Raw genomic sequence first — 57,671 nt, 5'->3', positions numbered from 1 at the left:
CAATCGCCCGAAACCATTGATTGTCTCTATGTCACATTGGCTGCCGCATTTGTTGCCTACGTGCTTGGCCGAGCTGGATTCAGTTATCACTTAGTTCTGGTATTTGCTCTACTTGGTATTGTCTCTATCAGCAGTTGGCTCTATGCGGCTGGCGAGTTAAGTCAAAGATTTTCGATAAAGCACCTAGTTCAGTTTCTATTTTTTAGCGCCATCCTAGTGTTCTTAAGACAATTTCATTTTATTGATATCGATAGAGTGGACTATGAAACGGCGGCAACACAACTCCTAGCCAAGCACAGCTACGCACCTGAAAAAGTCATTGAGCATAACCCCTATCACGTGGTTTACAACGCGGTCAGCGAAGTTACGCAGCCAGGAGAACAGTTGTACGCATTTAGCGCTCGATTATTTGTCGGACACCCGATTGCGATCCATCTTGAACAAAAGTGGGCAGGTCGCTTCCCCGTTCTTTGGCCATTACCTGAATCGCTAAAGCACCCAAAAAGTGAAGATAGCCAACAACGTTTACAATTGGTAAGCCAAATTGTGACGGAAGATATCCTACGCAATCAGCCTAAAGTCATTTTGGTCGAAGAGTCAGAACAGCTGCTGCGCTACCCTAAAGGCTTTGATTTTATCAAACACTTTAGTCAATACCCGGAATTCGCGGACGCTTTTGAACATTACGAACGCGATAACACCTATACCACGCCCGAGAGCAACTGGACTGTTTATATGAGAAGAGAAAAGAGTTAGACCAAGTTGACTGTTACTTGGTCTAAGGGAAGATTAACCGCGCTTTTTGAGTTCGAATTCAAACTCGTCAGGATAAAGAACGACACCTTCTTCCTCGTTGTTTGGAAAAACAGCAACAGCAAGCTCATCGTCTTCTAGACCGTAAGTCCAGCGACTGAACCATTTTGCTGTAGAGATAGACTCCGCTTTGCAATGCTCCCATTCACCTGTTGCCCACTGATTTGCAAATTCTTCATGTGGCCATACAGGTACACAGTCTTCATCTTCCGTGTTAAGCATCACACAGCCATGTTCATCAGTAAGGATCCACACTTTGCGATGCTTAGCGATTTCTTTAATGCAGTAGTTGAAACGCTCTTCCGCGCGCATTTTATTAACTGTTGCGATTTGATCTTGTGAAAGTGATTCAGACATCAGCCTCTCCACGAATTGATTAGCTAAAAAAACAAACGCCCACAGTATAAAACCGTGGGCGTTTGAGTAATTCAAACAATAGCCAGCTTATGCAAGCTCACCTTGTAGCCAAGGCCAACCTTGTTTCTTACGGCTTAGTGTGTTTTCCATCATAAGCATGCCATCTTTTTCATGCTTCACTAGCTTCTCAGCCCACTCACCTTTGTATAGTAGACGAGTTTGTGCCGTAGTGATGTCTGTTAGCATAACAGCAGCGAACGCTAAACCTTCTTCAGCGCAGCGGCGCTCTAGGTCTGCTTCAAGTGCATCAATCATGCCATCTACTTGCTCAAGAGTTGCAAGTTCAACTTGGCCTACAACAACATCGCGGTCGTTGAATGGGTAGCCTTTCAGGTCTTTTTCTACTAGTTCAGCAGCTGATAGACCTTCGATGTTTGTTTTTGCGATTAGAAGATCTTTGATGAAGGCATCAACATCACACACGTCAGCGATTTTAGCGAGTTCTTCAACGGCATCTTTGTCTTTTTGAGTACAAGTCGGAGATGCAAAACCTACTGTGTCTGAAAGGATTGCAGACATCATTAGTTTAGCGATCTGAGGCGTAATCTCGTGACCTTCAATTTTGAACATGTTGAATAGTACAGTGTTTGTACAGCCAACAGGCCAAATCCAAGCTTCCATTGGGTTGACTGTCATTACGTCACCTAAACGGTGGTGGTCAACAATGCCTAGGATTTCAGCTTCAGCCACATCATCCGGAGCTTGTGCAAGATCTGAGTAGTCTACCAACCAAATTTTCTCACCCGCTACAGACGTGCGAAGTTCAGGAACTTCAGCGCCCGCAACTTCTAGAATGTGTTGCGTTTCACGGTTGATTTCGCCTTGGCGAATTGGCATTGCTTCAACACCACGCGCTTTCAGTAGCTCAGTTGCTACAAGCGCACTACAGATACTATCACTATCAGGGTTCTTGTGACCTACAACTAGAATCATCTTATTTCCTATACGACTAAAATAGGCCCGTTCAGGGCAAATTACTCACGAAGGCGTTACTTTACCTGAATTTTGAGATTTGTCATGGGTTAGCAAAAAGAAAACTGTTTCTTTCAACTTTTTGTTGCAAATAATTCTCACTTAACTATATTGAGAATCATTATCATTTGCATTAATGTCACTATGGACTCACTTAGACTCTCTCAAATTGCCCCTGCCTGGCTTTCGTTTTCACAGTTTAAGCCCGCTTACAAACGCTTATTCTTGCCGGTTGCGTTGATTGCCCTTGTCGCAAATGGGACAACAAGCGAACTGACCGTCAACACACTTTCTGACGCGTTTTGGGCCGTTTCCGCGTATGTCGCCTTTACTCTCACCCTTTACCATTACTTGTCGCTTTTAATGAGTAAAGAAAGCAAGGTAGTGACTCTGTATCAAAGCTCTCGACGATACCAGGTTATGTTTGCTGCGTTACTCGGAGCCTTACCTGGGTGTGGCGGTGCGATCATTGTGACCACCCAGTTTGTAAGTGGTCGAGTCGGATTTGGCGCAATTGTAGCGGTGTTAACTTCCACAATGGGCGACGCGGCCTTCTTGTTGCTGGCAAGCAAACCTGACGTGGGATTTGCCGTCGTTGGTCTTGGTGTTATCGTCGGATGTGTATCTGGTTGGGCCGTCAACGCTATCCACAACGATGACTTTTTACGCCCAGAGTTGCAATCTATTAGTGAGCGATTTTCATGTCAAAACGCCAGTGAACAAAACAAGCTAGAGAGAAAGGCGATTAATCTCCAAGGCGCATTTTGGAAATGGTTGATCGTTCCTGCGACTATCATCGCTGCGCTTGGGTCATTCCAAGTGGATGTAAACGAACTACTATCACTTCCAGCCATGACAATTGAATGGATTGGCGCAGTTTTAATCATCGCGAGCATGCTGCTTTGGTCGCTGACCAAAGAGATCAAGGACTACGAATCGACTGTTTCTGAGGATACTAAGCAAGTTTCTTCTCACCCGTTACAAAAAGCCGCGCAAGACACAAACTTCGTCACAGCATGGGTAATCCTCGCCTTTATGGCTTTTGAACTGATTGCTTTCTTTGGGCACATCGACTTGGCAGCGAGCTTCTCAGGATGGGGAATGTGGATGCCTCTAGTGGGCGTTGCTATTGGCCTGTTACCTGGCTGTGGCCCTCAAATATTGGTCACCAGTCTTTATATTGCAGGCGCTGCCCCTCTCTCGGCACAACTTGCCAACGCCATTTCAAATGATGGTGACGCCTTATTCCCAGCTATAGCTCTTGCCCCTAAAGCAGCGCTTGTCGCGACAATTTATTCCGCGATACCTGCTTTTATCGTTGGCTACGGCTACTATTTCTTATTCGAAATATAACGCAAGTTTATTGCCAAACACTAAAATCAAACGCCCTCAACTGAGGGCGTTTACATATCTAATGAAGCATTCGTACTCTATGAGTAGTTGTTTTAAACGTGGTTATTTATGACGCTCTTTTAGTTTATTCACTACGTCATTCATCGATAAGCCTTGGTCTTGAAGCAATACCATTAAGTGGTAAATCAAATCTGCCGATTCACACACTAACTCCGCCTTATCGCCCGACGTCGCCGCAAGCGCGACTTCAACGCCTTCTTCGCCCACTTTTTGCGAAATACGCTTGGTGCCACGGGCATAAAGACTGGCAGTATAAGAGGAATCTGGGTCGGCACTCTTGCGGGCAGCCAGTAGCTGCTCAAGTTGATGAAGCCACACCATTTGTGACTCCTCTTGCGGATCTCCATCCCAACAAGTCGTCGTTCCAGTGTGGCAAGTTGGACCAATGGGATTCACCTTCACCAATAGCGTATCGTTGTCGCAATCAAGCTGAATGTTCACCAATTGCAATACGTTGCCTGAAGTTTCCCCTTTGGTCCAAAGGCGCTCTTTGGTACGAGAGAAAAACGTCACTTGACCTGTTTCGCCCGTTTTTGCCAACGCATCTTGGTTCATGTAACCCATCATCAGCACTTGGCTTGATTGGAAATCTTGTACGATGGCAGGTACCAGACCATCCACCTTTTCCCAGTTGATTCGCTCAGCTAGCGAACTTACTTCGGCGGCTTTCACACTCATAGTCGTACCTCAATGCCTTGTTGTTTCAAATACTGCTTTAGTTCACCAATATTGATGACTTGTTTGTGGAATACCGACGCGGCAAGCGCACCATCCACATTGGCTTTTTGGTAGGCTTCCGCAAAGTGCTCCATGGCACCCGCGCCACCTGATGCAATCAGCGGTACATTACACACTTCGCGCACCATATTCAGTTGTTCGATGTCGTAGCCGTTTCGCACACCATCTTGGTTCATCATGTTCAGTACAATTTCACCAGCGCCACGTTTTTGTACTTCTTGCACCCAATCACGAGTTTCCCATTGGGTTGCTTTGGTACGTTCTTCATCACCAGTAAACTGGTAAACCTGATACTTACCTGTCTCTTTGTCGTAGTATGAATCAATACCAACGACGATACATTGCACACCAAACTTATCAGCAAGGTCAGTAATCAATTGCGGGTTCGCCAATGCAGGTGAGTTGATAGACACCTTGTCTGCACCAAACTCAAGAATGCGCGCTGCATCCTCCGCTGATTTAATACCACCAGCCACACAGAAAGGAATATCAATCACTTCAGCAACGCGTGCGACCCAACTTTTATCGACGACACGACCATCACTTGAAGCGGTAATATCGTAGAACACAAGCTCGTCTGCGCCCTCTTCTGCATAACGCTGCGCCAGAGGAACGATGTCGCCTATGATTTCGTGGTTACGGAACTGAACGCCCTTCACCACTTGTCCATCACGAACATCAAGACATGGAATTATTCGCTTTGCCAGCATGCAAATGCCTCCTCTGCTGTGAACTTACCATCTAATAGTGCACGACCGACAATCACGCCAGCCACACCGCTGCCTTTTAGCGCTTCGATATCCGCTAATGAGCCAATGCCACCTGAAGATTGGAACTGCACTTGTGGGTACTGTTTACATAGGTCGACATAAAGCTCAACGTTTGAGCCTGCTAACGTACCGTCACGAGAAATGTCCGTGCAAAGCACGTGTTGTAGGCCTACCGTCAGGTAATCGTTGATTAGAGCTTCGATGGTCACGCCTGAATCTTCTTGCCAACCGGAGATCGCCACTTTACGCGTGCCGTCTTGATCGATGTTGATGTCTAGCGCGAGAACGATTTTCTCTGCGCCGTATTTTTCCATCCAACCTTTCACAAGCTCTGGCTGTTTTACTGCTGTTGAGCCAACGACAACACGCTGAGCGCCCGCTTCTAGCAGATCAATCACGTCTTGCTCTGTACGCACTCCGCCACCGATTTGGATGTTCGCTGGCGTGCTTGCTAGTAGCTTTGCAATCAAATCAAGTTGACGTGCTGTCGTGTCTTTCGCGCCAGTTAAATCCACTAAGTGTAGCCAGTTAGCACCAGCTTGATGGTACAAGTTGAACTGCTCTGCTGGGTCGACTTTGTACTCGGTTACTTGGCCGTAATCACCTTGGTAAAGGCGAACCACCTGTCCTTCAATTAAATCAAGAGCTGGAATAATCACACTAAATCCCTTTTATAATTCTAAGAAGTTTTGAATAAGCTTCGCGCCCGCTTTTGAAGAACGCTCAGGGTGGAATTGCACGCCGTAGTAGTTACCGCTTTGTACTGCTGCTGTGAACGGGTTGCCGTATTCACACTCAGCAATCGTGTAAACCCCAACAGGCATTGCAAAGCTGTGCACGAAGTAGAAGTACTCACCTTCTTCAATACCTTTGAACAGTGGGTTACCTGCTTTTGCAGACACCGTGTTCCAGCCCATATGTGGCAGCGGCAAATCTCCAGTTTGTAGTAGCTTCACTTCGCCATCACAAAGTCCAAGACACTCGACTAACTCGTCGGCTTTCTGCCCTTTTTCTTGAGACACTTTGCCCAACAGTTGCATGCCCAAACAGATACCTAGTAGCGGCTTCTCTACCTGTTTTACCAAGCTGATTAGGTCACGCTCTTCTAGGTTTTTCATCGCTTCACTGGCGGTTCCCACGCCCGGTAGGAATAGCTTGTCAGCCGCCAATACAACTTGTGGATCTTTTGAAATCGTTACGTCATAACCTAGGCGTTCAATAGCAAACTTCACCGAAGAGACGTTGGCACAGCCAGTATCGATAATGACAACTTTCTGTTCTGTCACTGTTTTTCTCCTTGCTAACGTTAGCCTTAAAGTACGCCTTTACTACTCGGTAGCTCAGTGCCTTCTACTTTGATAGCTTGGCGCAGAGTGCGACCAAACGCTTTAAATAGGCTCTCAATGATGTGGTGATCATTGTTGCCCGCAGAAGAAAGGTGCAGCGTACACGCCAGGGTGTCAGTCAGAGAGCGGAAGAAGTGAACCACCATCTCTGTTGAAAGATCACCCACTTGCTCACGGCTAAACTGCGCGTCGAACTTAAGGTAAGGACGACCTGATAGGTCTAGTGCACATTGTGCCAAACACTCATCCATTGGCAGGCTAAAGCCAAAGCGACCAATACCACGTTTGTCGCCCAGTGCTTCTTTCAATGCTTGACCCAAAGCAAGAGCGGTATCTTCTACCGTGTGGTGATCATCAATGTGCAGGTCACCTTCTACTTTGCACACCATCTGGAATCCGCCGTGCGTCGCGATTTGATCCAGCATGTGGTCGAAGAAACCAAGACCTGTAGAGATGTCATTGCCGCCTTGTTCATCAAGGTTCACCGCAACTTTGATGTCTGTTTCTTTTGTAGTACGAATCACTTCAGCAACGCGTGCCTTCACCGTTAGATCTTTCAAGATCTGTTTCCAACCCATAGTTTCTGGATTGTATTGAATGCCACGAATTGCCATATTTTCTGCAAGCTGAAGATCAGTTTGACGGTCGCCAATCACAACGGAGTTTTGAAAATCAACTTTGCCACCTTGAAGGTACTCTTTTACCAAGCCCAATTTAGGCTTACGGCAAGAACAGTTATCTTCATCGAAGTGCGGACAAATCAGCACGTCATCAAACTTCACACCTTGAGATTCAAAGATCTCCATCATCATGTTGTGTGGAGCATCAAAGTCTGCTTGTGGGTAGCTGTCGGTACCTAGACCATCTTGGTTCGTTACCATCACTAGGCGGTATCCGGAATCCTGCAACGACAACAGGCTTGGGATAACAAATGGCTCTAGCTTTAGTTTGTCTAAACGGTCTACTTGAAAATCAACTGGCGGCTCGACAATTAAGGTGCCGTCACGGTCGATAAAAAGGATTTTTTGTTGTTTGCTCACTCGAACTTCCTTATTGCTATTCTTTTTGGCGCTCCCGCTATTGAGCAAGAGCGATTAATTTTTTCTCTACTTATGAGTAGTAGTTTCTAATAAATCCAAGCGTTTTTTCACACTCGTCGCGGTTACCAACGCTGATACGTACGCAGTTCTCAATTGGCGAGTTACGCAAAATAATGCCCGTCTTCCAAGCAGCTTTGAAAAGATCATCGCCATCTGGGAATTTTACCAATAGGTAGTTACCCCATCCTTCAAAAACCTCCAGACCCGGAATCATTGAAAGACCAACTTGCAAGTAAGCACGGTTTGCGTTCAGATCAAGAACTTGGAATTTCGCTCGCGCTAAGCCAGCTTCCGAAAGCGCCTGAGTCGCTATTTCTGCCACCGGAACCGGGACTGGGTACGGTGCGATAACTTTAAGAAGTACATTAATCAGCTCTTCGTTCGCAAGCGTAAATCCACAACGCAGGCCAGCAAGCGCGAAAGCTTTCGACAGAGTACGCAGAATCGCAAGATTCGGGTATTGCGCCAGTAGGTCTACCGTTGACGCTTCCGGACAAAAATCGATGTACGCTTCATCCATCACCACAATTGCACGGTCTTTTGTCATCTCAAGCAGAGACACAATATCTTCACGCTTAACTAAGTTACCCGTTGGGTTGTTTGGCGAACATACGAAAACCAGTTTCACGTTATCCAGATTAGCTTCGATACCTGCAAGGTCTAGTTGCCAATCTGACGTTAGCGGCACGGTTTTTCGCTCGACACCAATGGTTTCAGCGCTGATGGCATACATACCGTAAGTTGGTGGACAGTAAAGAATCGCATCTTCACTCGGCTCACAGAAAGCACGAATCAGTAGTTCAATGCCTTCATCTGCACCGCGAGAAGTCAGCGTTTGTTCTGGTTTCACACCCGCATACGCTGCGTAAGCGGAAATCAACTCTTTTGGCTGACATTCGCTGTAACGATTAAGACGGGCAAAGTCTGTTGTATATTCATTGTTGAATGGTGATTCGTTGGCATTTAGCCAGACGTCACCGGTACCACCGATTCGGCGAGCCGATAAATAAGGGGTAAGTTTTTGGACTTGTTTACGCGCTAGCTTTTCCATCTCATTACCCTCTTACTTCGCTGCCAATTTTTCTACGCGGGTTAATTTTTCAGTACGAATAGTTACTGCACGTTTGTGTGCATCCAAGCCTTCCGCTTCCGCCATGGTGACCACTGTTGGCGCGAGGTTCTTTAGACCATCAGCAGACAGTTCTTGAACCGTCATACGCTTAGAGAAATCCGCTAAACCCAAACTTGAATAAGTACGTGTGTAACCGTAAGTAGGAAGAACGTGGTTGGTACCCGATGCGTAATCACCTGCTGATTCAGGCGACCAATCACCCAGGAAGATAGAACCTGCGTTATCTAATAGAGGCAGAAGCTCGCGAGGGTTCTTAGTCTGAACAATTAAGTGCTCAGGACCGTAGTAATTCGAGATGGAAACTGCTTGAGTGAGAGATTCAGAGATAATGATTAAACTCGATGCCAACGCCTTTTCAGCAATATCAGCTCGAGACAGTTCCTTAAGCTGGCGTTGAACCGCGTCCGTCACTTGATCGGCAATCACAGGAGAAGGAGTCACAAGAACCACTTGAGAGTCAGGGCCGTGCTCAGCTTGGCTTAGAAGGTCCGCCGCAATGAACTCTGCATCTGCGGTTTCATCGGCAATCACTAGCACTTCTGATGGACCTGCAGGCATATCAATGGCTGCGCCACGGAAATCGTTACTTACCTGACGTTTTGCTTCCGTCACGTAAGCGTTGCCCGGACCAAAGATTTTGTCGACTTTCGATACGGTCTCTGTACCGTAAGCCATCGCAGCAACCGCCTGTCCACCGCCGACATTGTACACTTCATCAATGCCGCACAGTCTTGCAACATATAAAATTTCATCGGCAATTGGTGGTGGTGAGCACAAGACTACTTTACGACAACCTGCAATTTTTGCCGGAACACCAAGCATCAAAACCGTTGATGGCAATGGCGCACTGCCACCAGGAATATACAAACCCACTTTTTGTATTGGGCGCGTGACCTGTTCACAAAGTACACCCGATTGAGTTTCTACCTTGATTGGCTGTGGCTTCTGCGCTTTGTGAAACTTAGCAATGTTTGAGTACGCTTGATCCAACGCCTTTTTCATATTGTCAGACAAACGACCACAAGCCGCTGTCACTTCTTGCTCAGAGACCCTTAACGAATCTGGAGTCACACGGTCAAACTTTTCAGTCAGCTCAAACAGCGCAGCGTCACCTTCTTCGCGAACCTTCGCAATAACTTCGGCAACTGACGCGGTAATATTTGCCCCCTCGCTAATCGCTGGGCGTTCCAAAATCGCATCTTGTTGCGTTTCACTGAGTGATTGCCATACAACAGTTCTCATTGCCGTTACTCCATCATTTTGTCAATTGGTAGTACTAGAATTGAGCTCGCACCCAATTCTTTCAGTTGTTCCATGGTTTCCCAGAACAGATTTTCAGTACTTACTAAATGAACCGCAACTTTTTGCTTGTCAGCAGACAGAGGTAATACCGTTGGATCTTCCGCGCCTGGAAGCAGCGCTTTGATTTGGTCTAACTTCTCAGCAGGTGCGTGTAGCATGATGTACTTAGACTCTTTCGCTTGCTGTACGCCTTGCATACGAGTCAGGAGCTTTTCGATTAGCGCGACTTTGTCTGCGTCGAACTCACCCGTACGTTGAATCAGTGTCGCTTTTGATTTGAAGATGATCTCAGCTTCTTTAAGGCCATTCGCTTCCAACGTTGCACCAGTAGAAACTAAGTCAGCAATGGCATCAGCAAGACCCGCACGAGGGGCAACTTCTACGGAACCTGTCAGCATACATGTTGAGAATGGAACGCCCGCTTCATCCATGTAAGCTTTTAATAGCTGCGGGTAAGTTGTGGCAATACGTTTTCCAGCAAGGTCTTGAGGGCCGTTGTATTCTTCGTCTTTATCGATTGCGATAGACAAACGGCAACCACCGAAATCAAGTCGACGAAGTTGAACAAATTCAGACGCCTCACCCAACGCTTTACGATCGAGACGAACTTCTTCCAGTTCGTTTTCGCCAATGAAGCCTAGGTCAACCACACCATCCATAATCAGACCTGGAATATCGTCGTCACGGACTAACAGCAAGTCAATTGGCATATTTTCTGAATGAACAACTAGTCGCTCACCCATAACATTGAACTTCACGCCACATTTTTTAAGTAGAGCTTGGCTCTCTTTGCTGAGGCGACCTTTTTTCTGAATTGCGATTCTTAGGCGTTGTGTTTGCATTGCTGTAATCCCTGTGCAAATATTTGAAATTTATGAAATTTTACGTTAATCGAATACTAAAAAACCCTCGGAAGAGTTGGTCTCCCGAGGGTTCTAAATCTTGTAATTTACGATTTTAGCCTCCGGGAGTTTCCTGCCTCCCGGGTATGCGCGCATCTCCCGAAAGACTAGACTGGGTGATGATGGTGATGAATGTTCATTACTGTTGGACGCATACTTATATAGCTCTTCGTGTTCGCTTTGTTGATATCCACACTAACTAAGGTGTAAACATTTTTCAACCATTTATTTAAACTTTTTTCCATTTGTATATGACAATTAAAAAAGGAGCCGAAGCTCCCTTTTAAACATGATGCACTATTGCTCAGTTAAGCATTTTGACAACTGGCCATTTTCGATTTGGACAGGACAGATAGCAATACACAAACCGCTACAAACGCCACAGACGAGACGGCAAACGAAATACCGACCGACGCCGTCATACCCAATGTGATGAAACCAATGCAGGATACGGCTGCAACAGACAATGCGTAAGGTAGCTGTGTAGCAACGTGATCAATGTGATTACAACGTGCGCCTGTCGAAGACAGAATGGTCGTATCTGAGATTGGTGAACAGTGATCACCAAATACCGAACCAGCTAAAACAGCACTTAGCATCGGAAGCATTAACGCAAGATCGGTTGCGCCAGCCATATCACCCGCGATTGGTAACATGATACCAAACGTCCCCCATGATGTGCCCGTTGAGAACGCCATCAAGCCAGACAATAGGAACAAGATTACAGGTAACCAGTGTGGGTTAATATTGCCTTGCGCAAGCGTTGACAGATATTTACCTGTGTTCATGTCGCCAATGACAGAACCAATTGTCCATGCGAAGACTAGGATAAGAATTGCGCCAAACATTGATTTGGCACCGATCCAAAGCGTACGGCCAATTTCCGATGCGGCGATACCTTGTTTGAATACCGTGAATAGAGCAACCGCTAGGCCAACCAAACCACCGTAAATTAAAGAGGTACCAACATCAGTATTCTCAAACGCGCCCAATAGATTGAACTCAATACCGTCTGAAGCCAACGCTTGACCACCGGTGTAAAGCATTGACGCAACCGTCGCAATGATTAGGAAAACAATCGGCAAAACAAGATCAGACACTTTGCCGCCTTCGCTTTCGCGGATATCTAGCTCTTCGTTCAGCTCATGAGCTTCCTCGGTATCATTCTCTTGGTCTTTGTCAAAACCTCGGCCCTGAGACGCAGCGATCTCGTGGTCACGCATCTTGCCAATATCTAAGCCAAACCAAGCCACAGCGAATACCATCAATAGCGCAAAGATTGCGTAGAAGTTCATTGGAACCAAACGCAAGTAAGCGCCTAATGCCGAGTATTCTGTGATGCCGTGGGAGACGAGAATGCCACCGATGATTGTCATGATGTAAGCACCCCAGCTAGACGCAGGCATGATCACACACATAGGTGCCGCTGTAGAATCGAGGATATAAGCAAGCTTAGCACGAGACACGTAGAAACGGTCAGTAACAGGTCGAGAGATTGCCCCTACCGCTAAACTATTAAAGTAGTCATCGACGAAGATGAACACGCCAAGAAACGCAGCCAAAAGCTTAGAACCACGTTTGCTTTTCACGCGTGTCTGCGCCCACTCAGCAAAAGCGCGAGTACCACCCGACAGTGTTAACAGCGCAGTCATCATACCGAGCAACAATAGGAAGCCGACAATACTCATGTTCCAAGTGTTAATCCCACCGTCTTCGATGAACACACTAGATACAGTAGAGCCAACATATCCAAGCGCATTACCCAATGAGTAGTCATTAAGCAAGACAGCACCAAGAACAATACCGACACCTAGAGAAACAAGTACGCGACGCGTAACAATAGCAAGACTCAACGCCACTAAAGGAGGCAAAAGAGATAAAGGAGATGATGCAAAATCAATTAAATTCATGATCTTCAAAAACCAGTAATAAATGGTTAGAGATCTACTGCAGACTAATTGATGGAACTCATTTCCAAGCAATTAACTAAAAATAAGCGACAGGCAAGCGAATGCTTACCCAGCCCTACAGTAGCGCTCCATAGTTTTACAAATTATAGACTATGGCAGTGTTACCCCTTTCGAGTGTAACCCCAGCAAGCATCTTTGATTTGATAGCCCACTTCGGCGAAATAACCTTTCCTACTTGTTCATTGGCATCACCCCAACAAGCATTACTTATTTATTCCGCGCCTCTACCGCACATGCTGAAACTTTAAACTATCGAAAAGTCATTTTAACAATAATTTAACCAGCATAATGCATTAGGTTCCGCTTATTGTACTTAAGTCACACTTCTTTTCAATACATCGTGCCAGATTTATTGTTAAAAATATTTTTATACCGGAAAGATTAACCTTCCAACTTTTGTGCATAGACATTCTTTGCATACCATCTCATACAACTAAGGAATGACTATCTTGGTAAGCATCTAAAATAGACACTAATAATGTGGCACCTAAAAATTCAAATGTTTGTCGCCGACTATTTTTTGACGATTTGTTTATTCTTAAATTAGAAACAGTTTTCAATATATGAAACCAAATACTTAATCATGAGTTGATTATTTATCAATATGGTCTAAACCAGCCAGTAAAAACTAAACTAGGTCACGAAAACTTGCGTAAAAAAATACAAATCTTCTGCGATGAATTATATTTGTCAGGATTTAACTAAATTTACATTCTATATATTGTAATATCCATTTTTCAGGATTATTATCTTTCATATTAGGCACTCCTTATAAAAGTGAGATTTAAATATGTCGGAACTAACAAAAACACTATTAAACATTCGCAGCTTGCGTGCTTTCTCTCGTGAATTAACACTGGAGCAATTGGAAGAAGCACTAGAAAAATTGACGACAGTTGTAGAAGAACGCCGAGAAGCAGAAGAAGCAGAACGTGCGGCAGCAGCTGAGCAAGAAGCTAAACTGTCGGCTATTGCAGAGCAAATCGCAAAAGATGGCATCGATGTAGAAGCATTGATTTCTGCGCTTGCTGGTGACTCAAAAGCAAAAACTAAAGCGAAATCAAAGCGTGCGCCTCGCCCTGCGAAGTACAAATACACAGATGCGAATGGCGAAGAAAAAACTTGGACTGGCCAAGGTCGTACACCTTCAGCAATTCAAGAACAATTAGATGCAGGTAAATCACTAGACGATTTCCTAATCTAAAATAAGTAACAACAAAAAAAGCGCCTTCATGGCGCTTTTTTTATAAGTCAAAAACCTCATAATTTTGAGGTTTTCTTTTCTATCGTTCCCAATACGCTTCTTCCAAGCTGTCTTCTCTTTCAGGCAAGCCTTTAGACAAACGTGGTGAGTGTTGTACCAGAACTTCATAACTAGCACGGTTTGAATACTTACATACCTGAGAAAACGACGAGTAAGTCAAATAAGCATGGGCATGTTTGCTTGAGTTAGGCACGTTTTCTTTGTGATACTTGTTTGCCGCCATGTCGTGCAGTAAGGCAGATAACGCTGCATCCCCTGCACCATTTGTATTTTTAATCTTCTCAGGCCCGCCCATATAAGGTGAAATATGCGAATACACTTTAATTGGGTTTTCGCAGTTATCTTTTACTGCTGGTCGACTAAATTCAAAACGGTTAAATTCTGCGATACTACCTGGCAATAAAGGTAGAGAAGTCTCTCGCTTAGCCGCTTCTTCAGTGTAGCCAGCCATAAACAAGCCAACAGGACCAGCGGTACATAGCACCAAGTCCACCCAATCAAGCGCTTTATCAGACGCGGCCAATGGGTCGGACTCGCCCGTCAGAGCTTCAGCTTCATCTTCATTCATGGCCACAACAGAAACGTGGTCACGCAAGAATGCTTGCCAAAATTGAGGATCATCTTGAATGACAAATTTGGTACCTAATGTAAGCACTACCGGCACGTCATGCTTTTTAGCGTACTCAATCGCGCGCATTGTCGCTTCTGGCATCGGGTCGCCCTCTTTACAACGTACCAAATAGGCCGTTAATACCAGCGCAGAGGCGTTTTTAAAGATTTTTTCAGGAATGCTATCAGGGTGAAGTTGGTTCATCTGGCCTTCACTGATCGCAAAAGTACGCTCACCATCTTCGGTAATGAGTGCGAAGCAACGTCCAATCGCGCCCTCAACCCCTTGCAGGTAATTCAAATCCATTCGGCTGGATGTATTACACAGATAACGATAGCCATAGCTGCCAATTTTAATATCTTGGCTCATCACCCCTAGTAACGTTGAACGATCATCAGCAAGAACAGAATAGTTGTGTAGCGTATTACCAATGGTGCCGCCTGCATATTCATTGGTGATAAGCTCGTTTTGTTTCAACTCAACATATAAAGCTTCTGCCGTGACATCGTCGATAACTAGTGAGTGTCCCTTACTCAAGTTATATTTTTCGATTAGCTCTGAACTCACCTTTGCTTCAATATCAACCAAGGTTTGATCAATACCGATAATGTGGGTGCGAGACATTTTCTTGCTTTCTTGTGCTTGGCTCACCAAAGGATCGCGTGCGTGTACGGGAAAGTAGTGTTTCGATTTACGTTGGCCAGGAAATTTCATAGCTATATTCTGTGGTAAAGGATTCGAGTAAGGGATGAAAGGATGCCGGATTCTACCGCGCACAATTGGGCGCGGCAACAATCGCAAGTATAGCAAACGTTTGCAGGCATAATTAATTTACGAACGATTCAGGACGTTTTAAATAAGAGGAAGCTATTCCCCTTCCATGAAGCTCAAATCAGGTAAGCGATCTAGGTTTTCAGAGTAGCGTTTAAGATTAAATTCCCCGTCGTTTTTCATTACATCGAATATTTCAATCGACATGGCACAGGCCATCATTGCTACGGCTTCATCACGCGGGGTTCCTGTCATCATCAACCGCATGAGGGTCTCTTTGACTTTAATAGGGTTGCCATCTTCCAATTGATTCTCGACCACTTCAATCAAATGGGATTCTTCTAAAACTTGGTTTTCTTCACTCATTTGTTTAACCCGTTAGGCTTGATTTTCGGCAACTATGCCATATATAGACACTCTATTGTTAAAAAAGCGCAGGATATAGTGATTAACAGAACAAAATTCGCTCTGTTTTCGAAGTGTGAGTCCGATCTCGGATCTGTCACCTCGAACGGCTTTCTGTTAGAATCTGCGTCCAGTTAATTTAAGTGGTGTTAAGTAATGTCTGACAACAGCCAAAAGAAAGTCATCGTCGGTATGTCCGGCGGCGTTGATTCATCTGTTTCTGCGTACCTGCTACAACAGCAAGGTTACCAAGTAGAAGGCCTGTTCATGAAGAACTGGGAAGAAGATGACAATGAGGAGTATTGCACGGCAGCTGAAGATCTAGCTGACGCTCAAGCAGTGTGTGACAAGTTAGGCATTCACCTTCACACCATCAACTTTGCGGCTGAGTACTGGGATAATGTATTCGAATATTTCCTTGCGGAATACAAAGCTGGGCGTACGCCAAACCCAGACATTCTTTGTAACAAAGAAATCAAGTTTAAAGCCTTCCTAGAGTTTGCAGATGAGGTACTCGACGCGGATTATATCGCCATGGGGCATTATGTTCGCCGCACTTTCCCAACTCAGGAAGAGCTTGATGCGGGAGCAAAACCTGAGATGCTGCGTGGTCTAGACAGTAATAAAGACCAAAGTTACTTCCTATATACACTAAGCAGTGACCAAGTTGCCCGTAGTCTGTTCCCTGTTGGTGAGCTTGAAAAGCCTGAAGTTCGACGCATCGCGGAAGAGCAAGATCTCATCACCGCGAAGAAAAAAGACTCAACAGGTATCTGCTTCATCGGTGAACGTAAGTTTACTGAGTTCCTTGGCAAATACCTACCCGCGCAGCCAGGCAACATCGAAACGCCTGAAGGCAAAGTTATCGGTAAACACCAAGGGTTGATGTACCATACTTTGGGTCAACGTAAAGGGCTTCACATCGGTGGTCAAAAAGGCGGCGGTGGTAATGAAGAGCCTTGGTTTGTTGGCGACAAAGACCTAAAACGCAACGTATTGATTGCCGTTCAGGGTAAAGATCACCCTCTTCTAAAATCAGAAGGCTTGATCGCTTCCCAACTCCACTGGGTAGATCGCACACCAATTACTGATGTTTTGAAGTGCACAGTAAAAACACGTTACCGTCAAACAGATATACCTTGTACAATCATCCCAATTGATGATGAAAACATTAAAGTTATTTTTGATGAGCCTCAGATCGCCGTCACCCCTGGTCAATCTGCGGTATTCTACCAAGGCGAAGTGTGTCTTGGTGGTGGAATTATCGAAAAACGCATTTAATTTACGCTTACATTTAGGAGTATGACTACGTGGCTAACGCATTATATGACCGCACCATCGCATTCGCAGGAATTTGCCAAGCCGTTGCTTTGGTCCAACAAGTAGCGAAAAACGGTCACTGCGACAACGACGCGTTTGAAACGTCTCTCAAAGCGATCATGAACACGAACCCGAGCAATACGGTGAGTGTATTTGGCCGCGAGTCAGATCTTAAACTGGGTTTAGAATGTTTAGTTAAGGGCATTGATAGTACGCCAACTGGCAGCGAAATCACCCGTTACATCATTAGCTTGATGGCCTTGGAACGCAAACTAAGCGGCCGTAATGATGCAATGGCACAGCTAGGTGATCGCATCCAAATGCTAGAGCGCCAACTTGACCATTTCGAGCTACTCGATGAGCAAATGCTCAGTAATCTCGCGAGTGTCTATCTTGATGTAGTGAGCCCTATTGGCCCCCGAATTCAAGTAACGGGCACCCCATCTGTACTACAACAGACGACCAACCAACACAAAGTAAGAGCGCTGCTTCTTTCCGGTATTCGCTGCTCTGTCCTTTGGCGTCAAGTTGGAGGCAAACGCCGCCACCTGATTTTTGGGCGTAAGAAGATGGTTGAACAAGCTCAAATCCTGTTAGCAAGAATGCAATAATCACTATGAGCTCGCGACTTGTCGCGAGCTCTTTGTTTATACCAAAAAACCATGTATCAAAGACAACCAAAGCAAACGTTTGCGCAACACTAGTGACAAACGCTTTCGATATTGGTATAAAGCTCACGAAATTTAGAAACTCAATTCAGGAGAACATCATGGAACTGTCAGCATTGACTGCTGTTTCACCAGTAGACGGTCGTTACGGAAGCAAGACAATTGCGTTGCGCGAAATCTTCAGTGAATATGGTCTACTTAAGTACCGTACTATCGTTGAAGTCCGCTGGTTACAAAAGCTTGCTGCAACGGCTGAAATCGCTGAAGTACCAGCATTTAGCGCTGAAGCAAACCAATTCCTAGACGACCTTGCTGCAAACTTCTCAGAAGAAGACGCACGCCGTATCAAAGAGATCGAGCGTACAACTAACCACGACGTAAAAGCGGTTGAATACTTCTTAAAAGAAAAAGTTGCTGATGTTCCTGAACTGCACGCAGTAAACGAGTTCTTCCACTTTGCCTGTACTTCTGAAGACATCAACAACACATCACACGCTCTAATGCTTAAAGAAGCGCGTGAGAATGTGATTCTTCCAGAAATCCGTAACCTAATCGACGCAATCAAAGCGCTAGCAGTGGAATACCGCGACATTCCTCTTCTATCTCGTACACACGGTCAGCCTGCTTCTCCATCTACTATGGGTAAAGAAATGGCAAACGTGGCGTACCGTATGGAGCGTCAATTCAAGCAAATCGAAAACGTTGAAATCCTAGCGAAAATCAACGGTGCAGTAGGTAACTACAACGCACACCTTTCTGCTTACCCAGAGCTTGATTGGCATAAGTTCTCTGAAGAATTCATCACTGAATCTCTAGGCGTTACTTGGAACCCTTACACAACTCAGATCGAACCACACGATTACATCGCTGAACTGTTCGACGCAATCGCTCGCTTCAACACAATTCTGATTGACTTCGACCGTGACGTTTGGGGTTACATTGCACTAGGCCACTTTAAGCAAAAAACTATTGCTGGTGAGATCGGTTCTTCAACCATGCCTCACAAAGTTAACCCAATCGACTTTGAAAACTCAGAAGGTAACCTAGGTCTTGCGAACGCTGTATTCGGCCACCTAGCACAGAAACTGCCTATCTCTCGCTGGCAGCGTGACCTAACTGACTCAACAGTTCTACGTAACCTTGGTGTGGGTGTGGGCTACGCTATCATCGCTTACACCTCTACGCTTAAAGGTATCAGCAAGCTAGAAGTTAACCGTGAAGCACTTCTTGCTGAACTAGACCAAAACTGGGAAGTATTGGCAGAGCCTGTACAAACAGTAATGCGTCGTTACGGCATCGAAAAACCATACGAGAAGCTAAAAGAACTAACTCGTGGTAAGCGTGTAGACGGCGAAGCAATGCGTAACTTCATCGACGGTCTTGAGCTTCCTGAGCACGAGAAAGCACGTCTGAAAGAGATGACGCCGGCGAACTACATCGGTCAAGCAATCGAGCTGACAGATAAGCTGTAATCCTCTCAACAGTTAAATATCAAAGGGCTGATGTAAACACATCAGCCCTTTTTGTTTGTCAGTGTGATTAAGTTGAGCGTTATTGCTTTTGAAAGAAGAGGGTTATCGCTCCAACCTCAATGCCAAACTTTTTGATTTTGGTTGAGTTGAATACGTGCTTTTCGTCTTGACGATATAACCAATCATCAAACCCAACCACCACGGATGAATCATCCATTTTTAGTTCAAAGTCGTACTGCCACTGAAGCGCGTTACCGACTTCTTTGCCCATTGCCTGTCCGATGATATCATCTGCTTCACCGACATAACTACCTTCACCATCTCGATTAATCACCCAAATTCGCTGGTCTATCTCTCCGTCATCAAACACGAAATCTTCAACCAGTGTGAGCGTGTCACCTTCAACGCTGCCAATAATCTCAACCGTAAAACGACGGGTTTGCTTGTCGGTGTAATCTTGAACCATACCCCAAGCGGTCACTTTACCTTCAAAATAGTCGAAAAGGTCAAAGCGTGGATTTGATGCTTGGTAGCTGTCTAAGTCAGCGGAACACCCCGTGACGGCAAAAACTAACGTTAGAAGAAAGGTTTTCAAAAGTTTCATTATTGGCTAAGTCCTATTAGTTGTGCTCGCAGTTTAGGGTACGTAGTTTTGGGTGAAAGCCAGATAGCGAGAAAGGCGTCATTCAAGCTCTCGTCGGTGATTGAGCCGATACGTGTCGGCGATGCCATTTCATTCGAACGAAAATAAAAGTGCCCGCTTTGGCCATCAGTCACGTAAGTGAGGTTTTGTCCCTTCTCGATATTTGGGAAGATGGTCACCAACTCTTGAATCCATCTCTGTGAGAGTTGCTTATCGAAACCCATTTCTTCCCACTGGTCCTCGGTTGCATCAAGCAATTGCTGCTGGCTTATATCTCTTTGGTAATCGATCGAAAGTGCTAGAGGATGAGGCGTAATGTCAGCATCAACAGAATAAGTTCCATTGGGCGTTTGGAGTCGTGATTGATAGACATCAAAAATAAATAGCGACAACTGAGCTTCTCCCACAGCTGGCCACGTGTTCCATTCAGTTTCGCTGTCTACTGGTGCCGCATAGCTCGTGGATGAGACTAGCAGGCTAAAAGTTAGCCCCCTTTTGATCAACTGAAAGATTCGGCTCATGGCTATACACCTTCTTAATCACAATAATAAGGAGTGACCACTCGATGAACAGAACCAATAGAGTCGTCACGTTACCATGTGGGAAGGCAACCGCTTGGAGTTTCATGCCGGCAAAGTAACTCATTGCGCCAGCTATCCCACTCACTATTGATACGAGAACTGGGTGGTATTGGTTCAGAATCGGCGTTAAATAGTTGGCATACCAGAGGAAGATAGCCCAAAGGAGGATGAGCCAGATTGGAAAACGGCTTGGTTCAAACTGAAACAAGCCAAAATAGTAGTTGGCGTAGTCTGTACATACACCGAGTACTAGCAACCCTAACCATGCCCCCAATCGAATTTGGCTGAGCCCAACGGACAAGAGTTGGGTAACAAACACAAGGCTCAACGTCAGCCATACCCACTCTTCTCTACCCAATATGGCAAGAAACCAGATGATCTGAAACCATGTGGATAAGAGGATTAAACGTCGAGCACTCATATTAGGGTCTTTCAAATGTCATATGTACGGTGCTGATACTTTTCGCTTTAAAGCCACCCTCACAATAACAGAAATAATAGTTCCACATTCGAATGAAAGTATCATCAAAGCCAAGCTCTCTAACCCGCGCCTCCGCAGCATTGAAGCGGAGATACCACTGGCGCAATGTATGGGCGTAGTCCTCACCGATATCGAACAAATCTCGCAACACAAGGTCACTCTGCTTGGTCGCGGCTTGTGTTAGCGCCGTAATTGAAGGTAGGAATCCCCCCGGGAAGATATATTTTTGGATAAAATCGACGTTATTACTGTAGTAATCGTAACGTTGGTCAGCAATGGTAATTGCTTGTATCGCCATTAGGCCCTTTGGTTTAAGTAGGGACTGGCATTTCTGAATGTATGAATTAAGGTACTCTTTGCCGACCGCTTCGATCATTTCAATCGACACGAGTTTATCGAACTCACCCGTTAAGTTGCGATAATCTTCTTTGAGTAGCGTTATTTTGTCTTCTAATCCTCGAGCTTTAACTTGGGCTTGGGCATAGTCAAATTGCTGTTCAGAGATGGTCGTTGTTGTAACATGACAGCCATACTTCTCTGCCATGTAGATAGCCATTGCACCCCACCCCGTACCGATCTCAACGACACGATCGGACGATTGCAACTTTAGTTGCTGACACAAGCGCTCCATCTTATTGATTTGCGCTTGCTCCAGCGTATCGTTGGGAGATGAGAAAATCGCCGATGAATACAACATGTTTTCATCGAGGAAGGTGTCGTAAAGGTCATTACTTAAATCGTAATGCGCATGTATGTTTTTCTGAGAGTTGGCGACCGTATTACGGTTGAGCCAGTGCCCTACCTTGTAAGAGAGCTTGGAGATAAAACTGGTGCGGTTTTCGATTGAATCCAGCGTTGACATATTCAGTGCCATCAGCTCCATAAGCGCGGTCAAGTCAGGGCTGTCCCACCAAGCTTCCATGTAGGCTTCACCGGCCGCAATACTACCACCCGTTAACAAACGCGAATAAAATGCAGGATTTTTTACTTCAATAAGCGCGCTTGGCTCACCACTTTTCGGACGACCAAACATTGTTCTTTGGTTGCTCTCAGCGCCATCAAATGACTCGACAACGGTGAGGCAGCCCTTAGATATTTTGTATAAACAAGTAAACGCGATAGACCTTGCCGTTTTTTGCCCAGTCGTCAGTGTCCCATTAAAAGGTATTGCTTGAGAGTTGATCATGTTCGATTCTCCTCGACTTCTTTTCTCTTATCCTGTTTGTCATCGCCAGACTGATATTTGGGGTGTGAATAGAACGGCGCCCCTTTTAACCATAGCTTTAGCGCATGCCAGTAAATTCCAATAACTACTTTTACTGCCATAATCGGTGTCACGATCAGTTGCTTAAGTAAAAATTTAGACGACAACGGATGCTTTTTCATCGTCAACGTCGCGTCAAACTCCTTGTTTTCTCGGTGACATTCCAAATGTACAAACAGTCGGCTGTCTAAAGGTTTTACTCGCCATTGATACTTTTGTTCGATGGGATTGAAAGGAGAGACATGGAAAGCCTTATCTTGTTCAAAACCCTGCGTGCTCGATGCTGGAACTGCATAATAGTGTCTCTCGTTCCAAGGAGTGTTACTCACTTCAGCCAGCAGGTAACACCACTGCCCCTGTTTGTTATAAAGGTAGTAAAAGTTTACCGGGCTGAAGTAAATACCTAGATATCTTAGGTGAACCACGGCCTCGACCTTACCATCGACCCGATCTCCAGTAAGCTCGTACACTTTGTCTTGGACAGCCGTTTTTAGGCAACCTGACCCTAGGTAGTCCTCGCGCTTAAACCGTGCCCAGTGCCACCAGCGCTGACCAAAACACCACACATCCTTTTCTAGCTCTGCCAAGCCATCAAGATCTAAGCAAGGCATGAATAGTGGATAACTGAGCTGGTGTTTGATTGGCGAAAATCGACGGTGCCTGACGCTGCCGACGAGCAATGCGCTTGTGGACCGTGTATCTGTCTTCATTAGGCTGCCCCTTTTTGAGACACCGCAGCAGTTTGAGATTGTAGACCTTTCACCACATCTAACGCACTTCGCACACCATCTTCATGGAACCCGTTATACCAGTATGCTCCGCAGAACCAGGTTTGATTGATACCATTGATTTCATTACGGCGCTTCTGGGATGCCAGAGACTTTTGATTAAACACCGGATGATCGTAGTGGAAGGTACGCAGTATCTTGTCTGGAGAAATTTGCTCTGAACTGTTCAACGACACGCAGAAGGTTTTTGGTGATTCAATATGTTGGAGTATATTCATGTTGTAAGTGAGTGTTGGCCTTCTCTCTTGCTCATCTTGACCGCCACTCAATCGATAGTTCCAAGAAGCCCATGCTGCTTTCGATTTGGGGAGCAGTTCTTCATCGTGGTGAAGAATCACTTCATTCTCTTGATAGTCCAATCCTGTCAATACATCGGTTTCCGTTGAACTGGCATCTTGCAACAGAGCCATTGCTTGGTCACTGTGACAAGCAAAAATAACGTGATCGAAGCGCTCCACGCATCCGTTTGCTTTAATCACAACACCAGATGAATCCCTTGTTACTGACTCGACAGGCGTCGACAGGCGAATACGATCTTTAAAACCGGAAATCAGCGGCTCAACATAGGCTCGAGAGCCCCCTTCAATGACATACCATTGCGGTCGATTGGTGACATCAAGCAGACCATGATTTAGGAAGAAACGCGCAAAGAAGTCGAGAGGAAAGGCGCGCATATCGGCTAACGTTGACGACCATATCGCCGCCCCCATTGGTAGAATGTAGTTATCGCAAAAATAGTCACTAAAGCCTTGAGTGTTTAAGAACTCACCCAGCGTCTGTTGCTGGCCTTTATTAAGTTCCACAACCTGTTTTACTGCTTTGTTAAACTTAAGGATTTCAAAGATAAATGCGTAGAATTTTGGGTTGAACCAGTTTCGCTTTTGCGCAAAAAGTGTTGTCACAGTGTGGCCGTTGTACTCGAGTCCAGTGGCATCATTGCGAACACTAAAGCTCATTTGCGTCGGCAAACCTTTTACCCCAATTTCATTCATCATTTGAATAAAGTTTGGATACGTTCGGTCGTTGTAAACAATAAAGCCAGTATCGACGGCGTAGGTTTTATTTTCGAGTTCGACATCGATCGTCGCAGTGTGACCGCCAATGTAGTCGTTGGCCTCAAACACGGTAACATCATGCTCTTTATGTAGATGGTAACCACAAGTAAGCCCTGAAATACCTGTACCAATAATCGCAATTTTCACTTTGGACTCCTTAACCAGAAATGAGCTTTGATGTCAGTTTGTTTTGCCAACTGTATGGCAGTAACCCAAGTAACCTTAAAATTGAAGTAAATCTACTTGGAAAGTAAATATGTGATTTGCCCTTAGCCAGCCCGAGTCGTATCGCTTTCGAGGCGTATTCGACACTTACAAGCATGGGCATAGGAAATGTGTTTTTGTCGGTGAGTGGTGTTTCAACAAACCCCGGATAGATAACAGAAACGTCAATTGATTTGCTTTTTAAATCGACTTGTAAAGCGCGAGCAAAATAACTTACCGCGGCTTTAGACGCGCCATAGGCTTCAGCTCGAGGGAGTGCCAACTCACTCGCGATGGAACCAACAACTGCAACACGATGGCCAGATTCAAAGTGATGCTGACACGCTTCGATCACGTTCGCTAATCCCACAACGTTGATATCGAATACTCGCTTCACCAGAGAGGCGTCAACGTGCCCATCGTCAATGTATTCACAGTCTCCAGCGTTCATAATCCAAAGGGTGGGAGTAAAGGGTAAAGTAGCGAGAGCGTCGCGAGTGTTTTCAAAATCTGTTACGTCAAAGGCAACAGAATGAATCCTGTCAGAGTACATTTCCAACTCGGAAAGCTTGGCTATGTTTCTGCCACAAGCAACCACCTCCCAGCCATCATCGGCATAATCTCGAGCCAAACGCTGGCCGATGCCCGATGTTGCGCCTGTAATCAATACTCGGTTCATTGCCCTAACCTCTGCTTGATGGTCTTGATGACAGAACCAAGAAGTGGCAAGTTTTCATAAAGCATCTCACCGAGATCAAAGTAGTCCCGGTGGTAGACGACTCTACCGTCAGCGAACTTGAGGTGACTTACTCCTTTCACCTCGACCTTACTTCCCCGCTGCAACTTCGGGTGTTCGAGCGTCATCGTCCACGTCAGAAAGCCAGCATCCCCGACCTGTTGGTGTTCCTCAATGTCGAAATCGCAGCGCTTTACGTTCTCGTATAATGAGGCAAAGTACTTTTGCAACGCATCCCAGCCTTCCAATCGATGGGCAGCATCCTCAAAAACAACGTCCTGATGATAGACACCTTCTAGCAGGTGCAAATTCGCTTTATTTAGACACTGATAAATGTTGCCAACAGACTCTACGTTCATCGTTACCTCTCAATTTGTTATACAAGTGATATTTTTGTACAACAAATTCAGCTTAGAACATTAGAGAACGTTGTACAAATTAAAATGCATACACTTGCTTAATTTGTTACGTAATACTCAAAAATTTGGATCAAAAAAGGCTTGGCATAAAGCCAAGCCTTTTCAATACATTGTAGACCTGTTAAGAATTTCTAAGTGCTGCGATACGTTTATCGAGTGGAGGGTGACTCATCAGCAATTCAGTCATTGAACGTTTACCATTAATACCAAACGCCATCATTGAGCCTTCAAGCTGAGACTCGTGACTCACTTTCAAACGCTCTAGCGCCGCGATCATCTTATGTTTACCGACTAGTCGGGCCGCTCCTGCATCTGCGTGGAACTCACGGTGGCGGCTGTACCACATGGTGATGAAGCTTGCCAAGAAGCCAAATACAAGCTCAAGTACAATAGAAACACCGAAGTAGACCATCATGTTGCTGCCGCCTTCTTCCTCGTCACTGTTAGAAGAAACAATGTTAGCAATGAAACGAGACAAGAAAATTACGAAGGTGTTCACTACACCTTGCATCAACGTCATAGTGACCATATCACCATTTGCGATGTGGCTAACCTCATGTGCTAGCACCGCTTCCGCTTCATCTCGGCTCATGTTGTGTAGCAAGCCCGTTGACACTGCAACCAAAGAGTCATCTCGCTTTGCGCCTGTTGCAAAAGCGTTGATATCAGCCGAGTCATAGATCGCGACCGTAGGCATACCAATGCCCACTTGCTCTGATTGGCGACGAACCGTCTCTAGTAGCCAATGCTCGGTCTCATTGCGAGGACTTTCAATGACCATACCGCCAACTGAGCGCAGAGCCATACTCTTTGACATCATCAAAGAGATAAAAGAACCGCCGAAACCAAACACTGCAGCCATAAGAAGTAGGCCAGAAAGGCTACCAGGCTGCATCCCCGTTACAGCATAAACAATATTTAGTACAACACTTAGCACGAGTACAACGGCTAAGTTGGTTGCGAGAAACAACATTACACGCTTCATGACTTTTCTCCGAAACTGGAAGCTTATTATTATTGGCCCTAAGTGCCACGATTGATGGCATCAGCAGAGTTAACATATAGATATAGTCTAACGGCTTTAAAAACAAGGTTAAGTCTCAAATTGAAACATTTGTTTTCCATCTCTCGTCAATGCCATTTAGCTACAGTTCACATTCAGCCAAGTTATACCTACCCAGCGAGAGATAAGCGTTCAAATCTAACTTTAGACTTTGGTCTTATTGTCTAATTAGCGAAACATGCTAAGTTTTGTTTAGATAATAAATCCATGGGAATAAGGGATAACATCATGGTTGAAACTAGCAACTATCAAATGGCTATTGATTTACTTTGCTGTCACCTTGGTATTTCAGAGGAAGAAGCAAAACAGCAACTCGGCATTTCATCCGAACAGGGCGCTCAAACTCATGTTAATGAAATGCAGCAAGCGATGATTGGATTGAGCAACGAGAAATAGCTCGACCCTCTAAAAGTCAAAGGGCAGCCACTTGGCTGCCCTTTTTTGTATTAATTGCGTTTAATTAATGGTTCGACATTAATGTACTTTGCTAAGCCCTTACGCTTGACGCTAGGAACATAAGGAATCTCACCAATTTTTGGCGCATCAATTTTTTGCTCTAGCATTTCAATAATTTCAGCGTAGTGTTCTGTGCCTGGGTTTACACGGTTTGCAACCCAACCGACTACTTCTAAGCCATCTGCTTTGATCGCATCTAGCGTAAGCATTGCGTGGCTCAAACAGCCTAGCTTAATCCCGACGACCAACACGACAGGCAGCTTTTCTTGTTGTACCCATGATGAAAGGCAGTCGCTGTCTGATACCGGAACGCGCCAACCGCCTGCCCCCTCGACTAAAACAATGTCCGAATTCGCTTTGTGCTCAGTTAACTTTGCACTCAACACTGAGTAATTGATTTCGACCCCTTCACGGCGCGCTGCAATATGCGGAGACGCCGGTAATTCTAACGCATAAGGGTTCACATCATCGTAGGCGACATCAACTGTCGCTGCACTTTGCAAATACAGTGCATCAGAGTTGCGAAAGCCTTGCTCTGTTCGTTCACTGCCTGCTGCTACTGGTTTGTAACCAATAGTATTTAAGCCATTTTCAGCAAGCGCGTTTAAAATTGCTTTTGAAGCAACTGTTTTTCCAACATCGGTATCCGTACCAGCTATAAAAAATGCATCAATCATCGATGAATAACCCCTAAACAAACCTGATAAGTGGCAGGAAGAAGACCCTGATGGTTTTTGAACGTCTGGTATGCTTGCTCGACTTGGCGAAGCGCTGTACGGCTTGTCAAGCCATGAGAGCGACCGTGAACATGAGTTGCTCCAATGCCTTTTAAATCACGCATGAGAGAAAAAGCCGTCGTGTACCAAACTGTGATCGAGGGCAAGTCTAGTCGATGGTTTACGCAGCCGGATTGCGCTAACGCAATTTTTACCTGATTGGTACTGATAAAGTCATTCACGTGTTGATATGAGTCAATTTTTGCCCACGACTGCTTAAGCTCGCTCAATGAGCCATCCAGCAACGTAGAGAAATAGGCCTGTCCGTTATGTTTTAGTACGCGGTGAATCTCTCTAAGTGGATCAGCAAGATCCTCACACCATTGCAGTGCCAAGCTCGAAAACACCAAATCAAACTGCTCAACCTCAAATGGCAGCTTCTCTGCGTCTCCCAAGTGGTAACTCATATTGCGCTCGCCACAGCGTTTTCGAGCTGTGTCGAGCATCTGCTGCGATAAATCACAACAAACAACATGAGCGCCCCTTTGCTGTAGCATCTGCGAAAAATAACCAGTGCCACAACCAAGGTCGAGCACAACTCGCCCCGTCAGGTCTGCGGGCATCAAATCGAGTAACCGATGGCCGACGTCACGCTGGAACGCCGCGTGAGCATCGTAAGTTTGAGCCGCTTTGCCAAACGCCTCAGCTATGGCGGTTTTATCATTGGATGACGACCCGTGTACCGCTAACGCTTGTTCCATCCCATCACCCTATACTTCCATTCTCAAGTAGTTGTTCTAAGTTCTCAACCAAAGACACGACATGCGACAACTCATGATTAGCCGTCAATGTAATTCGCAGTCTCGCCGTACCTTGAGGCACAGTTGGTGGACGGATGGCGGTGGTCCATAACCCTTTACTTTTCAAAGCCTGTGATACTTCCACAGCAAAGTGACTGTCACCAAGTAGCACCGGTTTTATGGGGGTTACTGTTTCTACATAACCAGGAAAACCACTAAAGTTCTCTTTGAAACTATGTTGTAACTCCGCGAGCTTTTCTCGACGCCAATGCTGAGTTTGCAGCATGGTAACCGCGTAAGTTAAGGCATACGCTTGTGAAGGCGGTATCGCCGTTGAGTAAACGTGGTGACGAGCAAATTGAGTTAGGTAGTCGCCCATTTCTTCACTGCATAGAATTGCCGCGCCCGAAAGGCCAAATGCTTTACCAAACGTGACAACCAAAACGTCAGGAGTGATTTGAGCCAAATGACAACTGCCTTGGCCTTCACTCCCCAGTACACCGATGCCATGAGCATCATCGACCGCCAGCAAGGAATCCTCCTTTACCACATCACGGATATCTGCAAGTGGTGACAGATCGCCATCCATGCTGAAGACCCCCTCTGTGATGACAAACGCATCGTCGGTCAGGAGTGCCTTAAGCGATGCAACATCATTGTGCTTAAAGCGTTTCATTGTTGCAGGGGAAAGCATACCCGCTTCCATCAAAGAAGCATGATTGAGCTTATCTTGCAGCAATAAATCGCCCTTTTCTAATAAGCCAAAAATCAATGCCTGATTTGCCGCAAAGCCCGAACCAAATAGTACTGCGCTCTCAAAGCCCAACCATTCACATAACGCGGACTTTAACCCCGCATGGGCAGAGCTAAAACCCGTAACCAGTGGCGATGCACCACTTCCGCAGCCATAGATCTCAAGCCCTTTTTGCCAAGCCCTGCGCAGTTCATCGTCGCAAGCCAAGCCCAAATAATCATTACTCGAAAAATTTAAGAATGTCCCCCCATGCTCAAGCACGGGGCAGTTGCCAAAATTGACCTCTTTGACTTGACGAGAAAGCCCGAGTTCTTGACGACGCTGCAACTCGCGCTTTATACGCGCTTTAAACGCTGGCATCGTAGAACAAATCATCTTTAGCCGGTCTTGCAGCTACGCGCTCGACAACTCGGTCTAAAAGGTCATTTTCTTGTATCTCATCTGGTTTTTGAGAAACTTGCTGACTATTGATTCCTAACTTATCAAACAGCAGCATATCTTTGTCTTCGGAAGGGTTTGGTGTAGTGAGCAGTTTGCAGCCATAAAATACCGAGTTGGCTCCAGCCATAAAACAGAGCGCTTGCATCTGTTCATTCATGTTCTCACGGCCAGCAGAAAGGCGAACCGCCGACTTTGGCATCATGATACGTGCAATGGCAATCAAGCGAATAAAGTCGAAAGGCTCGACATCATCCACCTCTTCAAGTGGTGTGCCTTTCACCTTTACTAACATGTTGATCGGCACGCTTTCTGGGTGAACCGGCAAGTTTGCCAATTCTACAAAAAGACCCGCTCGGTCATTGACGCTTTCACCCATGCCAATGATGCCACCCGAACAAATCTTCATGCCGGCATCACGGACATGAGACAAAGTATCAAGGCGATCTTGGTAAGTACGAGTGGTAATAATGTTGCCGTAGAACTCTGGTGACGTATCGAGGTTATGGTTGTAGTAATCCAAACCCGCATCGGCTAGCTCGTTTGCCTGATCTGGCGTAAGCATACCAAGCGTCATACAGGTTTCCAGCCCCATGCCTTTAACACCTTCAATCATCTTTTTAAGGTGTGGCATGTCACGCTCTTTAGGATTCTTCCAAGCCGCTCCCATACAGAAACGTGTTGACCCCGCACTTTTCGCTTTTTGCGCAGCGTCTAAAACACGCTCAACTTCCATCAGGCGCTCTTTTTCTACGTCGGTTTTATAGCGCGCACTTTGCGGACAGTACTTACAGTCTTCTGGACATGCTCCTGTTTTGATCGACAGCAGTGTGCTGACTTGAACATGGTTGTGTTGCTGGTATTGACGGTGAACCAGTTGCGCTTCGAAGAGGAGGTCCATAAATGGTTTTTCCATAAGCTCACGAACTTCTGCAACAGTCCAGTTGTGACGTACTTCCACGTGCATTCCTTTAGTTATTAGATTTGTTACTTGGCTAGTCTAACCTCGGCAGGTAGACTGTCAACAATTAAGAAAATTAAAAGTTTACAGATGGTTGTTTTTTAACCAATAAAATAGGACGCACATCTATGGATCTCGCCTTTGACCGCCGTCATATCTGGCATCCCTACACATCAACGCTAACACCTCTGACCTGCTACCCTGTTGTCTCTGCTAATGGTGTATTGATTCAATTGGAAGACGGAAATCAACTCGTTGACGGAATGTCGTCATGGTGGAGTGCGATACATGGGTATAACCACCCTCAGCTCAACGCGGCTGCGCACCTCCAAATCGATACGGTGTCACATGTTATGTTTGGGGGAATCACTCACGAGCCAGCTATTGAGCTTTGCAAAAAACTGCTCAACTTTGCACCGGATAACTTAGAACACGTATTTTTAGCCGATTCTGGCTCGGTTGCGGTCGAAGTAAGTTTAAAGATGGCACTCCAGTATTGGCATGCTAAGGGTGAGAGGCGAGCAAAGTTCCTTACCTTACGAGACGGTTACCACGGTGATACTTTTGCAGCAATGTCTGTCACTGATCCCGATAATTCAATGCACTCACTTTACAAAGGCTTCTTGCCTGAACATATCTTTGCGTCATCACCAAAGTCCGGTTTCTGGCAGGAGTTTCAACCAAGTGACCTTGACGATATCACACGTAAAGTCGAGGAGAATCATAAGGACATCGCAGCTGTCATTTTAGAACCGATAGTACAAGGTGCTGGAGGAATGCGAATCTATCACCCTGAGTTCTTAAAAGGAGTTAGAGATCTGTGTGATCAATATGGATTACTTTTGATCTTGGACGAGATTGCGACTGGATTTGGCAGAACTGGGAAGATGTTTGCTTGCGAACACGCCAACATCCAACCAGACATACTTTGCGTCGGTAAAGCCTTAACAGGGGGTTACATGACATTATCGGCGACCCTAGCATCAAAAGAGGTCGCAGATACGGTATGTGGTGGTGAGGCAGGATGTTTTATGCATGGACCGACCTTTATGGGCAACCCGTTAGCGTGCGCTGTTGCTACGGCGAGCATGGAGATATTAGAAAGCGGCAATTGGCAAAAGCAAACCAAACAGATCGAAAGTATTTTTTCAGAGCTATTACCTAACCTGATGAAATACTCTCTAGTGAAAGACGTTCGCTGGCTAGGCGCTATAGGTGTGGTTGAAACCACTCACCCCGTCAGTATGGATGCCATTCAAGCACACTTTGTTAAGCAAGGCATTTGGATACGGCCATTTGGTAAACTCATCTACATAATGCCTCCGTTTATTAGCCAACCTGCGGATATTGAGAAGCTCATTGCCGCAATTGAGTCAGCGTTAACATCTCCCGATTGTTTTCAGTATTAAAGCGCTGATACGCAAAAAGGCTTCCGCAACGGAAGCCTTTCTTATGGTAAACGTCAGCGAATGACTACTCTTGGTCAATCATCCAACGTCGGAATTCTTTTCGCTCTTGCTTAGACGCTTTAACGTACCAAGCCTTTAGTTGTTCAAGGTTGTTGGTGTCTAGGGGCTTGATAACTTTATCTGACTTAGCCTGTGTATTTGGCACTGCAGGAGTTGCTTGTTCTGCAACAGCTGCTTTTGCTACAAGTGCTGCCGAAGAGCCGAACACGATACCTCGCGCTTCATTATGTTTTGCTACTCGTTCTGGCATATTAAAATAAGGCATAAAACCTTCTGAACGATCAAGTGCTTCTTGAGTGTATTCTATTGGTTTTCCATCTGCTGTTCTAATCACCCATTCTGGGTTGTTCTTGAATGCTCTATTTGCTTGCTCATACGTATACAATTTAGGAGGAACTACAGAAATATCATCGTTTGTAGCTTCGAAGCTAATAACAAATGGATTTGAGTCGAACACTCGGTCCTCTCCAGAGTCTTTTAGCTTCTTACTATATTTTACAATTATCTGAATAGGCCCAGACTGAATATCGACAACTTCACGCTTATCATCAAGCTCGACACCGTTAAGAAACAAGAAGTTTGTGCCTTTTTTAGGCTCTAGGCTAGCAGCATTCACACTCGCCGTTAGCAACATCATAATCACAATTGATAAAGCTTTCATATAATCCCTCTTTATGAACTAAAAAAGCCACCCTATGGGTGGCTTAAGTGTCTAGTATTTAGGCTTAGAAGTAAGCTTTGATACCTACAGCAACGCCAGTTTCGTTGCTTTCGCCTTGGTCGTTTTCACCGTTGTCACCACCAACTTCAGCATACGCTGTAGTGTTTGGAGCTAGCTTGTAACCAGCGTTTACATACCAAGCATTGAAGCTGTCTGAGCCTGAAGCGTCAGACTTAGAAGTGCTGTAACCACCAGCAAACACAACTTTTTCGATTGTGTATGTTGCAGCTAGGCCGATAGTATCGATTGATACGTCAGAGTCATCGATGTTGTAGTAAGCAGCAGCTAGCTCTAGGTTCTCTACACCGTTGTAACGAGCTTGAGCAGACCATAGCTTCTCATCATGAGCAGCTGCGCCCTCGCCAACTTCACCAGCACCGTAGAATGCAGTAAAGTCGAAGTCTGCAACGCGGTAGCCTAGTTTACCATCGAAGTAAGTAGCGTCGTTGTTTAGACCTTCGTCACCGTTTTTGTCTTGTACTAGAGCAAAGCCGCCGTAAAACGCGCCTTTGTCAAGATCGTAACGGATTGTTTCGTCTGCACAGAAGTGGCTGTCGTCACCGCCGAAGAACGTGCTTAGACCGAACTGGAAGTCAGAACCGATACCAGCGTCATCTAGGTTTGCACAAGTACGACCAAACTTGATTGAACCGTAATCATCTGAGTAGAAAGCAACGTAAGCGTCACCATCGTTTGCAGCGTCTTTGTCAACACCTACATCGTTGATTTGCCAGAAACCACCGAATTGAAGCGCGTCGTTGATTGCATAACGAACATCAAGGCTGATGTCAGCGTCTTGAATTTGTTGCTCAGCTTCAGAACCTTTTGCTTTGTCTTTAACGTAAACAACTTCAACGTCACCGCCAAGAGCTACTGTTACGCCATCTTGGTTGTATAGTTCAATACCAGCTTGTGCTGATGCTGCTGCTAGAACTGAAAGAGCTACTAGAGTCTTTTTCATAATAATCCACTGCCTTTTCTTAAAACTGGGAAATCCTTATCCGGTTCCCTTTATGTTTTTTGATGATGGCTCTCACCTCTATTTGGGTTTGATGCCATCGCCATCTAAATTGCGGGGTCTAGATTGCAAAAGAATGCCCTGCGTGTCAAATGTTCTAAAAATCTCACGTAAAAAAACATAAAAACATTTAATAACAGTGACTTACATTGTTTTGCGCACATTTTACGACCAAGTTCATACCCTAAACCCGACAAATATCCGTAAAAGCACAAAAATAAAAAACAGAACAAAACACCAAAAAGATGACATTTAAGTAAAACTTATGATATTTATCACCACGATATTATATGAGATAGAGTTATATATTTTTTACATTTAGAAATTAATCTAAGTCGCTGATGGTTCAGTTTTTTTTTGTGAACAAGATCCACATTTGCGGATTAAGGATTCTATTTCGTGAGCTGAGTAGCGCTTAGAGAAGTGTGCTATCATCCTCATCCCGTTTTAGAGATCTCTGTATGACAACCAGTAAAATCCAACAATCCATTCGCAACAGCTATCAAAACCTCCAATTCCAGTTAGATAACTTTGTACCTCGACGTGCCCAGAACTACCTTGTCGCAGAGATAACAAAGACACTGTGTGGTGAGTATCACAAATCAACTCGGATGATTGTCGCAGAAGCAGGTACGGGAATCGGTAAATCGCTTTCTTATTTGATGGCAACTATTCCTGTCGCCTTGCACAACAACAGAAAGGTTGTCATATCGACCGCAACCGTCGCACTGCAAGAACAGTTGGTGAATAAAGACCTTCCTTTATATAGACGCATCACGGATCGTGAGTTCTCTTTTATACTCGCCAAAGGCAGACAACGTTATTGCTGCGCAGAAAAACTGGCAGCAGCCTCGGGTGTGGACGGCGGGCAACTGGCGATGTTTGAGACCAAGCCAAAGAAGAAAGAGATCGACCAGCTGGAGTTGATGTATAAGAGACTCGCCGAAAACAAATGGGACGGAGACAGAGATTCTTGGCCAAAGCCTATTGATGATGCCATTTGGCAGCTCATCGTCAGTGACAAGCACAGCTGCAATGGGAGTATGCCTGCTCACAGAGGTTGTCCATTCCAGAAAGCGCGTTCTGAAATGGATAAAGCCGACATCATCATTGCCAATCATAGTTTGGTAATGGCGGACGCAGATCTTGGTGGCGGCGTCATACTTCCTGAGCCAGAAAACACTATCTATGTATTCGATGAAGCGCATCACCTACCCCATGTCGCTCGGGATCACTCTTCCGCCGCTGCAAGCTTGAAAGGCGCTGCGAGTTGGCTAGAGCGTTTGAACCAGTCCGTGACCAAGTTTGCCAATCTCGCCGATGAAAAACGAGTCAGCCGATTTCGCAACGAACTACAGGATGCGATTCAACAGTTGATACCCTCTTTATCTCAGTTGGCAACCCGATTTGACCCTGCTCATTTTGAAGAAAATATCTATCGATTTGAAAATGGTGAGCTGCCGTCATGGCTTGATGAAGAGTCTAAAGAACTAAAGAAGCTCTCTCAAAAAGGGGCTCAAGCTGTCGGGAAAATTGCGGATTTGATTGCCGAGCGAGTCAAAGATGGCGAACTCACCAACCGGTTGGCTGAGCCAGCACTGGCGGAGTTGGGTTTCTATATTCAGAGGATGGATAACCTTGCAGCTGTCTGGAATTTAATGGCAGAGCCTCAACGGGAAAAAGGCGCTCCGCTTGCAAGATGGCTTGAAGTAAGCCCAGAACGCGAAGGCGATTTTGTTGTCAATGTTTCGCCTCTTGAAGTGGGCTGGCAGCTCGATCAACAACTATGGAGTCGCTGTATTGGTGCGGTACTCACCTCTGCGACAATGCGTGCACTCAACTCATTTAGTTTTTTTTGCCGCCAAGCAGGCATCAGCGAAAAACCGGAAGATGGCGTACGTTTCTTAGCCCTCGCGTCTCCGTTTGATTATCAAAATCAAGCTGAGCTTCGAGTACCTAAAATGAAATACGAACCGCAGGCTCCTCAGTTTACAGAATATCTTATCGATATTTTGCCTAACTTAATCGAGGACAAACAGGCCAATTTAGTTTTATTCTCATCCTATTGGCAAATGAATCAGGTTGCTGAAGCACTCTCAACATATTTCGTTAAAAACGGATGGGCACTTCAAGTTCAAGGCCAAGAGTCGAGGGCGGAAATACTAAAAAAACATAAAACACTCGTTCAATGCAAAAAAACCAGTGTGCTGTTTGGGACTGGGAGCTTTTCTGAGGGGCTCGACTTACCGGGAGAGCTATTAGAGAACTTAATCATCACCAAGATTCCCTTTGGTGTTCCGACCTCACCAGTAGAGCAAGCACATGCAGAATATATTGAAAACCGTGGCGGCAACCCTTTTATGCAAATCACGGTACCAGAAGCAAGCAAAAAACTGATTCAATCAGTGGGACGCTTGCTGCGTAAAGAGAGGGATTCTGGTAAAGTCATCATCCTTGATCGCCGTATTGTAACCAAACGATATGGGAAATCATTGCTAGACTCCCTACCACCGTTTAAACGTGTGATTGAATACTAAGGTCCGTTGACCAAAAACAACTATAAAAAGATAACTCTATGGAATTGTTTGAGCCAACCGTGCTGTTGGTGTTGGCCCTTGTTGCTTTTGCTGCTGGATTCATTGATGCGGTAGCTGGTGGAGGTGGGATGCTCACTGTCCCTGCACTGCTATCACTGGGTTTACCCCCGCATATCGCACTCGGCACCAATAAACTTGCTGCTACCTTCGCGTCTTCAACAGCGGCATTTACTTATTACCGCAAACGCTTATTCAAACCGCGCTGCTGGAAACGGGCATTTGTCTCTACGCTAATCGGTGCCACCCTTGGTACCTTGTTTGTCGATTTGATTTCGACAGAGTGGCTAGAGAAAATCCTTCCACTGATCATATTAGCCGCTGCCGTCTACACCATTTGGCATAAAACACCAAATGCAGTTAAAAACGAGATGCCAGAACCATGCCCTGTGCTGAACAAGAAACAGTATGGACAAGGCCTTATTCTCGGTTTTTATGATGGTGTCGCAGGACCCGGAACCGGTGCTTTTTGGACAGTCAGCTCAATGGCACTCTATAAGCTCAATATTTTGCTCGCTTCTGGTCTATCAAAAGCAATGAACTTTACCAGCAACTTCACTTCTTTGGTGACGTTTGCCATTCTTGGCCATATCGATTGGGTATTGGGCTTAACCATGGGTCTGTGTTTGATGGCTGGTGCCTTCGTGGGCGCACACTCAGCAATCCGATTTGGCGCAAAGTTTATTCGCCCAGTCTTTGTTACTGTTGTCAGCATCCTTGCAGTAAAACTGGCCTACGAAGCGTGGTTTGTTAATTTATGAGCCGGATTAGTCAACTCTCCAATACTCTCGATGAGTTAGCACAACAAGCAGCCGCGGTCGATAGAAAAAGAGGCGAGCACCATTTGCCTCTTTTCGACGAACGCCTATTCAAAGGTCGGTCCAAGCTTTTGGTCCCTTGCGTCAAAGAGACCCAATCGACCCTAGATAGCATCATTCGCGAAGAAGCGGCAGGAAAACTCACCGCCTTACGTGCCGAATACTTAACCGAGCGCCTCTTATCTCAAATAAGTGCGATTCAGCGAGAACTTGCGACGGTAACAATACGCAAGAACGAGCCAAAGCACCGAAGCTACTTCCAAAAGCCCATCAACGAGCTTTATCAACACCTATCTCAGCATCAAGAGTGGGAGCGGCGTTTAATGGAAATGGTACGAGACAAAGAGCTCGCACTTCAGTATGCCCCGCCCTTTCAGCAACAAACGGCTCAGCAGGAATTGCTCGCCACCGAGCAACGCTTAAAACGTTGCCAAGAGGCGAAGCTGAAAATTGAAAACCAAATAACTTACCGTGAGAGAAATCAATAAATGTCTTCCGGACTCGATAATGCCCCTGACGAAATCAAACTCGCTGTTGATCTGATTTACTTATTGGAAAGCAACGAAGTCGATCCAAAAGTCGCGCTCGAAGCGATCAAGATCGTTAAGTCTGATTTAGAAAGCAAACTGGAACAGGCAGAGTAATGTATCAACTCTCTTTTGATCTCGACTCTTTTTTGGCCAAATATTGGCACAAGCAACCGACCGTTATAAAGCATGGTATTACCAACTTTATCGATCCTATTTCGCCAGAAGAACTTGCCGGCTTGGCGATGGAAGAAGAAGTTGATTCTAGATTTGTCACCAATAAGAACGGTCATTGGCAAGCGCAACATGGCCCGCTACCCGAGTCACTCTTTTCTCAACTTGAGGAAAGCCACTGGCAATTGATTGTTCAAGCGTGTAATCACTGGCATCTGGGCGCAGCAGAGTTAGTCGCTCCATTTAAAGCGCTGCCTCAATGGTTGTTTGACGATCTGATGGTCTGCTATTCCGCTCCACAAGGTGGCGTTGGACCACATATCGATCAATATGATGTATTTATCATTCAAGGCAGTGGTAAACGACGTTGGCGAGTAGGCGCCGCCGACGAAGGTCAATACCAAGAATCGATCCAAGGTGCCCTGCGCCAAATCGAGAGCTTTGACGCAATAATCGACGAAGTCTTGGAACCTGGAGATATTCTTTACATTCCCCCCGGATTCCCGCATGAGGGCAATACCATTGAGCCAAGCATGAGCTATTCAATGGGTTTTCGCTCCCCTAAAGAGCAAGAATTGCTGAGCCATTTTGCTGATTATGTCCTCGCCAAAGAAAAAGGCGATGTGCATCTGCATAACCCTCAAATGCAAACTCAACGCAATCATGGTGAAATTTTACGCTCTGATCTTACCCTGCTGACGCAAATGCTGCAGTCTGCGCTTGAATCCAAGCAAGATATTGAAAACTTCTTAGCCCTCAACTTAAGCCAATCTCGTCACCAACTTGATATTGTCGAACCTGAAGAAGTCATATCGCAAGAGCAAGTATACGCTCACTTAGAAGCGCTCGGTCATGTGGTTAAAGTATCGGGCTTGAGAGCGCTGTACCACGCCAATAACGCGAATCATGTATTCATCAACGGTGAAGAGTTTTCTGTGGCGGAGCCCGCGTTTGCGCCTATTCTTTGCGACCAAGCATCTATCACGCTCGATAGCTATTCAATTGAATCCCCGTCTTGGATCGCGTTACTGACTCGCTTAGTGAACCTAGGATACTGGTATTTAGATTAATTCTACCGAGCATCTGACTACCTCAAGATCAAAAAAGCCGCAACACTGCGGCTTTTCATTACACTTTAAACTGATTAACGAGCTGTTGTTGGTTTTTCGAAAGCTCGCCAATCTGCACACTGACCGTCTCAGACTCTTCGGCTTGCGATAATATCTGCGCGCTGAGATCTCTGATATTACTGACGCTTTGGTTAACCTCTCCAGACACCGACTGCTGCTCTTCAGCTGCCTTAACGATTTGGCTGTTCATATCATTGATCGAAGCAATCGACTCAAATATATGGCTCAATTCGCCCACCGCTTGTTCAACTTGATTTGATGAATGCTGCGCCAGTTCATTCCCTTCTTGGATGGCTGACACCACATCCTGGGTACCCGTTTGAACGCTGGCTATCACTTCTCGAATTTCACCCACCGAAGACTGTGTACGACTTGCCAAGTTTCTCACTTCTTCTGCAACCACCGCGAAACCACGGCCTTGATCGCCAGCTCGCGCCGCTTCAATTGCCGCATTGAGAGCAAGCAGATTTGTTTGCTCAGAAATGCCTTCAATCACCGTTAAGATCTCGGTGATATTCGCGTTGTTTTTGGCGAGGTCTTCAACCACTGGGACTGCCGAGGTCATTCTCTCTACCAAACGTTCCATTTCATGTTGTGACTTCTCGATAACCTGCTGCCCAACCGATGCTGCGTCGTTGGCTCTTTCCGCTTCTCTCACAGCCACTTGCGCATTTTGTACGACAAGTCCAGCGGTCTGAGTCATTTCCTCGGCCGCGGTCGCGACTAAATCGACCTCTTTAAACTGAGCGTCACTACTGCTGCTGGTATTTTGCGCCGCGACTTTTGATTGCTCTGAAGTTGTCGCAACCTGCATTGTGTTGTCGATAATATCTTTAATTGTTACTTGCAGCTTACCTAAAAAGAGGTTGAAACCGTTGGCTAACTGGCCAATTTCATCGCCTGATTTTACTTCAATCCTTTGAGTAAGGTCGCCTTCGCCAGACGCAATATCGTCGAGTCTTGCAACCACTTCGCGTATCGGCTTAACCAAACGAGACGCCATAAATGCCACGGTGAGCAAACCGAAAATAACCAAAGCCGAGCCTGCCAATATTTCAGTCTGAATACTGGCGCTCACCTGCTCGCTGATGATGTTATCCAGTTGTACTGCATCCCTTAAAACGCTGCTTCTTGGCATATCAAACAGCACGCCCCAAGTTTGGTTGGCAACCACGATAGGTGCAAATACGGTCAAGCGCTCGCCATCGCTACTCCAATGAGTTTCTACCGATTGTCCAAAGAGAAGATCGGTCAGCTGATCACCCGTTACATAAGCGCTGTTAAACGGCTGACCAAGCGTTTTGCTGCTATCATCACTGGCGATCAAAGTGCCATCGAGACTGACAATAGATACCGAGCCCTGCCCTTCAAACAACTTTGCATCTGATTCAACCGCCAACGCCTTAAGCGGGTCGAGGCGCAAATCGATACCAAAAAATCCCACGGCCATATCATCGATCAAAATAGGAACGGAAAGCGAAGAGGCAAGAAATGAACTGCCTTGATGATTAACCTGTTTGGGAGAGGAAATACACGATGCGCCACTGGAAATCGGGCAAAAGAAACGTTCACTATTTTCGTTCGCAGCAAGGGTGGACTCAGCCAACACATTAGGGATGATGTTTTCGCCATTCTCAGCGGTCACCCAGTACGGAGCAAAGCGTCCTTTTTCATTCGAACCCACATATTCCGCCCCTTCATAATTGGCATCTTCATTGTCGAGCATGTTGGGTTCAAACACCAAATACGCACCTTGAATCGAGTCAAAGTTAAGCACCGACTTTCTGACCATCTCATCCAACGCCGTTCTGAGCTCTTCACTATCACCAAAATTTTCTTCGCTATTGGTCTTTTGAAATAGAGCGCTCGCCGCGAGCATTTCTGCGCGGTAAAGCGCTTCATTCAGATATTCTGCCACCACCGTCGCATTCAAGCGCGCTTGTGTCTCAATCAGTTGCTCTGATTTCTTGAGTACCGATTGAGAGCTCTGTTGCTTGATCAATTGTTGATTCGTGACCGCGTTATAGATAGAGAATCCAATTAGAGATAACGATGTGAGGAGCAGGCAGCACCCTGCTAATAAAGAGATTTTCCATTGAACAGATAGAGTTCGCATATTACATCCTTTTTAGCGGACACTTTGTGCATCCACACCACAGCGAGCAAAATATTAACAATTTAATTACAACACAATGCACTGATATATCAATTAAAAGTTTACGAATGTGTTAATGCGAATCAAACGTTCGCGTTACTTTCGTATCCTTAGAAAGAAAGTGATAACATCGAATAAATTTCGTCACAGAAAAATAAAAAGGAATCCGGATGAAAGTCATCTCCTTCAACATCAACGGGCTTCGCGCCAGACTTCACCAACTGCAAGCGGTCATCGATAAGCATCAGCCTGATGTGATTGGTTTACAGGAAATCAAAGTACACGATGAAGCCTTCCCTCTCGAAGACGTCGAGGCGATGGGCTACAAAGTCTACTTCCATGGTCAAAAAGCCCATTACGGTGTCGCGATGCTGTGTAAGAAGGAGCCAATTTCGATACAAAAAGGCTTTCCGACCGATAATGATGAGCACCAAAAGCGCATGATTATGGTGACGTTAGAAGATGACAACGGTGAGAAAGTCACCGTACTGAATGGTTACTTTCCTCAAGGCGACAACATCGGTCACGAGACAAAGTTCCCGTATAAACGCCAGTTTTACAAAGACTTGATGACTTACCTAAACGATCATCACAACAACGATGAGCAGTTGATCGTGATGGGTGACATTAACATTAGCCCAATCGATGCCGATATCGGTATCGGTGAACCAAACCGCAAGCGCTGGCTGAAAACAGGTAAGTGTTCTTTCCAACCGGAAGAACGTCAGTGGCTACAAACTTTGTTAGATTGGGGCTTTGTCGATACTTTCCGTCAGATTCACCCTGACGTAAATGACCGTTTTTCGTGGTTTGATTACCGCTCTAAAGGCTTCCCAGACAATCGCGGACTGCGCATTGATGTGGTATTGGCAACACCTAAGCTCGCAGCGAAATGTATCGAAGCCGATATCGATTACGAATTGCGTGGCATTGAAAAACCGTCTGACCATGCGCCAATTTGGTCAACGTTTAAATAGTTTTTCAAAGTGACAAATACAAAAATCCGGAGTCATACTCCGGATTTTTTTACTTCTCGCGCTGCTAATCTAGATTAGATTGCGATGAAATCTGCTTTGTAGTCTGGGTTAACGTCCGCTTCGTAGTCAACACCTTCCACACCGAAACCAAACAGCTTCAAGAACTCTTCTTTGTACTCAACGTAATCAGTAAGCTCTTTTAGGTTTTCAGAAGTGATTTGTGGCCACAGATCACGACAGTGCTGTTGGATGTCATCACGCAGTTCCCAGTCATCTAGGCGTAGGCGGTTTTTCTCATCCACCTCTGCTGCGCTGCCATCTTCTTTGTACAGACGTTGGCTGAACATACGGTAGATTTGCTCCATACAACCTTCATGAACGCCTTCTTCACGCATCTTCTTAAATACCATTGCAATGTACAGTGGCATTACAGGAATTGCAGAACTTGCTTGAGTCACTACAGACTTAAGAACAGCAACGTTTGCTGTGCCGCCAGTTGCTGCTAGTTTCTCATTAAGAGCTGTTGCTGCGCGGTCTAGGTCCATCTTCGCTTTACCTAGCGCACCATCCCAGTAGATTGGCCAAGTTAGCTCAGTACCGATGTAGCTGTATGCCACAGTCTTACAACCGTCAGCCAGTACACCTGCTTCAGATAATGCATTGATCCAAAGTTCCCAATCTTCACCGCCCATTACAGTAACAGTGTCTTTGATCTCTTCTTCCGTTGCAGGTTCAACGCTTGCTTCGATGATGACATCTTTGTTGGTATCAACTGCTGTTGAAGTGTAAGTCTCACCGATAGGTTTTAGAGATGAACGAACAAGCTCACCGGTTTCAGGCATTTTACGTACTGGAGACGCCAGTGAGTAAACCACCATATCAATCTGGCCAAGATCTTGTTTGATCAGCTCAATTGTCTTTTCTTTTGCTTCGTTTGAGAACGCGTCGCCGTTAAGGCTTTTCGCGTAAAGGCCCTCTTCACGCGCAAGCTTTTCAAAGGCAACTGAGTTGTAGAAACCCGCTGTGCCTGGCTTTTTCTCTGTGCCTTCTTTTTCGAAGAAAACACCAATGGTTGAAGCACCGCCACCAAATGCCGCAGCGATACGAGAAGATAGACCGTAGCCACTTGAAGCACCAACAACAAGCACACGTTTAGGTGCATTTTTGATTGGGCCTTGCGCTTTAGTGTAAGCAATTTGTTCTTTTACGTTAGCTTCACAGCCTACAGGATGCGTAGTAGTACAGATAAATCCGCGAATTCTAGGTTTGATGATCATATTCAACTTCCTTAACAAAACCCCGCTAGGATAAAAGGTTCAACATAAAATCGCATCTAATTTCTGTAAAAATGTCGCTAAAATGCAAGTGGTTGGAGCACTTTCAAGCGCTTCTGCTAGATTCCACGCAAAACAAAGGCACCTCGTTGAGATGCCTTATTGGTGTGCTGGTTAAGCACGGTTTTGACCAAAAATCGCGATATTACGCTGCGCTATCTAGCTTCGCTTTACGCTTTTTTGGCTCACCATGAGTGCGAACTTCGCTGAAATCATGGCTAAAGTGGTCAACTTGAATCGCTTTGTAGCGCAATTTGTCCGCTTCGACAATTTGATCCACTTCCTCTTGCGTTAGGACATTCGCCTCCAAAGCTTGCGCCAAGCGGTCTTTCAGTAACCCTTTACGCGCGACTTTACCCTCTTTGGCAGCTCGCATCAGTTTACGCTCCAAGCTCTTCACGCCATACATAGCCAAGAAAGCATTTTCCATTAAGCCTACGCTGTCGTTTTCATCCGCACCGATGTAGCAAAGATGAGTCAGACGGTCACGGTGTGCGCCCGGAGTCATTAAGCTTTCCGCCAATTTGACGGTTAGGGTATCGCTTGGTTTATGATAGTGATTACCAATTGGGAATACCAAAACTTTCAATAGGCGACCGACCGCTCTCTGTGGGTAGTTAGTAAACGCTTCTTGAAGTGACTGAGCAGCATGGAACAAACAGTGCTGCACTGCGTAGTGAACATAGTCTAAGTCTTGTTGCTGACGCCCTTCGTCTTCATACTTCTTCAGTGCCGCTGACGCCATGTACAGGTAAGCAAGCACATCACCTAAACGTGCTGAGATCATCTCTTTACGTTTCAGATCGCCACCCAAAGTTGCCATCGCGATATCTGCACTCACCGCCAAAGCACGGCTTAGGCGAGTCATCTCTTTGTAGTACGTCTGAGTTGGACCGCTCATGTTCGCTTTGATAAAGCGAGAGCCCGTCAATGCTGCACCAAATGCACCGAAGGTGTTCTTCATTGCGTGACCAATGTGCTTGAACAGCAGATCATCAAACTCTTTCGCGCCCTGCTTCTCATCTGGATTTGCCGCCGCTTCCATCTCCTTAAGGACGTATGGATGACAGCGTGTCGCGCCCTGACCAAAGATCATCAGGTTACGGGTCAGAATGTTTGCGCCTTCGACCGTAATAGCAACTGGGATACCGAGGTAAGGCGCTGCCAAGTAGTTCATTGGCCCATCTTGTATAGCACGACCAGAGTGGATATCCATCGAGTCATTAAGGATCGTTCTCGCCATTTCGGTCATGTGGTATTTGGCAATTGCGGTGACAATGCCTGGTTTTTCTTTCAGGTCGAGCGACGTCGTCGTTAATGTGCGGCTAGCTTCAAGCAGATACGTTAATCCACCGATACGACCAAGCGATTCGGCCACACCTTCAAATTTACCAATCGACATACCGAACTGTTTGCGAACATAAGCATAAGCACCTGTTGTACGTGCTGTTAAGTGGCCCATTGCCGTGCCTAGCGCCGGTAGTGAAATACCACGACCTGCTGAAAGACACTCCACCAGCATACGCCAACCTTTACCTGCGTATTCTTGGCCACCGATTAACCATTCCATTGGGATAAACACGTCGTTACCGCGTGTTGGACCATTCATGAATGCAAGACCTAGTGGGTCATGTCGCTCACCGATTTCCACACCGGTATGGTCTGCTGGAATCAACGCACAAGTAATGCCGAGCTCTTTTTTCTCGCCCATCAAACCGTCAGGGTCGTACATTTTAAATGCAAGACCAAGAACCGTCGCAACAGGTGCTAGCGTGATGTAACGCTTGTTCCAGTTCAAACGAATACCAAGGACTTCTTCGCCTTCATGCTCGCCGTAACAAACAATGCCTTCGTCTGGGATACCGCCTGCATCTGAGCCAGCTTCCGGCCCCGTCAAGGCAAAACAAGGAATGTCAGTCCCGTCTGCTAAACGCGGTAGCCAGTAGTCTTTCTGCTCTTGGGTACCATAGTGCGAAAGAAGTTCACCTGGGCCGAGCGAGTTCGGTACCATCACCGAAACCGCGGTACTGATACTGCGTGTTGCTATACGCGAGACGATGGTCGAGTTCGCCAATGATGAGAACTCACGCCCACCGTATTCTTTGGAAATGATCAGTGAAAAGAAACGTTCTTTACGCAGGTATTCCCATACCTCTGGCGGTAAGTCGCGATCTTCTTTCACGATTTTATGGTCATCCAGCATTGCCAGCAGTGTTTCCAGTTCATTGTCCATGAACGACTGCTCTTCTGCGGTCAACGTTGGTGTTGGGTATTGGTGTAGTTTGGTGAAATCAGGACGACCAGAGAACAACTCTCCATCCCACCAAACGCTACCCGCTTCCATTGCTTCCTTTTCGGTGCTGGATAGTGGTGGTAGCACTTTCTTAAACATTTTGAAAGCTGGGTCACTGATCCATTTTTGTCTTAGAGAGCTCATAATCCGATCCTTTTGTTCACTGTAGGTGTTCCAATATTTTTCTTATATGTATTCGTAGAGTTTTAGTGCGTTATTCCGCAGCGACGCCTGCTGCTAAAAATGGAATAAGTTGGTCGACAACCGATTTTGCATCCATCGATTTGCCATAATCATTTTCTGCGATTTCAAGCAGAGCTTGGCTCGAAGCCATAGTGAAAACGCAAGTTCCGAGCGTAAAATGCAGCCGCCAAAACAAATCTTCTTGAGTCAATTTAGGGTTGGCTTTCATCACTGAATCCGTAAATAGAGACAAGGTGTCTTGATATCGGGTGGTAATAAACCAGCGTAAGTGACCTTGAACATCGGTGTACCCGCGGCCGATCAGCAACATAAAACGGCTTGTCCCATTCGGTCTGACATCATTTAAGTTGCGCAGCGGTGCTCTGAGCGACTCAAACACATCCGACATTTCATAGTGATCGTTCAAGTTCAGCGTAATCAGAGCATCCTGCACCGCTGGCATAAACGCTTCTAGGTATCGATTTAGTACCGCTCGAACTAACGTTTTCTTATCTCCGAAATGGTAGTTCACCGAAGCAAGGTTAACCCCTGCTTTACTGGTTATCGTACGTAGAGAAGTATCATTAAACCCGTGCTCTGCAAAAAGCGCTTCGGCGACATCAAGGATTTTTTCTTTGGTACTGTTTCTGCCTGCCATTTCAATCACTCGTATTAAACAACTGTTTGAAATATACACCTGACACAAATAATCAACAAGCTGTTAACATCACATTTTTGCGCATTGGTCCGACCAGAACATTTTTCAAGCAGCTAAACCGCTGAAAGAAAAAAATTAAAATTTTTCCGTTTTTTATTGAACTGTTTTGAATTACGCCAGTCTGATTAATTGTAGTTAGCAGAGCATTTCCTAAGTTGACAGGCCGTCGAACTTGTTTTCTTACTGAAGCTACTAATTTACGCAGCTTTTTCTTATTAACTCCTATGTTTGTATCCGCCCAGAGCACTGTTGCTCTGGGCTTTTTTTATCTTCATGATTAGGATCATTTGGTCCACTAGCCCGATTTAGCTAAAATAGCGGGCCGCTTACCCTCGACGGCTTCGATTTATGAAATTAGCTGACACCCCAATAACCCAACACCAATTTGACGATATCGAGTTTTATCTAAAGCGAGATGACCAGCTGCACAGCCACTTTTCAGGAAACAAAGCGCGAAAGTTTATGGCGCTACTTGAACAACCGCATGAGCAGATAAAGACACTCATCAGCTATGGAAGTGCACAGTCGAATGCGATGTACTCCTTGTCAGCGCTTTGCGCAATCAAAGGGTGGCAGTTTGAATTCTACGTCGACCATATACCGCAATGGCTCGCCGAACACCCACGCGGAAACTATCGCGCAGCACTTGAACTTGGTGCGAATATTCATGTTACTGGCCAGTCTGATCTTCATCCTGAAACTTACATTAAGCAGGTTCGTCAACCAGATGAGCATTGCCTTATCGTCCCAGAAGGTGGGCGTTTCGCACAGGCTGAACATGGCATCGCTCAGTTAGCACGAGAGATCCTTTCTTGGACTCGGTTTCAAGCCGGGCAAAAGTTTGTTGTCGCGCTCCCCTCCGGAACGGGCACCACTGCGCTCTACCTTCACAAACATTTGGCAGCTCATGGAATAGAAGTGATTACTTGCCCTTGCGTCGGCGGTAAGGAATACCTTAAGCAGCAATTTGTGGATCTAGGTGAAACCAGTTTTCCGACCATTTTGGAGCTGCCGTTTAAGCACCACTTTGGTAAATTGTATCAACGAGACTATGAAATCTGGCATGAACTAAAACAGCAAACTCACATCGAGTTTGACCTGCTATACGATCCGATGATGTGGCAATGTCTACACTATTGGTACCCAGAGAATCTCGACAAGAAACTGATTTACGTTCATCAAGGTGGGCTACTTGGCAACGAGAGTATGCTGCCGCGATACGAGCGAAAATACGGAGTCTTCTCACAACATGAGGAGTGGTAAGGCCATGAAATCAAAAATTTGCATGCTCAGTCTGCTGCTGTGTGTCGCGAGTGGTGCACAAGCAGAAAAAGTGGTGGGGCTACCGAGCCAGTCCGATGCGACGAAAGCGGTTATTGGCATCGGAGTTGATGCCAACCAAGTAGGTAAACGAGTCTGCTACTATCAAGATCAGGCCTACTCACTTGGCGCTATTTTGCAAGTTGGTGAGCACTATCTGATCTGCCAAGCAGCCAATAAGTTCGAAACCAATGGCAGTTTACTGTGGGAGCCTTACACCCCACAGCAAACCGAGCCAGACAACAAACGCTAAGTACGAATATGGTGAATCGCACCATTTAGATCGTCGACATTGCGTTTTAGATCGAGAACTATCGGTTCCAGCTGATTGATGGCCTCATTCATATCCGATGACAAGTTCTTGATATTAGACAGGTTACCTGAGATCTCATCACTGACCGTCAATTGCTCTTCAGTCGCTGCGGCGATTGACGTATTGAGTTTATGAATTTCAATTGCAGAGCCTTGGATGGTGCCAAGTGCATCGTTCGCAACGCCCATATTTTCTCGCGTTGACTGCATTTTTTCCGAGCTGCTTTGAATCGTCACCGTCGACTGCTTCGCTTTTTCTTGCAGCGTTTGAATAATGCCTTCAATCTCACCCGTTGAATCTTGGGTTCTTTGCGCTAAGGAACGAACTTCATCAGCAACCACGGCGAATCCTCGACCTTGTTCACCCGCACGGGCTGCCTCTATCGCCGCATTCAGCGCCAACAAATTCGTTTGTTCGGCAATGGCTTTAATCACATCCAACACGTTACCAACATTGTTCGATTCTTCAGCCAATTGTTGAATGATCTCTGCGGTGTTGAGGAACTCGCCCTCAAGTTGTCCAAACTCTGAGGTGGTTTTATCAAACACTTGCTTACTGGTGGAGGCTTCTTTTTCTGCGCTGCCCGCATACTCCTCTGCCATATTGGTGCTTTGTGCAACGTTCGAAAGCGCCGCTGTCATCTCTTCCATTGCTGTGGCGGCCATTTCCATCTCTTGGTTCTGCTGGTTCGCCATAGTGATGTTGCGCTGTGTGATGCCTTGGATCGCTTCAGAAATCTGAGAAATGGTCGAATTCACTTGGTTTATCTTAGTGATGGTCGTGGCGTAACTAACGAGTACTTTATTGATGGTCGTGCCAATCACGCCGAGTTCATTTTGGCTTCCATCTTCAACCCGCAAGGTCAGATCGGAATCCACATCAACTTGCTTGAGGACTTTCGCCATGTCATCAATCGGTTTTACTACTTTGCGATTGACAATGACGTATCCCACAATTGCAATAACAAACACAGCAATCAAAGAGATGTTACCGATCAACACGGTTGTTCTCACATCTTGAGCAGCGTTGTTGAACTGAGAAGAGGTTCGCGCTTCTAGAGCGGTAAAAAACTCATCAATCGGCGCCATGATTTTAGCTTTCTCTTGATGGTATTGCTTACTATGGAGTAATTGCGCTGCCATAACTAAATCAGGTTCGCCTCGCTTGGTGTAGTTGCCACTCGCGTCAGGATAGAGCCCTTTTACCGCATTCATCGCTCTGACTTCCATGTTCACCAAAGCATCAGAGTTACCTTGCGCTTCTTTCAGCAACCGAAACTCTTTATCAGTGAAGCCGAGATCTTCCATCATGGCTTGAAGCGAGACTCGCTTGCCATCTGGCTTGGGCTTTTCACCGTAATTTAGAACCAAATCCCAGTAGATGGTGTGATAGTTTTGTGGTCTTGGCTTATCCCCATTTCGAATCGCGAGGATGTCCATGTACATTTTTTCGTAGGTCTCATCGCCTGTCAGTACGTAGGTCCTACCCAGACGTGTTAAGTCATCCGAACTCTGTCTGAGCTCATCCGCCGCTTGGTACGATTGATACCGCACCTTAGCCATTGTATCCACTTGCTGCAGTAGACCATTGAGCTGTAACACCGTAACCACACTGATGATGATACCGAGGCCTATTACAACAAACACCAATTTCATAGTGTTGTTAATATTCATATTGATTTCCCCTATCCTTAAAGAAAACCGCCTAACGTTGTCTATTTATCTTGGAGCTACTCGGTGTGCCTACTTCATTCTGGCTGTGGTAGCTTATCTAGTAATTGTTTTGCCTGCTCAAACTCAAAGTTCTCTATGAGTTCGATAAGTTGTTGTTTCTCTTTTTCATTCCATAAATCACAATGTTTAGCCTGATTGATAATATCCAATGCTGTTACATCATAATTCTCAACTTTATCCACCAAGCTCAGGTACATTGCTTTCATCTCATCACATGATGGTTGATCAGACGTGGTGTGTTTACCGCGCCACGCTTGCATTTGCCCTCTGAGCATAAGAACCATATGCTGAGCTTGATCCGCCACTTCAATGGCACTGCCATCACACGCTTTCACTCGTTTTTCAATTGTTATCGCTAAGTCGGTCAAATCATGGATCCCTAAGTTTGCTGAGGCTCCCTTCAGGGTATGCGCCATTCTTTCGGCGCCTTCCCAATCTTCTTTGGCGATGATCGCTCGCAGTGAGTGCGTATCTATTTTTTGAGCGTCTAAAAAGCGTTCCAATATGGAGAAATACGAATCGGCGTTACCACCCGTGTCGAAGATTGCTTGGGCAACATCAACCCCTGTCAGCTCTGGGTAGGATTCAGTCGAAGACTCTTTGTCTTGAGGTGGAGATACGCTTGGCGGCTGATCGCCCTCAAGCGGTAAATATTGCTGTAACGTTTGATAAAGGTTGGCGACATTGATCGGCTTAGCTATGTGGCCATTCATCCCGGCGTTAATGCAGCGTTCGACATCACTTTGCATGGCATTGGCCGTCATGGCGACAATCGGCAGTTCTTGCCATTCGTCTTTTTTGCGAATTTCTTGACACGCTGTAATGCCATCCATCACCGGCATTTGCATATCCATCAGCACTAAACTGACCTTATGATGGCCAAGCATTTTTATCGCTTCTTGGCCGTGATTGGCCACCAAAACGTCTAGGTTTGTATCGCTCAATAGTCCGAGCGCCACTTCTTGATTCACTTCGTTATCTTCGACGAGCAACACGGTCTGCTTCTCGAAACGAGGTCGAACATTATCAGAAGGGGTGACCTTGCTGGTAACGTGTTCAATGCCAAAGCTGTCCATTACAGCGTCAAGCAAGTTGGATGGATTGACCGGCTTAACGATAAGCGCATCGATAAGTTTGCTGCTCTGCTCGGTCAATGAAAGCTCGCGCCCATATGCGGTAACCAGGAAGACTTTGCAATGAGGTAGGAGGCGCTCATCATGGGCCTTTTGCAGCAGTTCTAGTCCATTCATACCCGGCATAGTCCAATCAACAAACAGCATGTCGTAGGCACGTTCTTTAAGCTCGTCGAGTGCTTCGTAGGCATTGCTGACTGCCTTGGCATCAAAGTGCATGGCGGTGAGCAACGTTCGCAAAATACTGCGTGCAGAATCATTGTCATCAACGATTAGCGCACGTTTACCCGCGAGCGCACTTACTGGCTCAGAAAGGTCACGCATTTTGGCTTCTTGCAGACCACAATCGATGGTGAAACTGAATACCGACCCAGTACCTTCTGAACTCGACACCACAAGCTCGCCACCCATAAGCTCGACAAGCTGTTTGCTGATGCTCAGCCCAAGCCCCGTTCCACCAAATTGTCGCGTAATGCTGCTGTCTGCTTGAGAAAATGCTCTAAATAGATGCTGGATTTTCTCTTTCGCGATGCCAATTCCGGTATCTTTCACCGAGAATCGGATCGTTGCTCGATTCTCATCCAATTGCTCGACCAAAGCAGAGACAACGATTTCGCCTTTTTCGGTAAACTTCACCGAATTACTGCACAAGTTAACCAATACCTGACCTAAACGAAGTGGGTCTCCCACCAAGCCGATCGGGACTTTAGGGTCAATATCGAGCAAGAACTCAACCCCTTTCTCATGGGCTTTGTAGGAAACAACATTGACAAGATTGTCGAATACTTCATCAAGACTGAAGTCGATTGACTCTACAGTAAGTTTACCGGCTTCAATTTTGGAAAAGTCGAGAATGTCGTTGATAATACCGAGCAGGTTTTTGGCCGATTCATTAATCCTTGTGAGGTATTTTTTCTGCGAAGGATCAAGCTCTGTATTGAGTGCCAAATGCGCCATGCCAAGAATGGCATTCATTGGCGTTCGTATCTCGTGACTCATATTGGCCAAGAAATCCCCTTTCGCTTGGCTCATGGCATCGGCCAGTTCTTTTGCTTCTCGCAACTCATTTTCAAACTGCTTGCGCTCTGTCAGATCGAGTAGAATGCCGACAATGCCAGAAATTTCGCCATCCCCATTGCTGAAGGACGCTTCATACACAAGCATTTCGCGGTTTTGACTACTGCCATCACAAAGAGAGAGCTCGTAGTTTCGACTGCCTTTTGTTTGACGAAGCTCTTGGTGAACGGTCGTAAACACTTGACCAGTACTGGCATTGAACACCTCATTGGGCGTTCGGCCAACGATCTCTTGCATCGTTAAACCAAACATTTCACAAAATTTCGCGTTTACGGTGAGATATTTGCCGTGAGGCGATAAGCAATACATTGGGTTTGGTGTCGCATTCAAAATCTCTTGATTGAGCTGGGACTGCTCAAGCACTTTTTTCTCTGCTTTTCTTTGCAACTCCACGTTTTGGCTCAATTGAATACTGACAGACAAATCATCGAGCATTTGAATCAGCCATTGGTATTGCTGCGGAATTAAAACATCAACTGTGCCAAGTTCAAGAAGCGCCACTGGCTTACCATTGACGCAAAGTGGGAAGTAGTAAATCTCGTTCAACTCCAACGACGCGCCATTCACCTGCATAGCGTATTTGCCTTTCAGAGACTTCATGCTATACGGCTCCCCTGACAACAAAACACTCATTTCGGTCGCAGAATCATCTCGAATTACATTGGCACTTCCTTCACCAAAACCGACTCCCGCAATGCGCGTTAACACGTCATCTTGGTGGATATAGACCCCAATCTGTTGAACAGGAAATTGGTGGAGGAGGAATTGTGTCACCTCTCGTGCTAGGGCTTGCGTCGATTGACTGGTACGCAAAACAATATTGAAATCTTTGACCAAGGTATTGTGGCTCAATTGCTCGGATATGTGATGGAACACCACATTCAAGCTATCGATAAATTTTTGCAGTTCCGCATAGGCGGTTTGGGTAATCGTAAACGCGTAGTCTTTCCGTTTCACTTGACCAACAACGGTGCGCAGCAATTGACTTAACGGGCTAATGTAGAGTCGCCAAAGCAATAAAAACGAGACTGCAATGGAGAGCAAGAGGATGCCCAATATGGCGCGCTTGACCGCTTCATACTTATCGGCAAGAAGGTTTACCTCAGCGATTTGTCCTTCAATACGGTCTAGAATCGATTGATTTGCTGAGGCGATGGCTTTCATGATTCTTTCTTTCTCGGCGAAGTACTCGTTGCCATAAAGCAGTGATTGCGCCTTTTCAAGGTCGGGCTCCCCCATGTAAACCAACTTTCCATCGTCAACTTGCTGATATCCCTTAATAGCCAGAAATGCTTCACGTTCGAGCTGAACTAAAGAATCTGACAACGCCAGCGCATTTTTGAGCTCAAAAAACTCGACCGCACTGATCCCTGAATCTCTGATTCTATCTAACAGCGGTTTACTACTACCTAGGGTCAATATGGTTAAATCGAGCTCCGCATTGGCGACCACATCCCAGTACTCATATTCGTTACCCTCAGGTATGGGAGCTTGGCCAGTCCGCACACTTAAAACTCGATTGAACAAGGTTTCCCAACGCTCATCACCAGTCACGCTGTATGCACGCGCAAATTTGGTCAAATTGTCAGAGCTTTGCTTGAGCTCATGCGAAAGTCGATAAAACAAATGAAGTTGCTTCTGGTGATTGCGACTATCAACATGCAAATCGGACAGCTTTACCGATACGGCAAACATGGCAACAGAGCATAGGCCCATCGCCAAAAACAGTACGGTAAATAAAATTCGGATTGATGGCATCGACATCTTCTAATACTAATGAGTTAAGGTGATTTTCAGCACTACTTGACTATAGTTTAGTAAGTACTTAACAAGATGCTTAAAAACTTTGCATGAGATCACGAGATGCCGATTGAAAAATTAGATGATTGCACCGTCTTATTGGTGGATGATTCCCCAGATAACCTCGCCTTTATGGCGCAAGGGTTAGCAGGTCGCTACCAGATTAAAGCAGCGAAATCGGGCCAAATGGCACTGCATGTACTTGAACAGTTCGATGTTGATTTGATTTTGCTCGACGTGGTGATGCCCGAAATGTCCGGCTATGACGTCATTCGCTTTGTCACAAGCAACCCCAAAACACGCCATATCCCAGTGGTCTTCCTAACAGGGAAAGATTCGCAAGAGGACGAAAAACTGGGGTTCGAGTTAGGCGCGGCAGACTACATCCACAAACCTGTCAGTATTCCGCTTCTTCGCTCTCGGGTCAGGACCCATTTGCAGAACAAACGATCCAAAGATTTTTTGCGCGATCAAAACGGCTATCTAGAAACGGAAGTGCTCAAACGTTCGAGTGAACTCGACCGAATGCAGGACGCGGTAGTATTTGCACTTGCTAGCCTCGCGGAAACTCGCGATCCAGAAACCGGCAACCACATATTGCGAACTCAACATTACGTGAAGCTGCTTGCTGAATACTTGGCAGAAAATGAAAAGTACCGCGAGTTACTCACCCCGAAAAAGATCGATACTTACTTCAAGGCTGCCCCACTGCACGATATTGGCAAAGTCGGCATCATCGATTCGATCTTACTTAAACCTGGAAAGCTGACCAAAGAGGAGTTTGAGATCATGAAATCCCACACTACCTTGGGATTGCAGGCGCTTGAGAGAGCGGAACAACTCTCTGGGGCGCATAACGATCTGATCAGCGCGGCGAAAGAGATCGCATACGGGCATCATGAAAAATGGGACGGTTCTGGCTACCCAAATGGCTATGCAGGCGATGATATTCCGCTCAGTGCTCGTTTAATGGCAGTGGCAGACGTGTATGACGCGCTTATCTGTAAAAGGGTTTATAAAGATGCAATGACTCATGAAAAGGCAAAAAGCATCATATTGGAAGGCAATGGCCAGCATTTCGATCCGCTAGTGATTGAAGCGTTTCTCGCACAGGAAGATCTCTTTATTAAAATCGCCAGTGAGTTCTCTGATGATTAAGTAAGATAACTACTCAGCGATTAAGGCAATGCAAACACGCCAGCAATTCACACTATTTTCGACTGTAAAGCACTGCGCGTGGGTTCAATATCGCATCTCGGGTGGGTACATCAATGACCGTTAACCCTTTGAAGCGTTCAGGCTCTTTAATCGCCACATCGTGGGCAAATATCACCAGCCTGGCATGTTGAATGTCCTTGTCGGTCAATCGGTTGTTTATCCCGTTCGCACCTTGGGTCTCGACTTTGATTTTCACGCCCATGGTGTAGGCGGCTTTCTCTAGCGATTTTGCTGCTAAAAACGTGTGTGCTACGCCAGAAGGGCAAGACGTGACAGCAAGAATTTCCGCCTCCCCCTCACCTTCCATCGCGTGATAAGCCCGTGCAAGTGCCGCCTCTTGTTCTTCGTCAAGGACATTTTTCTTTAGGAGAATAACCACGAATGCGGTAGTCAGTGCTCCTGCGAGCGTTCCAATGATGTAGCCAATTTTGCCGTCGACGACCGGAAGAACAATCCAGCCTCCCCACGGGGCATGGTTAATCACATGAAACATAAAACCGACAACGTTACCGACAATGCCACCAAGCACAATAGCCGGTAATACTCGGGCAGGATCGGCCGCAGCAAACGGGATCGCACCTTCACTGATGCCAATCATGCCCATAATGCCTGCCGCTTTACCTGCTTCACGCTCGTCCCGTTTAAATTTTTTCGGCGACAAAAAGGTTGCCAATGCTAAGCCCAGAGGCGGTGTACAGATGGCTATCCCAACACCGCCCATCAGCCACGGTTGAGTGTTGACCTGAGTTTGAGCAAATAAGGTCGCCACTTTATTAATTGGCCCGCCCATATCAAACGCCGTCATGGCGCCCAATACCGTACCAAGCATCACTTTACTCGCTCCCGCCATACCAGTAAGCCATTCATTGAGCCCCGCCATGGCTGCGGAAATTGGTGCGCCAATTAGCCACATCACTAAGCCACAGGTCGCAAACGTGCCAACCAGTGGATAGATAAAAATCGAACCTAGCGACGTCATGCTATCTGGCAAAGGGATCTTCTTTAGCATCCGCACGACAATGCCCGCGAAAAAACCCACCACAATCGCGCCTAAAAAACCGGTATGGTACTGCTCTATTGCTACCCAAGAACCAATCATGCCCGGAGCTAATCCAGGTTTGTCGGCAATGGAGTACGCGATGTAGCCACCGAGCACAGCGGTAAACAGAGTCAAACCTGCAATGCCCATTTTGGCGATATCCGCGAGTACTCCTGTCTCTGGAACGGCGCCATGTCCGGAGATCATCACAGAGAGAGAAAGCAGGACGCCTCCCGCGACGATGAATGGAATCATGTGAGAGGTGCCAAACAATAGATGCTCTTTGGCCCTTGCGAGATGGAGTTTCCAAGGGCTTAGTGGTGTTGGGTTAGGTATAGACGGCTCATCCCAAAATTCATGCGAGGGTTGTTGAATATCGGTGAGTAGAGCGCGTGCCTCTTCGATATTTTGCGCCGCTTTCAGTTTGCTAATAAACTCTTCTTCGATGAGCTTGGTTGAGAGCTGGGCAAGCACTTCAATGTGATGATGATCGCCGCCATCCGGTGACGCCAACATGAAAAACACATCGGACAGTTCCCCATCTTCAGCACCATAATCGATACCGGTTCGACTGATACCTACGGCGATCGCAGGTTTTGTGACCGCATCACTTTTTGCATGAGGGATCGCGACACCATCTTCAAAGCCGGTATTCCCAATCTGTTCGCGTTGCCAGATATCGTCGAGAAATTGCGTCTTATCCGCGAGCTTTCCTGCCGCATCAAGAATATCGACCAACTCTTTGAGCACTCCCTCTTTGGTGGTTGCCTTTAGATCCAAACAGATTGTGTCTGGCTCAATGAGAGTCGTAATGTCCATTTTCTCTGCCTTGAATGATTCGCGCTCGAACATAGATTAACCACCGACCATGGTGTTAGATATAGGACGAAAACACCATTAACTGGATTATTGTAACATCCAAAGCAAACTGTGAAGCGCGTCTTTCAAATCCTGATGCCAAATCACTGATTCCCCCGTATGCTGTGCTAATGTCTGCAACGTTATAAACTGAGAAACGTCGTGAAAATAGTCGCTGTCACCGCCTGTCCAACAGGCATTGCACATACCTATATGGCAGCAGATGCACTCATCAAAGCTGCCCCTAAATATCAGGTCCAAATCAAAGTCGAAACCCAAGGCGCAATGGGGATTGAAAATCAACTGACACCACAAGACATAACCC

53 protein-coding genes, 1 riboswitch and 1 other annotated feature (2 of these 55 cut by a window edge) are annotated in these 57,671 nt (G+C 46.0%); of the genes, 18 read left to right on the top strand and 35 right to left on the bottom strand.

Features of this window, described 5'->3' with window-relative positions:
* Positions 1 to 756, top strand: the final stretch of a protein-coding gene (locus U9J37_RS02875) for a hypothetical protein (RefSeq protein ID WP_232280798.1). The gene continues 834 nt to the left of window position 1, outside the view; the window shows 756 of its 1,590 coding nt (coding positions 835-1,590); its start codon lies beyond the left edge, outside the window; its stop codon occupies positions 754 to 756.
* A gap of 33 nt (positions 757 to 789) precedes the next feature.
* Here the strand turns inward: U9J37_RS02875 and U9J37_RS02870 are convergent, their stop codons facing one another.
* Positions 790 to 1,170 (bottom strand): DUF2750 domain-containing protein, encoded by a 381-nt coding sequence (locus U9J37_RS02870; RefSeq protein ID WP_005470352.1) that lies wholly within the window; start codon positions 1,168 to 1,170, stop codon positions 790 to 792.
* Positions 1,171 to 1,257: 87 nt separating this feature from the next.
* The gene (locus U9J37_RS02865; RefSeq protein ID WP_005470330.1) at positions 1,258 to 2,163 is read right to left on the bottom strand and encodes a manganese-dependent inorganic pyrophosphatase; all 906 of its coding nucleotides are present in this window, start codon (positions 2,161 to 2,163) and stop codon (positions 1,258 to 1,260) included.
* Between the two features lie 183 nt (positions 2,164 to 2,346).
* Here U9J37_RS02865 and U9J37_RS02860 point away from each other — a divergent pair, with 183 nt between their 5' ends.
* The gene (locus U9J37_RS02860) at positions 2,347 to 3,555 is read left to right on the top strand and encodes a putative manganese transporter (RefSeq protein WP_005470479.1); all 1,209 of its coding nucleotides are present in this window, start codon (positions 2,347 to 2,349) and stop codon (positions 3,553 to 3,555) included.
* 102 nt (positions 3,556 to 3,657) lie between these two features.
* On the opposite strand, the gene hisIE is transcribed toward U9J37_RS02860, so the two are convergent.
* The 9 genes from hisIE to tet(35) all read right to left on the bottom strand — a co-directional run bounded on the left by hisIE (position 3,658) and on the right by tet(35) (position 12,815).
* Entirely contained in the window at positions 3,658 to 4,293 is a 636-nt protein-coding gene (hisIE, locus tag U9J37_RS02855; protein ID WP_038214838.1) for a bifunctional phosphoribosyl-AMP cyclohydrolase/phosphoribosyl-ATP diphosphatase HisIE, read from the bottom strand.
* Positions 4,290 to 5,063, bottom strand: a complete 774-nt coding sequence (gene hisF / locus U9J37_RS02850; RefSeq protein WP_004749837.1) for an imidazole glycerol phosphate synthase subunit HisF — start codon at positions 5,061 to 5,063, stop codon at positions 4,290 to 4,292. The genes hisIE and hisF overlap by 4 nt, the downstream gene beginning before the upstream one ends.
* Positions 5,045 to 5,782, bottom strand: a complete 738-nt coding sequence (hisA, locus tag U9J37_RS02845; protein ID WP_005470302.1) for a 1-(5-phosphoribosyl)-5-[(5-phosphoribosylamino)methylideneamino]imidazole-4-carboxamide isomerase — start codon at positions 5,780 to 5,782, stop codon at positions 5,045 to 5,047. Before hisA ends, hisF begins: the two co-directional genes overlap by 19 nt.
* A 12-nt stretch (positions 5,783 to 5,794) precedes the next feature.
* Positions 5,795 to 6,409: an imidazole glycerol phosphate synthase subunit HisH gene (gene hisH, locus U9J37_RS02840; RefSeq protein WP_005470372.1), complete on the bottom strand. Its 615-nt coding sequence runs from the start codon at positions 6,407 to 6,409 to the stop codon at positions 5,795 to 5,797.
* Between the two features lie 26 nt (positions 6,410 to 6,435).
* Positions 6,436 to 7,509: a bifunctional histidinol-phosphatase/imidazoleglycerol-phosphate dehydratase HisB gene (gene hisB, locus U9J37_RS02835; RefSeq protein ID WP_005470539.1), complete on the bottom strand. Its 1,074-nt coding sequence runs from the start codon at positions 7,507 to 7,509 to the stop codon at positions 6,436 to 6,438.
* A gap of 70 nt (positions 7,510 to 7,579) precedes the next feature.
* Positions 7,580 to 8,620, bottom strand: a complete 1,041-nt coding sequence (gene hisC, locus U9J37_RS02830; protein WP_005470489.1) for a histidinol-phosphate transaminase — start codon at positions 8,618 to 8,620, stop codon at positions 7,580 to 7,582.
* A 12-nt stretch (positions 8,621 to 8,632) separates the two neighbouring features.
* Entirely contained in the window at positions 8,633 to 9,943 is a 1,311-nt protein-coding gene (gene hisD / locus U9J37_RS02825; RefSeq protein WP_005470350.1) for a histidinol dehydrogenase, read from the bottom strand.
* Between the two features lie 5 nt (positions 9,944 to 9,948).
* A complete protein-coding gene (gene hisG / locus U9J37_RS02820) occupies positions 9,949 to 10,845 on the bottom strand; it encodes an ATP phosphoribosyltransferase (RefSeq protein ID WP_005470327.1) in 897 nt (298 codons plus the stop codon).
* 55 nt (positions 10,846 to 10,900) lie between these two features.
* Positions 10,901 to 11,037: a sequence feature (His leader region), on the bottom strand.
* 176 nt (positions 11,038 to 11,213) lie between these two features.
* Positions 11,214 to 12,815, bottom strand: a complete 1,602-nt coding sequence (gene tet(35), locus U9J37_RS02815; RefSeq protein ID WP_005470493.1) for a tetracycline efflux Na+/H+ antiporter family transporter Tet(35) — start codon at positions 12,813 to 12,815, stop codon at positions 11,214 to 11,216.
* Between the two features lie 113 nt (positions 12,816 to 12,928).
* Positions 12,929 to 13,110, bottom strand: a riboswitch (Lysine riboswitch).
* A 555-nt stretch (positions 13,111 to 13,665) separates the two neighbouring features.
* Between tet(35) and U9J37_RS02810 the strand changes: the two genes are divergently transcribed.
* Positions 13,666 to 14,079 (top strand): H-NS family histone-like protein, encoded by a 414-nt coding sequence (locus U9J37_RS02810; RefSeq protein ID WP_005470435.1) that lies wholly within the window; start codon positions 13,666 to 13,668, stop codon positions 14,077 to 14,079.
* Between the two features lie 79 nt (positions 14,080 to 14,158).
* Here the strand turns inward: U9J37_RS02810 and U9J37_RS02805 are convergent, their stop codons facing one another.
* The gene (locus U9J37_RS02805; protein WP_005470588.1) at positions 14,159 to 15,463 is read right to left on the bottom strand and encodes an inosine/guanosine kinase; all 1,305 of its coding nucleotides are present in this window, start codon (positions 15,461 to 15,463) and stop codon (positions 14,159 to 14,161) included.
* 153 nt (positions 15,464 to 15,616) lie between these two features.
* Positions 15,617 to 15,886 carry a hypothetical protein gene (locus tag U9J37_RS02800; protein WP_005470329.1) on the bottom strand — a complete coding sequence of 90 codons (270 nt, stop codon included), beginning with the start codon at positions 15,884 to 15,886 and terminating at the stop codon, positions 15,617 to 15,619.
* Between the two features lie 195 nt (positions 15,887 to 16,081).
* Between U9J37_RS02800 and mnmA the strand changes: the two genes are divergently transcribed.
* The 3 genes from mnmA to purB all read left to right on the top strand — a co-directional run bounded on the left by mnmA (position 16,082) and on the right by purB (position 19,385).
* Positions 16,082 to 17,206: a tRNA 2-thiouridine(34) synthase MnmA gene (gene mnmA / locus U9J37_RS02795; RefSeq protein WP_005470427.1), complete on the top strand. Its 1,125-nt coding sequence runs from the start codon at positions 16,082 to 16,084 to the stop codon at positions 17,204 to 17,206.
* A gap of 29 nt (positions 17,207 to 17,235) precedes the next feature.
* On the top strand, positions 17,236 to 17,856 hold the full coding sequence (hflD, locus tag U9J37_RS02790) for a high frequency lysogenization protein HflD (RefSeq protein ID WP_005470549.1): 621 nt from the start codon (positions 17,236 to 17,238) through the stop codon (positions 17,854 to 17,856).
* Positions 17,857 to 18,014: 158 nt separating this feature from the next.
* Entirely contained in the window at positions 18,015 to 19,385 is a 1,371-nt protein-coding gene (purB, locus tag U9J37_RS02785) for an adenylosuccinate lyase (protein ID WP_039485274.1), read from the top strand.
* Positions 19,386 to 19,464: 79 nt separating this feature from the next.
* Here purB and U9J37_RS02780 read toward each other — a convergent pair whose 3' ends face one another.
* From U9J37_RS02780 to htpX, 9 genes are all read right to left on the bottom strand, one after another.
* On the bottom strand, positions 19,465 to 19,989 hold the full coding sequence (locus U9J37_RS02780; RefSeq protein WP_005470527.1) for a DUF3833 domain-containing protein: 525 nt from the start codon (positions 19,987 to 19,989) through the stop codon (positions 19,465 to 19,467).
* Positions 19,989 to 20,549: a chalcone isomerase family protein gene (locus U9J37_RS02775; protein ID WP_043886639.1), complete on the bottom strand. Its 561-nt coding sequence runs from the start codon at positions 20,547 to 20,549 to the stop codon at positions 19,989 to 19,991. The genes U9J37_RS02780 and U9J37_RS02775 overlap by 1 nt, the downstream gene beginning before the upstream one ends.
* On the bottom strand, positions 20,506 to 21,030 hold the full coding sequence (locus U9J37_RS02770; RefSeq protein ID WP_043886641.1) for a DUF2878 domain-containing protein: 525 nt from the start codon (positions 21,028 to 21,030) through the stop codon (positions 20,506 to 20,508). The genes U9J37_RS02775 and U9J37_RS02770 overlap by 44 nt, the downstream gene beginning before the upstream one ends.
* Position 21,031: 1 nt before the next feature.
* A complete protein-coding gene (locus U9J37_RS02765) occupies positions 21,032 to 22,276 on the bottom strand; it encodes an SAM-dependent methyltransferase (RefSeq protein ID WP_005470409.1) in 1,245 nt (414 codons plus the stop codon).
* Positions 22,273 to 23,064 (bottom strand): DUF1365 domain-containing protein, encoded by a 792-nt coding sequence (locus U9J37_RS02760; protein WP_005470503.1) that lies wholly within the window; start codon positions 23,062 to 23,064, stop codon positions 22,273 to 22,275. The genes U9J37_RS02765 and U9J37_RS02760 overlap by 4 nt, the downstream gene beginning before the upstream one ends.
* The gene (locus U9J37_RS02755) at positions 23,064 to 24,344 is read right to left on the bottom strand and encodes an NAD(P)/FAD-dependent oxidoreductase (protein WP_005470425.1); all 1,281 of its coding nucleotides are present in this window, start codon (positions 24,342 to 24,344) and stop codon (positions 23,064 to 23,066) included. The genes U9J37_RS02760 and U9J37_RS02755 overlap by 1 nt, the downstream gene beginning before the upstream one ends.
* Before the next feature lie 10 nt (positions 24,345 to 24,354).
* On the bottom strand, positions 24,355 to 25,080 hold the full coding sequence (locus U9J37_RS02750; protein WP_005470522.1) for an SDR family oxidoreductase: 726 nt from the start codon (positions 25,078 to 25,080) through the stop codon (positions 24,355 to 24,357).
* Positions 25,077 to 25,496 carry a nuclear transport factor 2 family protein gene (locus U9J37_RS02745; protein ID WP_005470328.1) on the bottom strand — a complete coding sequence of 140 codons (420 nt, stop codon included), beginning with the start codon at positions 25,494 to 25,496 and terminating at the stop codon, positions 25,077 to 25,079. The genes U9J37_RS02750 and U9J37_RS02745 overlap by 4 nt, the downstream gene beginning before the upstream one ends.
* 181 nt (positions 25,497 to 25,677) lie before the next feature.
* On the bottom strand, positions 25,678 to 26,541 hold the full coding sequence (gene htpX, locus U9J37_RS02740) for a protease HtpX (protein ID WP_005470593.1): 864 nt from the start codon (positions 26,539 to 26,541) through the stop codon (positions 25,678 to 25,680).
* Between the two features lie 306 nt (positions 26,542 to 26,847).
* Between htpX and U9J37_RS02735 the strand changes: the two genes are divergently transcribed.
* Positions 26,848 to 27,015: a hypothetical protein gene (locus U9J37_RS02735; protein WP_005470396.1), complete on the top strand. Its 168-nt coding sequence runs from the start codon at positions 26,848 to 26,850 to the stop codon at positions 27,013 to 27,015.
* A 50-nt stretch (positions 27,016 to 27,065) separates the two neighbouring features.
* Here the strand turns inward: U9J37_RS02735 and bioD are convergent, their stop codons facing one another.
* From bioD to bioB, 4 genes are read right to left on the bottom strand one after another with little or no spacing between them, the layout of a single operon-like run.
* Complete coding sequence (gene bioD, locus U9J37_RS02730) at positions 27,066 to 27,752, bottom strand: dethiobiotin synthase (protein WP_005470440.1); 687 nt, start codon at positions 27,750 to 27,752, stop codon at positions 27,066 to 27,068.
* Positions 27,749 to 28,552, bottom strand: coding sequence for a malonyl-ACP O-methyltransferase BioC (bioC, locus tag U9J37_RS02725; RefSeq protein WP_038214804.1), 804 nt, complete (start codon positions 28,550 to 28,552; stop codon positions 27,749 to 27,751). The genes bioD and bioC overlap by 4 nt, the downstream gene beginning before the upstream one ends.
* Positions 28,553 to 28,556: 4 nt before the next feature.
* Positions 28,557 to 29,720, bottom strand: a complete 1,164-nt coding sequence (locus tag U9J37_RS02720) for an 8-amino-7-oxononanoate synthase (RefSeq protein ID WP_322413888.1) — start codon at positions 29,718 to 29,720, stop codon at positions 28,557 to 28,559.
* The gene (gene bioB, locus U9J37_RS02715) at positions 29,692 to 30,744 is read right to left on the bottom strand and encodes a biotin synthase BioB (RefSeq protein ID WP_038138701.1); all 1,053 of its coding nucleotides are present in this window, start codon (positions 30,742 to 30,744) and stop codon (positions 29,692 to 29,694) included. Before bioB ends, U9J37_RS02720 begins: the two co-directional genes overlap by 29 nt.
* A 128-nt stretch (positions 30,745 to 30,872) precedes the next feature.
* On the opposite strand from bioB, the gene bioA reads away from it, so the two are divergent.
* Entirely contained in the window at positions 30,873 to 32,153 is a 1,281-nt protein-coding gene (gene bioA / locus U9J37_RS02710) for an adenosylmethionine--8-amino-7-oxononanoate transaminase (RefSeq protein WP_005470375.1), read from the top strand.
* 64 nt (positions 32,154 to 32,217) lie between these two features.
* On the opposite strand, the gene U9J37_RS02705 is transcribed toward bioA, so the two are convergent.
* Complete coding sequence (locus U9J37_RS02705) at positions 32,218 to 32,874, bottom strand: YccT family protein (protein ID WP_005470544.1); 657 nt, start codon at positions 32,872 to 32,874, stop codon at positions 32,218 to 32,220.
* Between the two features lie 64 nt (positions 32,875 to 32,938).
* The gene (locus U9J37_RS02700) at positions 32,939 to 33,895 is read right to left on the bottom strand and encodes a porin (protein ID WP_005470355.1); all 957 of its coding nucleotides are present in this window, start codon (positions 33,893 to 33,895) and stop codon (positions 32,939 to 32,941) included.
* 518 nt (positions 33,896 to 34,413) lie between these two features.
* Here U9J37_RS02700 and dinG point away from each other — a divergent pair.
* Genes dinG through U9J37_RS02675 form a run of 5 tightly spaced genes read left to right on the top strand, consistent with a single transcriptional unit; the run spans position 34,414 to position 39,135 of the window.
* Positions 34,414 to 36,489 (top strand): ATP-dependent DNA helicase DinG, encoded by a 2,076-nt coding sequence (dinG, locus tag U9J37_RS02695; protein WP_043886648.1) that lies wholly within the window; start codon positions 34,414 to 34,416, stop codon positions 36,487 to 36,489.
* A gap of 38 nt (positions 36,490 to 36,527) precedes the next feature.
* A complete protein-coding gene (locus U9J37_RS02690) occupies positions 36,528 to 37,307 on the top strand; it encodes a sulfite exporter TauE/SafE family protein (protein ID WP_005470518.1) in 780 nt (259 codons plus the stop codon).
* Positions 37,304 to 37,852: a primosomal replication protein gene (locus tag U9J37_RS02685; RefSeq protein WP_005470311.1), complete on the top strand. Its 549-nt coding sequence runs from the start codon at positions 37,304 to 37,306 to the stop codon at positions 37,850 to 37,852. Before U9J37_RS02690 ends, U9J37_RS02685 begins: the two co-directional genes overlap by 4 nt.
* Positions 37,853 to 38,008 carry a pleiotropic regulatory protein RsmS gene (gene rsmS, locus U9J37_RS02680; RefSeq protein WP_038138717.1) on the top strand — a complete coding sequence of 52 codons (156 nt, stop codon included), beginning with the start codon at positions 37,853 to 37,855 and terminating at the stop codon, positions 38,006 to 38,008.
* On the top strand, positions 38,008 to 39,135 hold the full coding sequence (locus U9J37_RS02675; protein ID WP_005470443.1) for a cupin domain-containing protein: 1,128 nt from the start codon (positions 38,008 to 38,010) through the stop codon (positions 39,133 to 39,135). The genes rsmS and U9J37_RS02675 overlap by 1 nt, the downstream gene beginning before the upstream one ends.
* A gap of 58 nt (positions 39,136 to 39,193) precedes the next feature.
* Here the strand turns inward: U9J37_RS02675 and U9J37_RS02670 are convergent, their stop codons facing one another.
* Positions 39,194 to 41,311 (bottom strand): methyl-accepting chemotaxis protein, encoded by a 2,118-nt coding sequence (locus U9J37_RS02670; protein ID WP_322413886.1) that lies wholly within the window; start codon positions 41,309 to 41,311, stop codon positions 39,194 to 39,196.
* Positions 41,312 to 41,520: 209 nt separating this feature from the next.
* On the opposite strand from U9J37_RS02670, the gene xthA reads away from it, so the two are divergent.
* Complete coding sequence (gene xthA, locus U9J37_RS02665; protein ID WP_005470474.1) at positions 41,521 to 42,327, top strand: exodeoxyribonuclease III; 807 nt, start codon at positions 41,521 to 41,523, stop codon at positions 42,325 to 42,327.
* 74 nt (positions 42,328 to 42,401) lie between these two features.
* Here the strand turns inward: xthA and fabV are convergent, their stop codons facing one another.
* From fabV to U9J37_RS02650, 3 genes are all read right to left on the bottom strand, one after another.
* Entirely contained in the window at positions 42,402 to 43,604 is a 1,203-nt protein-coding gene (gene fabV, locus U9J37_RS02660; protein WP_005470337.1) for an enoyl-ACP reductase FabV, read from the bottom strand.
* Between the two features lie 202 nt (positions 43,605 to 43,806).
* A complete protein-coding gene (locus U9J37_RS02655) occupies positions 43,807 to 46,098 on the bottom strand; it encodes an acyl-CoA dehydrogenase (RefSeq protein ID WP_005470463.1) in 2,292 nt (763 codons plus the stop codon).
* 70 nt (positions 46,099 to 46,168) lie between these two features.
* Positions 46,169 to 46,795 (bottom strand): TetR family transcriptional repressor PsrA, encoded by a 627-nt coding sequence (locus U9J37_RS02650; RefSeq protein WP_038138730.1) that lies wholly within the window; start codon positions 46,793 to 46,795, stop codon positions 46,169 to 46,171.
* Positions 46,796 to 47,203: 408 nt separating this feature from the next.
* Here U9J37_RS02650 and U9J37_RS02645 point away from each other — a divergent pair, with 408 nt between their 5' ends.
* Together U9J37_RS02645 and U9J37_RS02640 are read left to right on the top strand one after the other, a co-directional pair.
* Positions 47,204 to 48,118, top strand: a complete 915-nt coding sequence (locus tag U9J37_RS02645) for a pyridoxal-phosphate dependent enzyme (protein ID WP_005470521.1) — start codon at positions 47,204 to 47,206, stop codon at positions 48,116 to 48,118.
* A gap of 4 nt (positions 48,119 to 48,122) precedes the next feature.
* Positions 48,123 to 48,428 carry a DUF1496 domain-containing protein gene (locus U9J37_RS02640; protein ID WP_086028686.1) on the top strand — a complete coding sequence of 102 codons (306 nt, stop codon included), beginning with the start codon at positions 48,123 to 48,125 and terminating at the stop codon, positions 48,426 to 48,428.
* On the opposite strand, the gene U9J37_RS02635 is transcribed toward U9J37_RS02640, so the two are convergent.
* Positions 48,425 to 50,161, bottom strand: coding sequence for a methyl-accepting chemotaxis protein (locus U9J37_RS02635; RefSeq protein ID WP_043886650.1), 1,737 nt, complete (start codon positions 50,159 to 50,161; stop codon positions 48,425 to 48,427). The two genes, U9J37_RS02640 and U9J37_RS02635, sit on opposite strands and share 4 nt — an antisense overlap.
* 74 nt (positions 50,162 to 50,235) lie before the next feature.
* The gene (locus U9J37_RS02630; RefSeq protein WP_043886651.1) at positions 50,236 to 54,189 is read right to left on the bottom strand and encodes a PAS domain-containing hybrid sensor histidine kinase/response regulator; all 3,954 of its coding nucleotides are present in this window, start codon (positions 54,187 to 54,189) and stop codon (positions 50,236 to 50,238) included.
* A 105-nt stretch (positions 54,190 to 54,294) separates the two neighbouring features.
* On the opposite strand from U9J37_RS02630, the gene U9J37_RS02625 reads away from it, so the two are divergent.
* Positions 54,295 to 55,389, top strand: coding sequence for an HD-GYP domain-containing protein (locus U9J37_RS02625; protein ID WP_005470531.1), 1,095 nt, complete (start codon positions 54,295 to 54,297; stop codon positions 55,387 to 55,389).
* A gap of 52 nt (positions 55,390 to 55,441) precedes the next feature.
* On the opposite strand, the gene U9J37_RS02620 is transcribed toward U9J37_RS02625, so the two are convergent.
* Positions 55,442 to 57,307: a fructose-specific PTS transporter subunit EIIC gene (locus tag U9J37_RS02620; RefSeq protein ID WP_043886652.1), complete on the bottom strand. Its 1,866-nt coding sequence runs from the start codon at positions 57,305 to 57,307 to the stop codon at positions 55,442 to 55,444.
* 201 nt (positions 57,308 to 57,508) lie between these two features.
* Here U9J37_RS02620 and U9J37_RS02615 point away from each other — a divergent pair, with 201 nt between their 5' ends.
* A protein-coding gene (locus U9J37_RS02615; protein ID WP_038138747.1) for a PTS fructose transporter subunit IIB crosses the window boundary here: on the top strand, positions 57,509 to 57,671 show its 5' portion. It continues 140 nt past the right edge of the window; the window shows 163 of its 303 coding nt (coding positions 1-163); its start codon is at positions 57,509 to 57,511; the stop codon falls past the right edge of the window.

The sequence above is a fragment of the Vibrio sp. 16 genome (assembly GCF_963681195.1).
GTDB classification, from domain to species: Bacteria; Pseudomonadota; Gammaproteobacteria; order Enterobacterales; family Vibrionaceae; genus Vibrio; species Vibrio sinaloensis_D.
Note: the sequence above shows the minus strand (reverse complement) of the source record. Positions and strands in the feature narration are given on the sequence as shown.

Coding starts and splice junctions, on each gene's coding strand:
- U9J37_RS02810 (WP_005470435.1), top strand. CDS start 13,666: ATGTCGGAACTAACAAAAACACTATTAAACATTCGCAGCTTGCGTGCT.
- U9J37_RS02780 (WP_005470527.1), bottom strand. CDS start 19,989: ATGAAACTTTTGAAAACCTTTCTTCTAACGTTAGTTTTTGCCGTCACG.
- U9J37_RS02870 (WP_005470352.1), bottom strand. CDS start 1,170: ATGTCTGAATCACTTTCACAAGATCAAATCGCAACAGTTAATAAAATG.
- U9J37_RS02685 (WP_005470311.1), top strand. CDS start 37,304: ATGAGCCGGATTAGTCAACTCTCCAATACTCTCGATGAGTTAGCACAA.
- U9J37_RS02735 (WP_005470396.1), top strand. CDS start 26,848: ATGGTTGAAACTAGCAACTATCAAATGGCTATTGATTTACTTTGCTGT.
- U9J37_RS02745 (WP_005470328.1), bottom strand. CDS start 25,496: ATGAACGTAGAGTCTGTTGGCAACATTTATCAGTGTCTAAATAAAGCG.
- bioA (WP_005470375.1), top strand. CDS start 30,873: ATGGATCTCGCCTTTGACCGCCGTCATATCTGGCATCCCTACACATCA.
- xthA (WP_005470474.1), top strand. CDS start 41,521: ATGAAAGTCATCTCCTTCAACATCAACGGGCTTCGCGCCAGACTTCAC.
- bioC (WP_038214804.1), bottom strand. CDS start 28,552: ATGGAACAAGCGTTAGCGGTACACGGGTCGTCATCCAATGATAAAACC.
- hisIE (WP_038214838.1), bottom strand. CDS start 4,293: ATGAGTGTGAAAGCCGCCGAAGTAAGTTCGCTAGCTGAGCGAATCAAC.
- U9J37_RS02775 (WP_043886639.1), bottom strand. CDS start 20,549: ATGAGCCGAATCTTTCAGTTGATCAAAAGGGGGCTAACTTTTAGCCTG.
- U9J37_RS02635 (WP_043886650.1), bottom strand. CDS start 50,161: ATGAATATTAACAACACTATGAAATTGGTGTTTGTTGTAATAGGCCTC.
- hisD (WP_005470350.1), bottom strand. CDS start 9,943: ATGAGAACTGTTGTATGGCAATCACTCAGTGAAACGCAACAAGATGCG.
- U9J37_RS02720 (WP_322413888.1), bottom strand. CDS start 29,720: ATGATTTGTTCTACGATGCCAGCGTTTAAAGCGCGTATAAAGCGCGAG.
- U9J37_RS02765 (WP_005470409.1), bottom strand. CDS start 22,276: ATGATCAACTCTCAAGCAATACCTTTTAATGGGACACTGACGACTGGG.
- U9J37_RS02650 (WP_038138730.1), bottom strand. CDS start 46,795: ATGGCAGGCAGAAACAGTACCAAAGAAAAAATCCTTGATGTCGCCGAA.
- U9J37_RS02860 (WP_005470479.1), top strand. CDS start 2,347: ATGGACTCACTTAGACTCTCTCAAATTGCCCCTGCCTGGCTTTCGTTT.
- U9J37_RS02640 (WP_086028686.1), top strand. CDS start 48,123: ATGAAATCAAAAATTTGCATGCTCAGTCTGCTGCTGTGTGTCGCGAGT.
- U9J37_RS02760 (WP_005470503.1), bottom strand. CDS start 23,064: ATGAAGACAGATACACGGTCCACAAGCGCATTGCTCGTCGGCAGCGTC.
- hisG (WP_005470327.1), bottom strand. CDS start 10,845: ATGCAAACACAACGCCTAAGAATCGCAATTCAGAAAAAAGGTCGCCTC.
- U9J37_RS02690 (WP_005470518.1), top strand. CDS start 36,528: ATGGAATTGTTTGAGCCAACCGTGCTGTTGGTGTTGGCCCTTGTTGCT.
- U9J37_RS02630 (WP_043886651.1), bottom strand. CDS start 54,189: ATGCCATCAATCCGAATTTTATTTACCGTACTGTTTTTGGCGATGGGC.
- U9J37_RS02675 (WP_005470443.1), top strand. CDS start 38,008: ATGTATCAACTCTCTTTTGATCTCGACTCTTTTTTGGCCAAATATTGG.
- bioD (WP_005470440.1), bottom strand. CDS start 27,752: ATGATTGATGCATTTTTTATAGCTGGTACGGATACCGATGTTGGAAAA.
- U9J37_RS02655 (WP_005470463.1), bottom strand. CDS start 46,098: ATGAGCTCTCTAAGACAAAAATGGATCAGTGACCCAGCTTTCAAAATG.
- U9J37_RS02865 (WP_005470330.1), bottom strand. CDS start 2,163: ATGATTCTAGTTGTAGGTCACAAGAACCCTGATAGTGATAGTATCTGT.
- hisF (WP_004749837.1), bottom strand. CDS start 5,063: ATGCTGGCAAAGCGAATAATTCCATGTCTTGATGTTCGTGATGGACAA.
- hisC (WP_005470489.1), bottom strand. CDS start 8,620: ATGGAAAAGCTAGCGCGTAAACAAGTCCAAAAACTTACCCCTTATTTA.
- dinG (WP_043886648.1), top strand. CDS start 34,414: ATGACAACCAGTAAAATCCAACAATCCATTCGCAACAGCTATCAAAAC.
- U9J37_RS02750 (WP_005470522.1), bottom strand. CDS start 25,080: ATGAACCGAGTATTGATTACAGGCGCAACATCGGGCATCGGCCAGCGT.
- fabV (WP_005470337.1), bottom strand. CDS start 43,604: ATGATCATCAAACCTAGAATTCGCGGATTTATCTGTACTACTACGCAT.
- U9J37_RS02670 (WP_322413886.1), bottom strand. CDS start 41,311: ATGCGAACTCTATCTGTTCAATGGAAAATCTCTTTATTAGCAGGGTGC.
- purB (WP_039485274.1), top strand. CDS start 18,015: ATGGAACTGTCAGCATTGACTGCTGTTTCACCAGTAGACGGTCGTTAC.
- U9J37_RS02645 (WP_005470521.1), top strand. CDS start 47,204: ATGAAATTAGCTGACACCCCAATAACCCAACACCAATTTGACGATATC.
- htpX (WP_005470593.1), bottom strand. CDS start 26,541: ATGAAGCGTGTAATGTTGTTTCTCGCAACCAACTTAGCCGTTGTACTC.
- U9J37_RS02625 (WP_005470531.1), top strand. CDS start 54,295: ATGCCGATTGAAAAATTAGATGATTGCACCGTCTTATTGGTGGATGAT.
- U9J37_RS02800 (WP_005470329.1), bottom strand. CDS start 15,886: ATGAGTGAAGAAAACCAAGTTTTAGAAGAATCCCATTTGATTGAAGTG.
- U9J37_RS02700 (WP_005470355.1), bottom strand. CDS start 33,895: ATGAAAAAGACTCTAGTAGCTCTTTCAGTTCTAGCAGCAGCATCAGCA.
- U9J37_RS02805 (WP_005470588.1), bottom strand. CDS start 15,463: ATGAAATTTCCTGGCCAACGTAAATCGAAACACTACTTTCCCGTACAC.
- U9J37_RS02705 (WP_005470544.1), bottom strand. CDS start 32,874: ATGAAAGCTTTATCAATTGTGATTATGATGTTGCTAACGGCGAGTGTG.
- mnmA (WP_005470427.1), top strand. CDS start 16,082: ATGTCTGACAACAGCCAAAAGAAAGTCATCGTCGGTATGTCCGGCGGC.
- U9J37_RS02770 (WP_043886641.1), bottom strand. CDS start 21,030: ATGAGTGCTCGACGTTTAATCCTCTTATCCACATGGTTTCAGATCATC.
- rsmS (WP_038138717.1), top strand. CDS start 37,853: ATGTCTTCCGGACTCGATAATGCCCCTGACGAAATCAAACTCGCTGTT.
- U9J37_RS02620 (WP_043886652.1), bottom strand. CDS start 57,307: ATGGACATTACGACTCTCATTGAGCCAGACACAATCTGTTTGGATCTA.